Raw genomic sequence first — 55,955 nt, 5'->3', positions numbered from 1 at the left:
TCGTTTTACGGTGGGAGGAACGGTTCGGTCAGTGGGTCGACAGGCGCTTTGTCGAGATGGAGCGGTTTTTCTTCAACGGCCCCTACAAGGAATTGTCGGTCAGGATCAGTTTTTCGGGGGAAGGCACAAATGCGCAGGTGGATTTCGATTACACCGCCCGATGGGACAATTTATTGGGAGAGGCCCTGTTTCGATTGGGGTTTCTTCACCTGATCACTCGGGAATTGCCAGCTGCGACGCACAAGCTGATGTTGGAGCCATCAAAAGTGGACGCAATTGCAGAGCGCCGGGCCGCAGCCGCAAAAGCCACGGCCGAGGCACCGCCAGACAGGCTCGCGACGGTCAAACAGCACCTTGAAGATGAGCAGGCACATACGCATGGGCTGACTTCGCGATTGATGAAGTACCTCGACAGTTCTGATCCTATCGAGGTTCGCCGCATGCGCCCGCTGGCATTGGCGAAGGCTTGGGGCGCGCGCCCGTCTGACGTGGTCGACCTAATGCTGGCAGCGCATCGGGCCGGTCTGCTGGCACTGCGCTGGGAGGTCATGTGTCCGCGGTGCCGTGGTGGAAAATCGCAAAGCCTGCTGCTTTCGAACGTACCGCGGGAGGTGCATTGCACCTCTTGCAACATCGACTATGAGCGCGACTTTGCCCGGAATGTCGAGTTGGTGTTCGCGCCATCGCCCTGGTATCAGGTGCCGGCGACCGAAGCATTCTGCATTCAATCCGCCGTGGCCACTTCGCACGTCAAGATTCAATGCGATGTTGGTGCGCTTGGCGAACGAACCGAACAGGTCTTTTTGCGGGACGGGCGTTACCGCATACGCACGATCGAGCCGGGGCCGATGACGGAAATAGAGATCTTCGGCGGCGTGATTCCGGAGATAGTGATCGAAGAAGACCGGTTGATACTAGGCGACCCAGCTCCGCAAGGGTTCGTTCACGCCATCAACAAATGTGAGAATCCTCGTTGCCTGGTGATCGAGACGACCGAGTGGTCCAGAAACGCGCTGTCGGTGCCAACCGTGATCGGCATGCGGGCATTTCGCGAGTTGTGCCCGGAGCAATTGCTCCGCCCTGGCGACGAGGTGGAGATCGGCTGGACCGGCATCCTGTTTACAGACCTGAAAGGCTCGACCGCCCTGTTCGAGCAGGTTGGTGACAGCCGTGCCTATGCGATGGTTCGCAACCATTTTGCCTTTCTCGAAGAACGAATTGCGCGTCATGACGGTGCGTTGGTCAAGACCATTGGTGATGCGGTGATGGCGACATTTCCGAGTGGCGAGGCGGCGCTTTGCGCGGCGCTCGACATGCAGGACGAGGTAGGAATATTCAATCGCAACCACGATCTGGCGCCAATTGAACTCAAGATCGGGGTGCACGAGGGCACATGCGTCGCCGTCACCTCAAATGGTGTATTGGATTATTTTGGCGCTGCCGTGAATTTAGCCGCGCGATTGCAGGCGCAGGCAGATGGCGGAGAGATCGTTTTGTCGATGGCGATCTCGGCTTCGGGTGAGGCACCCGCCCATCTTGCGGCTCGCAGCGCGACAGAAGATCGGGCCTTGCTGGGCGGTTTTGCGGAACCGGTGCGGTTCGTTCGGGTAAAAGGAACAGGGGCTGCAGATAGTTCGGATGCAAGAGGTTAGGCGTTGTATTGCCATACGATTTTCGCGCCAAGCTTTCGAAACGTTGTGAACGAGCAGTCAGTCAGACATCCGCGTGATTGATTTCAATCCCGTGTATCTCCGACGATTTCGCCACGCGCATAGTCAGGGCTTGGGCCTGCTGCGCGCAGGCTACAGAGGCAGCCTGTTGAAATGCCGTTTTGGCGGCGGCGTTTTCCCCACTGGCCATCAGGATTTCGCCTTGGATCCGGCGAAGTTCGGCCTCGGCCCAGCGTTCCCCGGTTGCTTCCTGCTCGCGCAGGGCGCGGTCGACCGAGCGCATTGCGGCAGTGAGATCACCAGACCTCAGCAGCGCTTTTGCCTGTTCGCTCAGGTACAGCGAGACCCAGAGCCAGCAGCCTGTCATCCGGTATTCCTCAAGAGCGACATCCAGCCGCTTGGCAGCGTCCGGCTCATCCGTCATGCAGGCGAGAACAGCATCGTGGATGGTCACGTAACTCTTCCATAGCGCCATGTCGTGATCTTCGGCCAGACGCCTCATTTCGTCGTTGATCTCACGGGCGCGTGCGACATTTTCGGTCCAGATTGCCAGGGTGACAGAATGCAGGCCTGCATAGCAGATCGTGTTTGCATGTTTGAGTTTCCGCGCACGGGCCAATGACCGATTGGCCGTGTTCCACGCCTCGGCCTCGTCCCCGCACATCCATTGTGCCAGCAGCATGTAACACCATATCTGTACGCCGGGGTCTTGTGCAAATCTGGTCGAGAATTCCACGATTTCGGCCGACTGGTACAAGGCGAAAGCCGCATTCAAGTCTTCGAGCGCCTCGGGTGACCGGCCCATGGCGATGAGGGTCGCGGCCCGCATCCGGCGCGAAATCAGCCCCGGGATGGGGTCGGTTTCATCGGCCATGTCCGTGACCAAACGCGACACCAGATCGAAAGCAAGGTGCAGATCGTTGCCGATATAAGGGGCGATCCATTTGCCATAATAGATTGCAACCTTCAGCTCGGGGTCGGAGGTTGCCCCGATACGCTCCAGCGCCCGAGAAAATGCATCGCCTGCTTCCTTGGACGCGTATCCATCCTTGGCGATGTGGACCTGCGCAAGCTGTACCAGCAAGGCCAGTTCCTTTTCCCGCCATTCGGGCTTGTCCAGAAGCCCCGAAACCAGCTCGAGCGCGGTTCGCAACTGATTGCCTGCTTCGATATAGGCTGGGCGAGCTTGTGCTTTCTTTGCGGCTTCGCCCCACAAGAGAACGGCTTTTTCCGTCAACCCTGCTTCGGTTGCGTGGTGTGCAATCAGTTCGGCTGGCGCGGTCGGGTCGGTTTCGAACAGGTCGACGAGCCGGTGATGAATTTCCAGACGCCGCCGTTTCAACAGGCTTTCATACGCGACGTCACGCACCAGCGCGTGTTTGAAGACATAAGTTGCATCGGGTGGTGTTCCCCGCCGGAACACAAGCTCGCTGCGTTCGAGCTGTCCCAATGCGTCGTCCAGCATCCGGTCGTCGACGCGCGCGATCTTGGCCAGCGCCGCACGCTCGAAACTGCGGCCGATACAGGCCGCCATCTGGGCAATTTCCTTGACGGGCTGCAACCGGTCGATCCGCGCCATAAGGGAATCGTGCAGCGTTGCGGGGATAGTGACCCGGTTCAAAGGACCGGCAAGTTCGAAGCTGTGTTCGTTTTCAATCAGATCACCGGACTCAAGGATGGTCTTGGTGAGTTCCTCGATGAACAGCGGCACGCCGTCGGTCCGGTTAATGATTTCCGCGACCAGTTCGTCGGGCAGAGTCTTGCCGCCGGTGATCTTGGCCAGAACCCCTTCGATCTGGTCCGAACCCAGGCGGTTGAGCGTCAGGTTTGACATGATCGGATGACCGCCGAAGCCATGCCGGAACGTGGGACGCGCGGTGATAAGGATCATCACACGTTCGCCTGCGATGCGGTCCAGACACGCCTCGATCATCGCCAGCGTCGAAGCATCGCTCCAATGCGCGTCTTCGACGACCAGCAGGACCGGCCTTTCCCGTGCCAAGGCCTGCATTTCGCGCGAGGTTTCTTCCATGATCCGGAGCCGGAGCTGTTGCGGAGACATATCCGAGATGCTGTCAGCGGATACGGCTTCAACTTGCAAAAGCTCGGCGATGATCCCAGGATCGGCTACGCGAAGCTGTTGGTGCAGCTTGCCAATCTTGTCCTCGGTCGTGTCGGTTTCGCGCAGACCCATCGCATGGGACAGCTGCCGGATGACCGGATAGAAGCTGGAATCCGTGTGATAGGGCGAGCAGTGGTAATTGATCCGATAGTGGTCTTGCTGGCGGATCTCATCGACAACAGCCCGCGTGAGCCGCGACTTTCCGATACCCGCTTCGCCGATCAGGACAGTGACCTGCCCTTCGCCAGAGACCGCGCGATGCCAGCGTTCCATGATCAGTCCAAGCTCGTGGTTGCGGCCGATCATGGGAAGGATAGGGGCGAGGTCCTCGGCCTCGAACCGGCTTTCGAGACTGCGCTCGACCGTCACTTGCCAGGCCGAGACCGGCGCATCCAGCCCTTTGATGCTGAACTGGCCCAACGTCTCGGTCTCGAAAGTGTCTTGAATCAGATGCCGGGTTTCATCCGAGACCAGAATCTGGCCCGGTTCGGCAAGCGTTTGAAGACGTGCCGCAAGGTTGGGAGTATCGCCAACGACAGTTTCCTCCTGCGCCGAGCCTTCGCCGATAAGGTCGCCCACAACGACCATTCCGGTCGCCACGCCGGCGCGCGCCGCCATCGCCTGACCATCCGGTGCGCGCATTTCTGCGACAGAACGTACCGTCGCCAAGGCAGAACGTGTAGCGCGTTTCGCATCGTCTTCATGTGCGACCGGCCAGCCGAAATAGCACAGCACTCCATCACCCATGTACTTTGCGACGTGGCCTTCGTAGCGGGTGACGATGCCTGCCACGGTGTTCTGGTAGCGCTTGATGACATCACTCATATCTTCGGGGTCCAGCCGCGCCGACAGTGCGGTCGAGCCGACGAGGTCGATGAACAAGGTCGTCAGGTGGCGCCGTTCCGCGTCGCGCGGGACGTTCGCGGGGGAAATTACGACGGGTTGGGGATCGGTCGCATCCGCATCGAAGGCTGCGCGCAATCGTTTTCGCGCACCAAGGGACAGGCCGATCTCGCGCATATCCTCGTCGGTGAGATCGAACAGAATGTCCAGATCAATCTCGTTTTCGACCAGAGACGCTTCGAGATTCGCAAGGTTTCTTTGCGCCAGCCATTCTCCGAGTTTCGACATCCGGGTCCGCAACCCTTTCCTTTGGTTCTGCAATGCCAGTTTTTCCGATCATGTTCGATTGGGCAATGATTATTGCCCACCCACAGGCACGTTTGAGCAATGGCCCTGCCGTTTCGTCTGTGGACAGGGAAATGTAATGGCGTCTAGGTTGCCACGGGTAATCATTGGGGGAGGAACACGATGGGAGTGGATGAGACCACGTTCGAAAAGATGACCGAGGCGTACACTGCCGCGTGGAATTCGGGCGATCCACAAGCGGTTGCCGGTCACTATGCCCCGGGCAAAGGGATCACGATCAATCGAGGCGACAACCAGTTCGGACGCGAGGCGATGATTGCAATGGCGAGCGGGTTCATGGCGTCTTTTTCTGATCTGAAGCTGACGCGGGATTTCTTTCGGGTTGCGGGCGATCATGCAGTCTTTGGCTGGACGCTGGAGGGGCATCATTCGGAAACCGGCAACTATGTGAAAGCAAGTGGCTGGGAGGAATGGGAACTGGATGAGAACAGCGTCATCACCAATTCCCTGGGTTGGTTCGATGCCCTCGACTATGATCGCCAGGTTGCAGGGGAATAGTCGAAAATAATAGGAATCGACCGAAAATCCGCGATTGCATAGGCCCGGCACGCGACGCTCGGGTTCTTCGAGGTGCACCCGCCTGTCCACAGATTGTGGATGATCATGCCGCGCGGGGGGTTGTCCGTTTGCCGGCGGGAAGGTTCCGATAGGGGACTTGCTCCAGGTCACACAGGAATGCGCCGGGGGCGGCAACGGGGTATGTCGCGCTGGCGATGGGGTCGAACGCGGCACGGTAGTGCACGGTGCTTTTGACGCAGATCAGCGCATAGCCGGTCGGGTCCAGCCCCAGATGGGTGAAGTGCGCGAGATCGAGGCACTGGCTGCGCACCGAGGTCACGACCAGATCGACATCGACGCCGGTTCCGATCAGTTTCAAGGCGGCGGTCTTGCCCAAAGTGGCAATGCCGCCCCCGTACATTTTCCCTGTATACCGGCAAGTTCCGTCGCTGAGGGCGAGAACCTGAAACTCGGCCTCGACGGGGGATTGTCCAGCAAGACCGGATTTGCCGCCCAAGGCGGCACGGAGGCGAGCGCCTGTGCCTGCTGCATGGGCCGCTGCAGCCACTTCGGGGTCGTGGAACAGACCCATCAGAACGCCTCTCGCCCCGGCCCCGACCAGCGTCTTCAGCAGGCCGGTGGTGTCCGAGGTGCCGCCCGCTCCGGGATTATCCTGAACATCGGCCAGAACGATCGGCTTGTTCGGGGCCTGTCGCACCAGAGCCGCGGCCGCGTCGAGCGAAAGCATGGTGATGGCGATCTGGGGTTCGCAGGTTTCGAACAGCGTCAGGATTTCATCTGCGGCGCGGTCGGCATGCCGGGCGGTTGCGGCATAGGTCACGCAGGAGGGGCCGGTGTCGGGGATGTCGGCGGCAGTGAAGCCGAGGGCGATGTCGGCCGAAACGCCGCGACCGGTCAGCTGCGGCAGGATATCGTAGATCCGGTCAAACGGTGCGGCGCCTGTGTACTGCGCGTGCAACGGAATCAGATAGGGGATCTGGCGGAAGGATTTGAACGGCCTTTCGCCTGCCAGCAGGCGTTGCAGCATCGGCAGGCAGCGCGCGCCGGTTTCGGCCATGTCGAGATGCGGATAGGTCCGGTAGATCGCGAGGTAATCGGCGATCTCGACCATTTCGGGCGAGATGTTGGCGTGCAGGTCGAGGCTGGCGATCAGAGGGGTGTTCGGGCCCACCAAATCGCGCACGCGGCGCAGCACTTCGCCTTCGCCATCAGCGAGACTTTCTGTGACCATCGCGCCATGCAGGTCGAGATAGACCGCATCCAGCGGCCCTGACGCGCGCAGGCCATCCAGCAGCATGCCACAAATCGTTTCAAACGCGTGGTCGGTGACATGGGCCGAAGGTTCGGCGGCGCACCACAGGATCGGGGCAAGTTCCATTCCGGCGCCTTGGGCGGCGGTGGCAAAGCCCGCGATGGGCAGGTTCATGCCCCGCGTCCGCGAAACAACATGGGGGCCGTGCAGCATTTCGGGCCAGGAATCGGCCATCTGGAATTCGGCAAGGCCGGCCCTGGTCACACCAAAGCAGTTGGTTTCGTGTTGAAATCCGGCAATTGCGATGCGGGGTCTGGTCATTGGGCGCCCGTGAGTTCCGGCTCGGACGCGGTTTTGCGAAACACGGTCTGGCCCCGTCGAATGGTCTGGATGACGCGAGTGTTGTTCAGTTGATCTGGTTCGATGAGCGGATTGCGGTCGAGTATGGCGAAATCGGCGATTTTGCCCGGTTCGATCGAGCCGCGCACATCTTCCTTGAACACCTGCCAGGCGGCGTCGATGGTCTGGGCGCGCAGGGCTGACAGGACGCTTGTCTTTTGGCCGTCGCCCAGCACCCTGCCGCCGGATGTCAGCCGGTTCACTGCGCAATGGGCCAGATGGATCGGTCGCGTGGGTGTAACGGAGGCGTCGTTGTGGATGGTGTAGCGGACGCCAAATCGTTCGGCAGAGGCCGCAGGCGATATCCGATCTGCGCGGTCCGGTCCCAAGAACGTGTCGTAATGGCGGTCGCCCCAGAAATGAACATGGGCGGAGAAAAAGCTGACGGTGATCCCGAGGCGGGCCATCTGCTGCAACTGGTCGTCGCGCAGGGTCTGGCCGTGAATGATCGTGTGACGGTGATCAGCGCGCGGGTGATCGGCAAGCGCCCTTTCGACGGCGGTGATGAACATGCCCGCCCCGGCATCGCCGTTGCAATGGCAATGGATCTGAAAGCCCATGCCATGCAGTTTGGCAACCTGCGCGTCGAGATCGGCTTGCGTCGTATACGGCATGCCGCAAGGGTTTTGTGGGTCGAGAGGTGTGTGGTATGGCGCGCTCAGATACGCGGTTTGCAATTGAAAGGCCCCGTCAGCGAACAGCTTGCGCGCACCAAGGATGAAATGGGGATTACCGGGCCAGATCAGCGGCTCGGGTCCCTGGCTGAGGGCCGGTTCCAGTTCGCCGATCGGTAGCAGTTCCAGGTCGATGCCGGGATCGGTTTCGGCGGGCAGGCTGGCGAAGTGTTCTAGCAACTCACGCGAAGCCCAGGCGTTCTGGGCATAGGTGACGCCGTGGGCGAGGTATTCGTCGCGGCAAGCGGCAAAGCCCTGCCAGAACCGGTCGCGGTCGATCAGGAAGTTTGTGTCGCCCATTTCGCGCATCGCCGACAGCCCTTCGACGAGTCCGGTCAGCGTGCCGGTTTCGGGGTCGCGGCCAAAGCGCCCGCCGAGGGGGTCGGGCGTGTCGCGGTTCACGCCGTGCAGTTTCAGCGCCAGAGAGTTCGCCGCCCCGTTATGTCCGGAGGCGTGGAGAACCCACACCGGATGCGTCAGCGATACGTCGTCAAGTTCATGCCGCGTTGGCATGCGGGTTTCGGCGATGGCGGTATTGTCGAACAGAACGCCCATGACCCATTCGCCGTCCGGCGATTGCGCCGCCTTGGCACGCAGCTTGGCAAGGGCCGTAGACATGTCGGCACAATCCCCGCGCGGGGGGGAGGCCAGATCGACGCGGAAGAGTTTGATGAAGCCGGGATCGGGAAAATGCCCGTGCGGGTCAATGAAGGCCGGGATCAGGGTTTGCCCCTGCAGATCGTGTTCCAGCGTTCCAGCGGGCATCCGGGCGCGCAGGTCTGCTTCGGCTCCGACAGCGCGGATCGTTTCGCCCACGGTCAGCGCCGCCTCGGGGCTGGAATTCCCGGCGTCCATCGTAAGGATCAGGCCGTTGAAATAGAGTGTGGATGTCATCGCGGTCCCGGTTCAGTCATTTCCGTCTTGGCGTGCGCGCAGGACGTGTCCCCGCCTCTCAAGCAGGGGGCGGGAAGGATAGTCGATCAGCGTCAAGCCACCATCAACAACCAGCGTCTGGCCGGTGATGAAACTGGCGTCGTCCGATGCCAGAAAGGCCACAGCGCCGGCGATTTCAGCCCCGGTGCCCATGCCGTTGAGGAGCGACGGCGGCAAATCCCAGTTGCCGTCCATGTTGCCTGACGCGCGGGCCGTCACTTCGGTTTCGATCCAGCCGGGACTGACCGCGTTGATCCGTACAGGCGCGGCTTCGGCGGCAAAGGCGCGGGTCAGCGCCTCGACCCCGGCCTTGGCGACACCGTAAAGGCCCCAGTTGCCATACAGGGAAGAGGTGGAGGAGATGTTGACCACCGATCCACCCGAGGCGCGCAAAAGCGGCAGGCAATGGGCGGTCATCAGGTAAGCGCTGTCCTGATTGGCGCCCCGGACCCGGTTCCAGCGGGTGCCAGGACTGTCGCCCGGATCATGTTCGGTCCGCAGGCTGCCAAGGCCTGCATTGTTGACCAGAACGTCGAGCCGCGACAGCCCTGAAACAAGATCGGTCACCGCGTCTTCGTGCGATAGGTCCACAGACAGGAACCGGCAGGTCCACCCCGTCGCGACGAGCTTATCCACCGCCGCATCGCCCTTGGCCTGGTCGCGTCCGACAAGAATCAGCTTTGCGCCCTCCTGCGCGAAGCGTTGGGCGATGGCAAAACCGATGCCGGTATGGCCGCCGGTCACCAGAACCGTTTTGCTGGCGAACCGTTTCATGCCGCTTGTCCGGGCTGCAACGGGGCTAGACAACGCAGGCCGTGGCCGTTTTCGACTTCCCATACCGGGGTTTGGGTGCAGATCGCTTGCGCGAACGGGCAGCGCTCGCGAAACTCGCAACCCGAGGGTCGGTTGAGCAGGCTGGGTGGCTCGCCCTTGAGGGCGATGCGTTCGAGACGCGCGTCTGGGTCCGGTTCGGGGTTGGCGCTCAACAGGCAGCGGGTATAGGGGTGGCGCGGGTCGTGGAAGATCGCCTCGGTGGTGCCTTCCTCGACCAGACGGCCAAGATACATGATGCCCATGCGGTCCGACACGTGGCGCACCACGTTGAGATTGTGGGTGATGATCACCATCGCCAGCCCCAGCCGTTCGCGCAGGTCGTTGAGCAGGTTCAAAAGCTCGCCCTGCACCGACACGTCCAGACCGGCAGTGGGTTCGTCGGCAAGGATCAGCCGGGGTTCCAACGCCAGCGCGCGCGCGACGCCGACGCGACGCGCCTGACCGCCCGACAGCTGATAGGGGTATCGGTCGGCGAAATGGGCGGGCAGGTTCACCATTTCCAGCAGGCGTTTTGCCTCGGCATCCAGATCGCGGTCCTTCAGGCTCTGAATGCGGTAGGGTTCGGTGATAAGGCTGCCGATGGTCAGGCGCGGTGACAGGGACCCGACCGGGTCCTGGAACATCATGGCGATATCCTTGCGCAACGGGCGCAGGGCGCGTTCGGACGCGCCCCGGATTTCCTGCCCATCGAACCTGACCGAGCCTTCCTGCGCCGGGGCCAGCCCGGCAATGGCGCGGATCACGGTTGTCTTGCCCGAACCGCTTTCCCCCACAAGCGCATAAGTTTCACCCGCCTCCACTGCAAAGCTGACCCCGGCCAGAACGTTGACGGGGCCATAGCTGGTTTTTAGGTCGCGAACGTCCAACAGGCTCATGACATCGCCTCCTCGTGGTTCAGCCAGCAGGCGGCGTGATGACCCTGACGCAACTGTTCCAGAGGCGGTATCTGGGTGGCGCAGTGGGGCATCGCCTGATCGCAGCGGTCGCGGAAGATGCAGCCGTCGGGCAGGTTGGCCAGATCGGGCACCTCGCCCGGGATGGTGGGCAGGACTCGGGCGCGTTCCTTGATATGGCCCGGATCGCAGTCGATCAGCCGTCGGGTGTAGGGGTGTTTGGAATTGTGGAAGATTTCGCGCACATCGCCGCTTTCCACGACTGCACCAGCGTACATCACCACCACTCGGTCGCAGAGCTCCGCAATGACGCCAAGGTGGTGCGAGATGAACAGGATGGCACAGTTGAATTCGCGTTGCAGTTCCTGCAGGCGTTCGATGATCTGCACTTCGAGTGTGGCATCCAACGCGGTTGTCGGTTCGTCCGCGATCAGCAGGTCGGGTTCGGACATCAGCGCCATGGCGATGGCGATGCGCTGTCGCATACCGCCCGAGAATTCATGCGGGAACTGGTTCAGTCGCGCCTCGGGGTCGGGGATGCCCACCGCGCCCAGTATCCCGGCGGCGCGGGCGCGTTTTTCGGCCCTGGGCGCGTTTGATCGGTGCTGGATGTCCACCATCTGCTGGCCGATGCTGAGCACGGGGTTGTGCGTCTGCATCGGGTCCTGAAACACTATGGAGATATCCGCGCCGCGCAAATTGCGCATCTTGCGTTCGGGCAGGGCCAGAAGGTTCTGGCCCTTGAACCGCACTTCGCCCTGTCGGAACCGGGTGTTGGGTGCGGTCAGGCGCAGGATCGAGGAGATCAGGGTTGATTTGCCACAGCCGCTCTCGCCCACGATGCCCACGATCTCTCCCTCGCGGACATCGAAGGTGATGTCGCGCAGGGCTTTCAGGTCGCCGCGGGCAGTTTCGTAATCGACGCTGAGGCGGTCGATTTCCAGAAGGGTCTCGGTCATCGTTGTTTCCTCAGTTTCGGATCGACCACGTCACGCAGGGACTCGCCCAGGAAGGTGAAGCCGAGCGTGGCCAGGATGATCGGCAGGCCGCCACCCACCACCAGCCAGGGCGTCTGCCGGATCAGCGAATAGCCGTCTTTCAGCAGCGCGCCCCAGCTGGGGGTCGGCGGCTTGACGCCAAGGCCCAGGAAGGAGAGGCCAGCTTCAAGCGCGATCACGGTGGGGATGTCCATTGCGGCCAGTACGGCCAGTACACCAACGATATTGGGCAGCATGTGAACGCCCAGAATGCGGCTCATGCTGGCGCCCATCGAACGTTCGGCAAGGATGAATTCGGAGTTACGCAGGGTCAGCGTCTGGGTACGGGCCACCCGGCCATAGGTGGGGATCGAGGTGGCCATAACCACGAAAACCACGGTTTGCAGGCTGGGCCCGATCAACGCCACCACGGCCAGTGCGAACATCACTGTCGGGAAGGACCGGATGGTGTCGAAGAAAAGCATCAGGATATTGTCGAGCCATTTCGGCCCGTAGCCTGCGATCATGCCCAGTGTCAGGCCGATGGCCATGGCACCGAACACCGCCGGAAGCGCCACCTTGAGCGCGACCTGCCCACCCATGATCACGCGGGAAAACGTGTCGCGGCCCAACTGATCGGTGCCGAGAGGATGGGCCAGTGACGGCCCCTGAAGCCGCGCCTGAATGTCCATCGCAACCGGGTCATAGGGTACGATCCAGGCGGCGAAGACGGCGCAGAACACGATGGTGCCGACGATGATCAGCCCCATCAGGCCAAGCGGGTCGCGCGCGACGCCGTGGATGATCTGGCCCAGTTCGGAACGGGATTTGGTCATGTCACGCTCCTTACTTGGCCGTGCGGGCGCGGGGGTCGAGCCAGGCGTTGACCAGGTCGGCCAGTGCCGTGGACGCCACGAACAGCGCGGTTGAGATAAGCACCGACCCCATCACGATCGGATAGTTGCGGGTAGTGATCGAGTCGATTACCAGCTTGCCCAGACCGGGGCGGGCAAAGACGATCTCGGCAAAGACGGCGGAGGAGAGCAGGAAGCCCATGCCGACGCCGATCACGGTCACAACAGGCAGGATGGCGATGCGCAGCGCATAGACCAAGACCACGCGCCGTTCGTTGATGCCAAATGCACGGGCAGTACGGACGTGGTTCTCTCCCATCACCTCGAGCATCGAGGCGCGCACCAGCCGGGCGATATAGCCCACCCAACTGAGCCCGATGGCGAAGGCAGGCAGAACCAGGTGATCGAGGCGATCCCAGAAACCTTCACCCGCGCCGATGGCGGGAAACCATTGCAGATGAACCGCAAAGACCAAAAGCGACAACAGCGCCACCACAAAGGCGGGCGCGGCCACAAAACTGACCGAAACGGCGGCGGCAACGCGGTCGATCAGCGTATTGGGATGTGCCGCGGCATAGGCGCCGAGCGCGATGCCAAGGGCCGCCGACCAGGTGATCGAGGCGAAGATTAGCCAAAGTGTGTGCGGCAGTTGCTCGAACACGATATCCGTCACCGAGCGCCCGGAAAAGACGTCGATACCCAGATCGCCCTGAAGGAGGTTGCCATAGAAGATGACGAGCTGTTTCCAGATCGGCTGATCCAGCGCCAGTTCGGCGGTCAGGCGGGCCTGAAGCTCGGGCGTGGCGCGCGGCCCCAGCATGATCTGGACGGGGTCGCCGGGAACGGCGCGGATCATCAGGAACATGACGGTGACCGCCACGAACAGGATGAGCAACGCCAGCCCGAAGCGACGGGTTGCGAAATTCAGCATGGCCGCATGGCTCCTTTGGCTTGTGCGGTCGATTGCCGCTCCCGGCCACCACGAAATCGCATGGCCGGGACCGATTGGCGAAACAGGTTACGACTTGCCAAAGTACCGCAGTAGCGCCAAACCGTCGGGGCGCAGCGCCGGGGCAACGCCTGCCGAATGGATCACCGGTGTTGCCTCGTGGGTCAGGAAGCGATAGGCGCCGCTTTCCTCCATCAGATCCTGCGCACGCTGGTACATCGCCGCGCGTTTGGCGTTGTCAGTTTCCTGATAGGCCGAGTTGTGGATCTGGTCGAACTCTTCGTTCTTGAACCGCTCCCAGTTCCAGATGCCGGCCTGTTCCGTGGTGAACCAGGCGGTGGCATAATAGGGATCCGGCGTCATCGAGAAGCGGTTCAGAACCAGTTGCAGGTCTTCGTTGTCGCCGCTGGCCCAGAAGGCCCCGGATTCCAGCACGTTGACCTCAACCGTGATGCCAATCTGTGCCAGCGTGGCCTGAATGACCTGCGCGGCGGTGGTGAAGGTGGTCTTGTTCAGCGTGTCGAGTTTGAGCGTGACGTTGGTTTCACCGGATTCAGCCAACAGCTCGGCTGCTTTGGCGAAATCGGCTTGCGGCGGCACCAGAGATTTCTCGCGATGCCCGGCAAGGCCCGGTGCGATGATGCCAGTTGATGGCTCGACCGCGCCGAAATAGGCCGCCTGCAGAACGGTGGGCACGTCGATGGCATGCTGGATCGCTTGACGCAGTTTCGGATTCTGCAGTTTGGGATGATCCAGATTCATGCCCAGCCACGCATAGTAGAGCGACGGGTATTCCAGAAGGGTTCCGCCATTCGGCACACCAGCGCGATAGCGCTCGACCGAGCCCAGAGATACACGGGTGAAGTCCAGCTCGCCTGCCTCGAACGCGATCTCGGCAGTGTTCTCGTCGTCGATCGGATAGATCTCGATCGTATCCCAGACCGGCGCATCGCCCTTCCAGTCAGGATTGCGCTTGAGAACGGTCTTTTCCTTGGGCGACCAGCTGGCCCGCAGATAGGGACCGGATTCCGCCACCGGGTCGGCGCCGATGCGGCCGCCTGCGGCCTCGGTCGCCGCCTTGGAGACGATGTTGCCGGTGATATAGGGCAATGCGATGGTCCAGAGCGGGGCGAAGGGTTCGTTCAGAACGATGGTGCCTTCGCGCTCTCCGGTCACTTCGACATGGCTGAGCGGACCCATGTCGGGCTTGTTGGGGCTTTCGGTGGTGTCATCAACGATGCGTTCAAAGCTGAATTTCACATCTTCGGCAGTCATCGCGCCATGGCCGTTGGTAAAGCCGATGTCGTCGCGCAGGGCGAACTTGATATGTGTCGGGTCGACCTGTTCGATCATCGCGGCAGCGTCCAGTTGCCAGCCCCATTCGCGGCCCGGCTTGTACTGGATCAGCTTGTTGTAGATGGCGGCGTGTACCTCTTCCTCGACCACGCCAACGCTGTGCGCGGGGTCCATGTTCTGCGCGTCACCATAGGAGCGCACGCGCAAGACACCGTCAGCGGCGGCAAAGGCCCGTTGTGCCCATCCCATTGGCAAGGCCGTGGCCGCACCCAGCGCTGTCGCGCCTTTCAGAAATCCACGACGGCCCACTGCCGCCTTGGTCCATTCGATCTTCATGGTATCCTCCCTTGGATCAGATCTTGGGTCAAAGAAGCCCGCGTGGAACGGTTTCGGACCATTCCTTTGTCAGGACTTCGGAGTCGTTCGCGCCTTCGGTGGCGCGCAGTTTCCGGCGCAGGTGAAACATGTCGCCGTCACAGGTCATGCAGCTTTCGGTCTCGATGGCAACTTGCCAGTCGCCGCGTTCAAAGGTAAAACGCCACTCTGCCTTGAACTCGGCCGAGGCGGGGTCGTCGGGGTGTATGCCGTAGTGCATAGTAACATGACTGCCGACGATCAGCCCGTGATAAGGGTCGCGTGCCTTGCCGTAATCGTCGAAGGTGTCCAGAACCACCCGCCCCTCCTTGGTGACGTGGCGGTTCGACGTGCCGGATGGCGGGCGCAACTGCTCGGCTGCGAGCACCGGGAACGCCTGCGCAGTAGTGGGATTGGCGGGCTCGATTTCCTGCATGACTTGCCGCACGGGCAGGTGCAGGGTGCAGTTTTGCAGATGCAGCGACACGCGGGTCGTCCGTGGTGAAGGCCAGACGATCGGCCAGTAGGACGTTGACAGCGACAGTCGCAGGATGTGGCCCTCCCGCAGGTGGTGGGCGCATTCGTTCAACTCGACCTCGGCCTCGTAAATCCGACCGGGCACCAGTGGCTCGGGCGTTTCGTGGCTGTTGTAATGGCACAGGTTGAGCGGACGATAGGTAATCCGCTGTGACACGCCCTGGGGCGAGACATCACACAGCCGTGCCACCAGCTGCGCCACGGGCTTGTCGACGGAAAATGCGAACTTCAGGCACGGTCGACCCAGCAGTTCCAGCGGGGCGTCTAGCGGCGCGGTATCAAAGCAGGTCGACAAGGCATCGTCAGGGGTCTGATCTTCTGCCAGTTCGTTGTCGATTCGCATGCCGGGGCAGAAATATCCCGCCGCTTGTCCAGTGTGGGCGGGAGAAGCAACATCAACCGTGCCTGCTGTAGGGACGTCGGCAAAGCCGCCGGGGGCAAGGTGCAGGACGCGATCCTTCACGTTTGGCGAGGGCCAGATCGCCTCGGCGATCCAGCGGCCCGTGCGCGGCTTGTTTTCCTTGGTCGGGTTGAAATGTTCCTGCATGAAGGTGCGGTAGTCTGGCAGGTCTTCGGCGCCGTTCTGTTCCCGCTTCAGCCAGCGGTCGAACCAGCCAATCACCTCGGAATGGAAATCCGCCGGGTCGAGCTTGGAGATATGGGGATAGCGATGCTCCCACGGGCCGATGATGGCTTTGGCGGGCACGGTCAGATTGGCCGCAAGAGCGGGCGGTGCGTTCACGTAGGCGTCGGCCCAACCGGTGATGGCGAGGGTCGGGGCTTGAATGGCGGACCAGTCCTCGCATACCGAACCGTGTATCCAGAACGCGTCGCGGGTGGGGTGGCGCAACCAGTCAACTGAAGAAAAAGGCACGTTTTCGAGCCGCGCGATCCAGTCCTCGCGCCAGTCAGGGCGAAGGTCCGGGTCTGCTGGTCGGGTGAGATAGGCGAACATCTGACTGCCCCAATTGGCATTGTCACTCAGCAAACAACCACCCATGAAATGGATGTCATCGGCATAGCGGTCCACTGTCGAGGCCACGCTGACCACCGCCTTGAGCGGTTCGGGGTGGCGAAAGGCCAATTGCAGCCCGTTGAAGCCACCCCAAGAAATGCCAATCATGCCGATATTGCCGTCGCACCAATCCTGCGCCGCGATCCAGGCCAGTACCGCTTCGCCGTCGCTGAGTTCCTGTTCGGAATACTCATCGTCAAACCGGCCTTGGCTGTCGCCGGTTCCGGCTATGTCGACCCGTACACAGGCATATCCGGCCTCGGCAAATACCCGGTGAGTGGTCTCGTCCCGGGGCGCGGTGCCGTCGCGTTTGCGATAGGGCAGATATTCGAGGATCGCAGGCGCAGGGGCCGCATCGGGCAGCCAGAGCCGGGCGGCCAGCCGGCGACCGTCAGGCAGGGTGATCCAGGTATTTTCGGTGACACTGATCGACATGTTGGCCTTTGGATTCGGAAACTTGATGTGCAAGAAGATGACGTGTTCTCGAAAGAAAGAAATTGTGCGATTTTGCGCGATGTGATGCATATTGAAGTGAAATAGCGTCAGGTAGCGAAAGAATTTGCAGCATGTCAGAAAGTTTTTCCCGAAATCTTCGCCAGCTTTGCGCCGAGCATGGCAGCATCTCGCAGATCTGCCGCGACATCGGGCTGAACCGTCAGCAGTTCAACCGCTATCTGAACGGGTCGAGCATGCCTTCGGCGCACAACCTCCGCCGTATCGCCCGCCACTTTGACATGACCGAGGCACAGCTATTTGCCGCCGCACCGGAGTTTGAAGTGCTTTTGACGCAATCGTCGCCCGGTCAGGTGGCCTCGCCGTCCAAGACGTTTCTGGAACCATTCCGCGATCAGCAAAAGAATCTCAAACGCTATCTGGGATTCTATCACTCGTTCTTTCGTACCCCGTCCTGGGATGGGGTAATCTTTTGCTCCTTGATCCGGCTGAGCGAACGGGATGGGCTGATCACTATCCGGTCGCATGAAAACGCCACCTCGCCCGACAAAAGCATACGGCAGCTTTCACGCTATGAAGGGCTTGTCACTCTGAGGGGGAACCGGATTTTTGTGACCGAACACGAAAGGGCGCGCGAGGGCAGTGTTGCGCAGACGATACTTTATTCGGCGCACCGGCAGCAACTCAAATACCTGCGCGGTATGACTATGGGGGTCGCGTGGCGCCCCTATCCACGGCCCTATGCGGCCAAAACGATCTGGAAACGGCTACCCGAAAGGGTAACCGCGCGCGAGGCGCTTGCGGCCTGCGGGGTTTATTCCGTTTCAAGCTCGTGGATCGACCCGACGGTTCGCACCTATCTCGATTCCTCGGACAAGGATATGCCTGACCTGCCAGATAGTGTGCTGGTCTGACGGCCCGGTTCCGGTCCGGCGATCCCCGGCAAACTCATCAAGCTTTCGCGTGGGATGGCTCAATAGCACCCTCAGCACAAAGAAAGAAACCTAAAAACTTGCTCCCGAAAAGAGTTTAATCAAAGAACCGCATTCTAGGAGACTAACCTATCATCAATCCATCGAGATGACAGTCTCGTCCCGCAGTTTTCGGTTTTCGGTATCGCGGCGAAAGTGCGGCATTGAAGCGGATTTCGAAGCTGGCTGGTAATGCCTGGTTTGCATATCTTGGCTGCAACCGCCAAGTATTGCTGCGGCGGCAATTGCCGCAGTTGCACATATCCGGATTGCCTGCAAAGCAGCCCGTTTTTAACAACACCCCAAGCGATTATAACTTGCCCAAGTGGCTGGAAAAAGCCTCGACCACGCGCTCATACACATCGCGCTTGAAGGGTACGATTTCGGCGATCAGCTGGTCGGGTTTTTGCCATTTCCAGCGGGTAAATTCAGGGTGGTCGGTTTCGATGTTGATCTGATCGTCAGCGCCGGTGAAGCGCAACAGGAACCATTTCTGTTCCTGCCCGCGATAGCGGCCTTTCCAGATATGGGGCACGATGTCATGGGGCAGGTCATAGGGCAGCCAGCCCTTGGTTTCGGCGATGATTTCGACCAGATCAGCTGTGACCCCGGTTTCTTCCCACAGCTCGCGCAGGGCTGCGACGCGGGGATCTTCGCCCTTGTCCACACCGCCCTGCGGCATTTGCCAGGCGTCCGCGTGGCGGTCGTTGCGCTGTCCCACGAAGATCTTGCCCTCGGCATTCATCAGCATCAGCCCGACGCAGGGGCGATAGGGCAGTTTGGCGATTTCTTCGGGGGTCATGCGCGGCCTCATCGGGTTGTTCCGCCCACCTCTAGCAATCACCGACGCCAAGGCAAAGAGGGTGACGTGGGGTTTCGCGTGACAAAGTTGACGCGAACGTCAATCTAGCGGGCAAATTCAGGAGGGAGAGTTCCGCCATGACTGCGTACCCGAATATGCTAGCCCCGCTGGATCTGGGCTTTACCACGTTGAAAAACCGCGTGCTGATGGGCTCGATGCATACGGGGCTTGAGGAGACCGGCGACTGGAACCGGGTGGCCGAGTTTTACGCCAACCGGGCGCGGGGCGGCGTGGCCTTGATGGTGACGGGTGGGATTGGTCCGAACCCTGAAGGCTCGGTCCTGCCGGGGGCCTCGATGATGGTGAGCGACAAGGACGTGGCGCACCATTCCATCGTGACGCAGCGCGTACATGACGCGGGCGGCAAGATCGCGATGCAGATCCTGCATGCGGGGCGTTATGCCTATGGGCCGAAATGCGTGGCGCCCAGCCCGGTGAAATCGCCGATTTCTCCGTTCCCGCCGCATGAGCTGGACGAGGAAGGGATCGAGAAGCAGATCGGTGACATCGTCAACGCCGCCGTGCTGGCGCGGAAGGCGGGCTATGACGGGGTCGAGATCATGGGATCCGAAGGCTATTTCCTCAACCAGTTCCTCGTCACCCACACCAACAAGCGCACCGACCGCTGGGGCGGGTCCTATGAGAACCGGATGCGCCTGCCGATCGAGGTGGTGCGCCGCACGCGCGAGGCGGTGGGCACCGATTTCATCATCATCTACCGGCTGTCGATGATCGATCTGGTACCCAACGGATCGACCCATGACGAGGTGGTGCAACTGGCGCAGGAGATCGAAAAGGCCGGGGCCACGATCATCAACACCGGCATTGGCTGGCACGAGGCGCGGATCCCTACCATTGCCACCAGCGTGCCGCGCGCGGCCTTTGCCTGGGTGACCAAGAAGCTGATGGGCAAGGTGGGGATACCAGTGATCACATCGAACCGGATCAACACCCCCGAGGTGGCCGAAGAGGTTCTGTCGACCGGTTGCGCCGACATGGTCTCGCTGGCCCGCCCGATGCTGGCGGATGCGGATTTCGTGGCCAAGGCGATTGCGGGTGAGGCCGCGAAGATCGCGCCTTGCATTGCCTGCAATCAGGCCTGTCTGGATCACACGTTCAGCGGCAAGCTGACCTCGTGCCTCGTGAACCCGCGCGCCTGTCATGAGACAGAGCTGGTGATTGAACCGGCCAAAACGCGCAAATCCATTGCCATTGTGGGGGCAGGCCCTGCCGGTCTGTCGACCGCAATGATCGCGGCCCAGCGCGGCCACGATGTTACCTTGTTCGACCGCGCTGATGAGGTCGGCGGGCAGCTGAACATGGCCAAGCAGGTGCCGGGGAAAGAAGAATTCTGGGGCCTTGTCGACTGGTACCGCACCATGATGGATGATCTGGGCGTGACCGTCGAACTGAACCGCGAGGTAGGCGCAGATGACCTGACCGGCTTTGACGAGGTGGTCATCGCCACCGGTGTCAGCCCGCGTGATCCGCAGATACCGGGGCAGGATCGGGACAACGTGCTGAGTTACATCGACGTACTGCGCGGCAAGGCCGTGGTTGGCAAGTCTGCTGCCGTGATCGGGGCCGGTGGTATCGGTTTTGATGTGTCCGAGTTCCTGCTGGAAGAGGGTCACAGCGCCACGACCGACCTGCCCTTGTGGATGAAGGAATGGGGCGTGACGGACCCGGCTGAACACCGTGCGGGGTTGGCGCCCGATGGGCCGCAACCCAGCGCGCCCGCGCGTCAGGTCACCTTGTTGCAGCGCAAGAAACAGGCGCATGGAAAGGGTCTTGGCAAAACCACCGGCTGGATTCACCGGGCAACACTGAAGATGAAGAACGTCAATTTCGTGGGCGGCGTGAATTATGAGCGCATCGACGATGACGGTCTGCATGTCAGCTTTGGCGAAGAGCGCGCGGACCCGACGGTGATTGCGGCCGACACCATAGTGCTGTGTGCCGGTCAGGTGTCCGAACGGTCACTGGCGGACGCGCTGATCGAGCAGGGTATCACCCCACATGTGATCGGGGGTGCGGATGTCGCCGCCGAGTTGGATGCCAAGCGCGCGATCAATCAGGGCACGCGGCTGGCGGCTACATTCTAGCAACTGTAATTCTCAAGATTTTCGCAGATCGTTTTCGGGACGCGGAAAAGCCAAACAAGGTCATCATCACAGCAGTCGCTAGAAAGCTGGTCACAATCGTGAACGCACTCCTCAAATCTCAGCAAAACCGGTCGGCTCAGGCCGCTTGGGAAATACAGTTGCTAGAAACGCTTTAAGGCCGGTCGCTGTTGAAGATAGAGACGGCGACCTTCCAGGTACCATCGGGCTGGCGTTTCAGGACGTTGACGAACTTGCCCTCTTCGGGCGGGGTTGCACCGATGACGGCGTAGGTTCCGATCTGATAGGCCATGTCGCCCTCGACACCGTATTCGATCAGCGCATTGGTATGGGTGCCACCGTCGGAGACTTCCATCCGCGAGCGGTAGACTTCCTCGAACGCGGCGCGGCCGCGGATCATGGGCTGACCGGGCGCCAGCAGGACGACATCCTCGGTAAAGAACGCGGCGCAGGCCGCGGCGTCACCCCGGTTGAAGGCGTCGTTATACGCCGCGTCGAAGTCTTCGAGTAACTTTTTCATGTCCATGGTCAAAACCCTCAATCACCAATCCCGGCGCGTGGGCGCAATAGCTGCGGCACCGCTTTACAGCCCCATCGTAACACGAAACGCGCGGCCACCAGGCCGGCTGTATGCGATTGCCGAAGGGCGCAACGGCAACAGGCCGGGGGATACCCGGCCTGACGCATTGACGAGGGCCGCAGCGCGGTGCGAAGACAGGCGCTGCCGCCTGCCGGATCAGCGGTTCAGATCGACGGGGATCTCGACCTCGATCTCGCCGGCGTTTTCAAAGATCAGCGTGACCGGGATCGTTGCGCCCTGCTCGAAGGGAGCCTTGATCCCCATGAACATCACATGGTCGCCGCCGCGCTGCAGATTGTGGGCCTCGTTCGCGGGAATGACGAAACCTTCTTCGACATGGACCATCTGGGCCACGCCTTCGGAGTTGATCTGGTGAGTGTGCAGCTCGACGCGGCCGGCCACGCCCGATTTCGCGTCAATCAGACGGTCATCGGCATCAGACTGGTTCGTGATGGTCATGAATGCGGCCCCGGCCTTGGCATTCTTGCCTGACGAGCGGGCATAGGCGTCTTCGATCACGATCGCGCCGTCGGCCAGCGCGGCACCGGCCAGGGTCAGGGTTGCAACTGCGGTAAGCAGGGTGGATTTGAGCGACATGGCGCCTCTCCCATTGTCTTGATTGTCTGTATTGCGAGTTGAATGCGAAAATCAGACAACAAGTGGAGGCGCGCGCGCGGCGGCGTGCAGATGCGGTACAGGAGCGTTCAGATCTATTGCGTAAAGGGCTGCGGGCCGGTCGTGATCCGGTGCGGCGGGCAGCGGTGACTGGTCCAGCAGAACCGCCCCCAACAGGGTCAGGGCATAGTCGGGGCAGTAATGCGGCGGTTTCGTCGGCTGGCCCTGTTCGTCCATGTAGACCATGACCGGGCCAGTGCCGGTGCACAGTTCCATCTGGCCCATAGCGGCGCTCATCCCGCGCGAAACGGCAAGGCTTTGGCCAGTGAGGACCAGCAGCAGCGACAACACAAGCGCCAGATATGGGCGGAACGGATGGTTCATTTGAGTCATTGCATACGCCTTGCGGACGCGGTGCTTCAAGCGCATTGCGCGACCCTGCGACAGCAGGGCGCTGGGGCCCCTGGCGGACGCGGGGTCAACCACTGATATAGCGTTCCAGTTGTTCGATCACGAATTGCTGGTCGCTGATGATGCTTTTGACCAGATCGCCCATCGACACGATGCCCACAAGTTGCCCCTGATCCATCACCGGCAAATGGCGCACGCGCAGGCCGGTCATGACCGCCATCGCCTCCTGCACGGTCTGGTCGGGCGGCGCGTAGGAGACCCGGGTCGCCATGACATCGCCCACCCGTGTTTTCGGAGAGGAGCGGCCTTTGAGGAACACTTCGCGCGCATAGTGGCGTTCGGTGAAAATCCCCATCACCTTGCCGCCCTGCACTACCACGATTGCACCGACATCGGCGTTGGCCATTTTCTGGATGGCATCCAGAACCGTCGCGGTCGGATGAATTGTCAGAACCTTCTGACTTTTGGAATTGAGCAATTGCTGAAGTGTCGGCATGGTCCTCTACCTCGCTCAGTAGATGGTGACCTGATGAAAAATCATTGCCACAAACCGTAAAAAAAACAATGATTCAGATCAATTAATGACCATTCTTTTCAATCTTTTGTACACGCAATAAAAGACCGGAACTCCGCCACAGGAGATGGGCCTACTCCAGACCTTTCCAGAATTTCCGCCGATACTCGGTTTCGGTGGTTGTCTCACCGCTTGCCGCCGCTTTCTTGCGGTCCGGTTCCGGCAGCAGCTCCTGCAGGTAATCGACGCGTTTCCAGTCAGGGACGGGCGTTTCGACGCCGGGCCGTGGCACGAAATCCGAAGCCTGTTGACGCTGGTAGCGGTGGATATAGCGGGGGCAGTTTGTAAAGATGTTTTCCAGATCGACCCGCACCACCATAAGCGCCCCGGGATAGGTGTCGAACAAGGGCGATGACGTCGACCCTTGTGCCCGCCCGTGCAGGCGCAGGCGGCGGGGCTGCTCGAAATCGATGAACAGCATGCCGACTCTGGCGGTATCGGCGATGTTTCCGGCCGAATAGAACATACCGTTGCCGTCATAGATCGGAAAACACAGAGTGCGGTCGTCGAGGATGCGTACGAAGCCGGGTGCGCCGCCCTTGTATGAAACCGAGGGAAAACCGGCGTGGTCGATGGTGGACAGGAAAAAGAAGTCGCTGGCCGTGATGAACCTGCGGTCCATCGGGGCCAGTGCCGAGCGCATGACCCTGTCGTGCAGCGCATCGGCCAGTCTTCGGGTTTCGAACTTGTCCTGCAGATGCCGGTGGGCGCTGGAATAGAACTCTGCCATGAGCGGTCTCCCTTTGGAGGCGCATCCTAGCAGATTTGCAGTTGTCCGTCGCGCGGACAGCACACAAGCAAAAACCCCGTACCGGCACAGTACGGGGTTTCAAAATCCGACTTTCGAAAGCGATCAGGCCGAGGCTTGGGCCTTGGCGATCTCTTTTTTGACTTTCAGCGCGTTGGCGGACAGGTCTTCGTCCTTGGCCTTGGCCAGGAACGCGTCCAGACCACCGCGATGATCAACCGAGCGCAGAGCGGAAGCCGAGATGCGCAGCTTGACGCCACGGCCCAGGGTTTCCGACTGCAGCGTAACATCGTTAAGGTTGGGTAGAAAACGACGCTTGGTTTTATTGTTGGCGTGGCTGACATTGTTGCCAGTCATCGGGCCTTTTCCGGTCAGTTCGCAACGGCGCGACATGGTTACATCCTTTGTTTCTGGTGGCAGGGCATCCGGCCTTCTGCCAAATCACAAGGGGCGCAACCCGAAGTCGCGCCCGAAAACTGGTTGGATGCGTTTAGGAGGAATCGCCGGAAGGGTCAAGATGGCGGATGCGGAATCTTTCAAGAAGCTTGCGAAGTTTGCAAGGTTCGGCGGAATGGCCCGTGCCGGGCCATGCCTAAGGCTTGAGCATCTGGAAAAAGATGAAGTGGGGGTCAGGCCCCCGAGAGCGTTGCCAGCATGCGTTCGGCGGCGGCGGCCGGGCTGAGCGTCCCTTGCGCCACTTCGTTGTTGAGCCGTGCCATGTTGGCCCGGGCCTCGGCGGTGTCGAGGCGCGCAAGCAGGGCATGGCGCACTTCCTGATCGAACCAGTAGCGGGCCTGTGCGGAGCGATTGGCATCCCAGTGGCTGTTTTCCTTGCGCCAGTCGACCAGCGCCTGCATTTCAACCCATGCCTCGGCCAGCCCCTGTTCTTCGACCGCCGAGACCATCAGAGCCTTGGGAAAACCGGCCGGATCCTGCGGGCGTTTGCGCAGCAGCCGCAGCGCGCCGGCATAATCGGCGCAGGTTCGGATCGCGGTTTCCCTAAGGGCACCGTCTGCCTTGTTGACGAGAATCAAGTCGGCCATTTCCATGATGCCGCGCTTGACGCCCTGCAACTCGTCGCCACCGGCGGGCGCCAGCAGCAGCAGGAACAGGTCGGACATTTCCGAAACCACGGTTTCGGACTGGCCGACGCCCACGGTTTCGATCAGGATCACATCAAAGCTTGCCGCCTCGCAGAGCGCCACCGCCTCGCGCGTGCGGCGGGCGACGCCGCCCAGGTGGGTCTGGCTGGGGGATGGTCGGATAAACGCATTCCGCTCGCGGCTGAGGCGCTCCATCCGGGTCTTGTCGCCGAGGATCGAGCCGCCGGATCGGGCCGAGCTGGGATCGACTGCAAGCACGGCAACGCGCAGCCCCTGCCCGGTCAGCAGCATGCCGAAGGATTCGATGAAGGTGGATTTGCCCACCCCCGGCGTGCCGGACAGACCGATGCGCAGGGCCTGACGACCGGCGGGGGCAAGATATTCGAGCAGTTCGGTCGCCTGTGCGCGGTGGTCGGGGCGCTTGCTTTCGACCAGGGTGATCGCGCGCGCCAGCGCCCGGCGGTCGCCGGTCAGTACCTTGTCGCCAAGCTCTGCGATGTTCATGCGCGCCCCCTTCCCGGAATTTTGCCCTTGATGACGTAGCGGGACGGGGTTTGTCCAGTGTCGGAAGCGGCGGGATTTGCCGCAGGCGAACTGGACGCCGGTCTGTGCTTTGGCGATAAGGCGGCATGGACCAATTGCCGATAGATGATGCCCTGCCCGATCTGATTGCCGCGCTGAAAGCGCGCGGGCGGGCGGTGTTGCAGGCTCCGCCGGGGGCAGGCAAGACCACAAAAGTGCCACTGGCGATGCTGGAGGCAGGGCTGTGCGAGGGCCGCATCGTGATGCTGGAACCGCGCAGGCTGGCGGCGCGGGCCGCCGCCGAGCGCATGGCCGAGACGCTGGGGGAACGCGCGGGCGAGACCGTGGGGTATCGCGTTCGGGGCGATGCCAGGGTGTCCGGGGCGACGCGGATCGAGGTCGTGACCGAAGGCATCCTGACCCGGATGCTGCAATCCGAACCGGACCTGCCCGGCGTGAGCGCGGTGATCTTTGACGAGTTTCACGAACGCTCCCTGAATGCCGATCTGGGACTGGCGCTGTGTCTGGAAGTGGCGGGCGCGCTGCGGGACGACCTGATCCTGCTGGCGATGTCGGCAACCTTGGATGCCGAACCGGTGGCGGTGCTGATGGATGCGCCGTTGGTCAGTTCCGAGGGGCGGAGTTATCCGGTGGAGACACGCTGGCTGGAGCGTCCGCTGGGGCCGCAGGCGCGGCGTCTGGACGCGCTGGCCGATCTGGTCGTCCGGGCCGAGCGGGAGACACGCGGGACAGGCGGCGGGATGCTGGTGTTTCTGCCAGGCGAGGGCGAGATCCGTCGGACCGAGGCGGCGCTGGCGAAACGATTGCCCGAAAGTTGCGTGCTGCGCCCCCTGTTCGGCGCGATGCCCTTTGCCGCGCAGCGGGCGGCGATTGCGCCGGTGTCGGCGGGGCGCAAGGTGGTACTGGCGACCTCGATCGCGGAAACCTCGCTGACCATTCCCGACATCCGGGTGGTGATCGATATGGGCCAGGCCCGGCGGGCGCGGTTCGATCCGGGCGCGGGACTGTCACGGCTGGTGACCGAGCGGGTGACGCGGGCAGAGGCGACCCAGCGGGCGGGTCGCGCGGGCCGGGTGGCCGAAGGTGTGTGTTACCGGCTGTGGTCCAGGGGCGAGGACGGGGCGCTGGCCGCCTTTCCACCTGCCGAGATCGAGGCGGCGGACCTGACCGGACTGGCGCTGGAGCTGGCGCTATGGGGGGCCGAGCCGACAGAATTGGCCTTTCTGACGCAGCCGCCCAATGAGGTGATGGCCGAGGCGCGGGCGTTGCTTGCGATGCTGGGCGCGCTGGATGGCAAGGGACGGATCACCGATCACGGGCGGGCGCTGGCCGCCCTGCCCCTGCACCCGCGTCTGGGGCATATGCTGGTGACGGCGGGGGGCGAGGCAGCACCTTTGGCGGCGCTGATGGCCGAACGTGATCCGCTGAAGGGCGCGCCGGTGGATCTGAGCCTGCGGCTGGAGGCATTGCGGGATGCAAAGACGTTTCAGCGCAACCGGCCCTATGCGCTGCACATGAGTGTGCTGGAGCGAGTGCGGGCCGAGGCGAAGCGGCTGCGCGGGCAGACGAAATCCTCTGACGAGCGGATGAGCGTCGCGGCCATGGCGGCGCTGGCCTATCCCGACCGTATCGGGCAGCGGCGCAAGGGGGGCACACCCAGGTTCGTTCTGTCGGGCGGCAAAGGCGCCGTGTTGGAGGCCGGAGACGGGCTGGCAGGGGTGCCGTATCTTGTGGCAATCGATACCGATGGCAATCCGCGCGAAGCCCGGGTTCGGCTGGCCGCCCAGATCTCGGAACGGGACATCCGGGAGCTGTTTGGTGAGCAGATTGTCTGGGTGGACGTCTGCGAATGGTCAAGGCGCGACCGCAGGGTGGTGGCGCGGCAACAGGAGCGCTTCGGCGCGATCACGCTGGAGGACCGGGTCTGGAAAGACGCGCCCGACGCGGCGGTGGCGGCGGCGATGCTGGACGGGGTGCGCGATCTGGGCTTGCGGCTGGAAGGCGCGGCCGCGCGTCTCGCCGCGCGGGTGGAACTGGTGCGGGAAAACGGTGCCGATCTGCCGGATTTTTCCGAACAGGGGCTGCTGGCAAGTCTGGAGGAGTGGTTGTTGCCGATGCTGTCCGGCGTGCGCAGCGCCGAAGAATGGAAGCGGTTCGACCTGCTGCCCGCGCTCAGGACCGCACTGAGCTGGGAGCAGTTGCAGGATCTGGACCGCCGCGCGCCGGGGTCCTTTACCACGCCGCTGGGGCGGAAAGTGCCGATCGACTATGGTGGCGCGGTGCCGGAGATTTCGGTGCGGTTGCAGGAGTTGTTCGGGGTCACGCAGCACCCGGTGATCGGGGGCGAGCCTTTGAAGATCACGCTTTTGTCGCCGGCGCGGCGACCGATCCAGATTACCCGCGATCTGCCGGGATTCTGGGCCGGGTCCTATGCGGACGTGCGCAAGGACATGCGAGCGCAATACCCCAAACATCCCTGGCCGGAGGACCCCACAGCAGCCGACCCGACATTGCGGGCAAAGCCGCGGTCATAGGTGGCTCTGCCCCCGGCGCGGCGAGCCGCGCCTCCCCCGGAGTATCCTCAAAAAGATGAAGTGCGGATCATGTCGGCGGCTTTCTCGGCGATCATGATGACCGGGGAGGCGGTATTGCCGCTGACGATTTTCGGCATGATCGAGGCGTCGATCACGCGCAGACCCGAAAGGCCGTGGACGCGCAGATCTGGTGCGGTGACGGCCATCGGGTCGGCGCCCATCCTGCAGGTTCCGACCGGGTGGAAAATCGTGGTGGCGATGTTTCCGGCCTCGCGCAGAAGGTCGGCATCGGTGGCGATTTCCGGACCCGGCAGGAATTCCTGTGGGCAGTAAGGTTGCAGCGCCCGCGCGGTCATGATCCGGCGCGTCTGTTTGACGGCGGCGACAGCGACCTGTTTGTCGCGCTCGGCGCTGAGGTAGTTGAGGCGGATATGCGGCTGCGGGTCGGGCTGGCTGGTGGTGATGTGGCTGTGGCCCACGCTTTCGGGGCGCAGATTGCAGACCGAGACAGTGATGGCCGGAAACGGGTGCAGAGGGTCGCCGAGCCTGTCCGTGGAGAGCGGCTGGACATGGTATTCGAGATCGGGCGTGGCGAGCGCGGGGTCGGATTTGGTGAAGAGGCCGAACTGGCTAGGCGCCATGCTGAGCGGGCCGGAGCGGGAAAGTGCGTATTTCAGGCCGATACCGATGCGACCCAGCACAGAGTTGGCCGTTTCGTTCAGGGTTTGAGTGCCCGAGACCTTGAACACGGTGCGGATCTGCAGGTGGTCCTGCAGGTTCTCACCCACTCCCGGCAGGTCAAGAATGGGCGTGATACCCAGGGCAGAAAGGCGGTCGGGCTGGCCGATGCCGGACAACTCCAACAGCTTGGGCGAGTTGATGGCACCCGCGGCGAGCAGCACCTCGGCCCGGGCAGTAACGGTCAGGAGGCGGCCTTTGTAGCGAAAGACGACGCCGGTGACGCGGCGGCCATCCAGGATCAGCCGGTCGGTTGTCGCATGGGTCAGCACCCGCAGGTTGGGGCGTTTTAACGCCGGGCGCAGGAAGGCCTTGGTGGTGTTCCAGCGGACCCCGTTTTTCTGGTTCACCTCGAAGAAACCCGAGCCTTCGTTGTTGCCGGAATTGAAATCCGGGGTGGGGCCGTAGCCGAATTCCTGCGCACCCTCCTGAAAGGCGCGCAGGATGTCCCAGCTGACGCGCTGGGTGGTCACCTTCCACTCGCCCCCTGCCCCGTGGAGATTGGTCTCGCCCTTGTGGTGATCCTCGGATTTGCGGAAATAGGGCAGCACGTCGTCCCAGCCCCAACCCGTATTGCCCATCTGCCGCCAGCCGTCGTAATCGGCGGCCTGCCCGCGCATGTAGATCATGCCGTTGATCGAGGTGCAGCCGCCCAGAACCTTGCCGCGTGGATAGACCAGCGAGCGACCGTTCAGCCCTGGTTCCTCGGCTGTCTTCATCATCCAGTCGACGCGGGGATTGCCGATGCAATAGAGGTAACCCACGGGGATATGCACCCAGTGATAGAGGTCGTTGCCGCCCGCTTCGAGCAACAACACCCGAGTATCGGGATTTTCGCTCAGGCGGTTGGCGAGCACGCAGCCGGCGGTACCTCCACCGACGATCACATAGTCATAGTCCCCTGTCAGCTGTTCGGTCATGGTGCTCTCTCCTTACCCGCCAGCTTGCCGATTGGGGCGGGGGATGCAATGGGGGTGTTCGGGCATTTTCCGGTAACCTTCGCAGACAGCCGTGGTCACGATTAAAGACGCGTGCGGTTTGTGCTATGCTTACGGACATGCTCAACTTGACCTCGGTCCAATCGGTGGAGGTGAACGGCACCGTTCTTGCTGCCTTGGAAAAAGGTGGCGGCGACCCGTTGGTGCTTGTGCATGGCAGCGCGTCGGATTTGCGAACATGGTCCCATCAGATCGATGTTTTTCCGCAACGCTTTCGCACCATCGCCTATAGCCGCCGCTTTCACGCGCCCAACGCGCCAATACCGTCAGATGCGCCCGATCCCATTCAAGCCCATGTCGATGATCTTGCCGCTCTGTTCAGAGCAATGGATGCCGGGCCTGCGCATGTCGTCGGGCATTCCTGGGGCGCGCTTGTTTCACTTTTGGCCGCCGAGCAAGTACCAGCGCTGTTTCGCAGTCTCATCCTGATTGAACCGCCAGCGATTTCGATGCACGTGAGCATTCCGCCGACGGCAAATCAATTGATCCGGCTTCTGGTTTCGGAGCCCCGGCTTGCCTTCGCAATCATGAAATTCGGTGCACGAACCGTGGGCCCTTCGGAAAAGGCTTTTCGCAGGGGGGAGGACAAGCTGGCTGTTGAAATCTTTGCCCGAGGGGTGCTGGGCGAGCGGTATTTCGAAGCCTTGTCGGAGGAACGTTTTGCGCAGGTCTGGGACAATCGGGGGCCTGACCGCGCACTGGCCCTGTATCAGGGGTTCCCTGATCTGTGTGGAAAGACATTCCAGAATGTCCGTGTTCCCGTGCTTCTGATTGGCGGCACCGACAGCCCACCGCTTTTCAAGCTGCTTCTTGACGGGCTGTTCCATTGCCTTTCGGATGCGCGGATCAAAATGATCGAGAACGCATCGCACATCGTTCATGAGGACGCGCCCGAGGCTTTGAATGCATTTATTTTGGAGTTCCTTGACGAAGTCGGACAAGGGCCTATCGCGCCCGCTTGAGAGGGAGATGGAATGGACGTGTTTTCCGACGCGGAATTCTCAGGAAGGTTTTGTTCCCGAGACGACAAAACTCGGCATTGGGATAGCGACCGCTCCGTCGCGTTCAAACTTGAGAATGCCCTCGGTGACGTCGGATTCGATTGCCTTCACGGCTTGGGGTGTTTGCTGGTCCATGATGATGGGCGTTCGAACGCTGAATTGCAGGAACTCGGACCAGAAGCCGCTTGATTGACCATGGTAACAACTTGGAACGTCGATGACTTGTATATCTTCAAAACCTGTGACCATCAGTGCTTTTGCGCACAGATCGCGGTCGGAATAGGCGAATGCGTCTGGTGACGGCGGGACTTCGCTCATGTCCGCGTGCCGCAAGACCGCTCCGAAAACCGTGGCGAACAATGCGGAGTCTTTCGGCGAGCACCACTGGCTGAAGGCGTAGCGCCCGCCCGGTCGGATGACACGGAAGGCTTCGGAAAATGCTTTCGTTGGGTCCGTGAAGTGAAAGACGCCAAAGTTGCAGATTGCGGCGTCATAGCTTTCGTCTTGTGCATCGAGCGCAAGCGCGTCTCCCTCCCGGAAAGGCACGTGTGGAAAGCGTCGGGCTGCGGTTCGGACCATGGAAGGCGCAAAATCAACGCCTTCGGCATGCGCCCCGATTGCGTCGGCGGCGCCCGCGGCGAAACCCGGCCCGGTGCAGATGTCGAGCACTTTCAGACCGACGCGCGCGCGAATGGCGCTGAGCAGGGCGGGGATTGCCTGGGTCGTGACACGCGCGGTCAGGGTTTCGTAATTCTCGGCCCGCTTGTCCCAGCCGTCCAATTCCTGTTTGCGAAATTCCTCGAATGCCATGGCCCCCTCCGGTTTACTGCCAAAGCATAACACGAAAATTGCGCGAAAGGCCGGTAACGCCAAAGAAACCAACCGGCCGCTCAACGTTTTAGAGTGCGCCGTTTGTTTTGCGGCCACAAAGCATGTACTCTGGATTGACTTGGCGCTGCTTCCTTCAGGAGGTGCACAATGTTAGTCAGGCGTTTCGTTATCTTTCTGGTCCTGCTTCTGAGCGCGTTACCGTCTCAATCGCGGGCAGAAACACCGCTGGGGTCCACGATTTCCGAGGAAGTCTTTCTGTATTTGAAGGTTAGTTCCGAGGCGGCTCAGAGTTTGTTGCCTGAGGGCTGGACGCTGGCCCCCTGGACAAAAGGCGCTTGGGCGGGGGCCAACCTGCTGATTATCCTGGGTGAAACGCATTCCGATCTGAATCCCGAAGGAAAGCCGCGGCGGGATACCGGCTATCTCAACATGCGGCTGTTTACATGGGGTCGCAACGAAGCGGTCAAGTGGCGTATCTTCAACGCGGGCCGGTTTGCCACCGACGATCTGACCCCAAGTTCGACCACCCGCGTTAGCATGGTCAACATGCGCCGTTCGGTATCGCGGGTTACTGAAAGTCGTGGTCATGCTGCGGTCACCGACCATTGGGAAATCGACGCCGAAAGCGGGACGCTCAGGCTAGAAATGTCATACTCGGGGCTGGCACCGCGATATTCGACGCAGCAAGGGAAGGTGGTTGATCCGGATGCCCCGGAAGGAGACCCGGTCGGTTTTCGGATCAAGCAGATTTCCTATATGATACAGGGGCTGAACCACCCTAACAGTGTCACGTCCGTTGATCTGGAAAATTCGATCCCGGATCTGTTGCCGCTTTTGGATGGGGACGAAGAAATCCTCGCTACCTGGATATTGCCGGTGAAATTCACCGAGCGTTTTGGGCCCTGAGCCTGCTGGCGGAGCAAAGGAAACTCTCATCGTCGTGTGCATCATAGCAGAACCGGTGTTAAGATCGACTTGCCCCACATGTGCGGGAGTAGAAAGTTATGAACATTTGCGAAGCACGATCGCAGGCTGAGATCAACCACGCGGCAAGTCTCATGCGAGGTTTGTATGAAGCGAACAAAGTTCTCTACCACGACGACCTGGAAACCATCGAAGAGTACTACCGGGGGTCGTGGTTTTTTCAGCGCTCACCACAACTTCCGGCTGTGTACCTTCCGCCGCAAGGAAATGTCCTTGTTGCTTATTTGGGCAGCAAACCGGCGGGAACGGTGGCGACCTATCGAATGGATGGTGAAAACTGTGAGCTGAAATCGATGTTCGTTGCTCCTGCTTTCAGAAAAAGCGGCGTTGCACATGCCCTTTGCGAGGCGGTGATCAAGCTGGCCAGAGAACAAGGATATCTCAACGTCAGGCTAACAACCGGGGAGCGTCAATTGCCAGCCCGACGCCTGTATGAACGGCTGGGGTTCAGGATGGTTGCGCCCTGGGACGTCAATCCGCCCGAAGGCTACGATTACTTTGAGTTGGGCATCGGTTAGGGTTGTGATCTGATCGGGTCGATCTCTGCAACCTGACCGGAGCGGCTTGGGGTAGACTTTCTTTCGACGGTGCTGAACTCTTCAGTTTATCCCGCCTATCCCCACTCGCCATGCGTTTCCCCCGGGCGATCGGTGCGCTCGAACCCGTGATGGCCGAAGAAATCGCGTTGTGCCTGGATCAGGTTGGCGGTGCCGGTGGCCTGGCGGATGCTGTCGTACCAGCCGAGCGCGGAGGAGAGCGCGGGAACCGGCAGGCCCGAGGTGATTGACTGCGCCACGATAGCCCGGAGGCCTTGCAACGCGGGGGCGAGAAGGTCCGGTACGGCCGGGGCGAGGAAGGCTGGGCGTTCGGGCCTTTCACGCAGGGCCGGGGCGAGGTCGTCGAGCAGGGATGAGCGGATTATGCAGCCCGCGCGCCAGATCTCGGCGATGCGGGCAAGATCCAGCGACCAGCCGTATTCGGCCGAGGCGGCGCGAAGGATGTCGAAGCCCTGAAGATGTGCCAGAAGGCGGCCTGCAAAAAGAGCCTGCGTCAGCAAATCTGGATGGGGAGTCGACACTGTGCAATCTGCGGGCGGCAACTGCGCGGCGGCGGCCAGCCGGGCGGGTTTGGCGGACGACCAAGCGCGGGCGCCGACGGCGGCCTCGATAACCGAGGCGGACTGGCCCAGTTTCAGCGCCTCGATCACGGTCCAGCGCCCGGTGCCCTTCTGGCCGGCCCGATCGCGGATCATGTCGACCATCGGTCGGCCCGAGAGCGGATCGGTGGCTAGCAGGACGCGGGCGGTGGCCTCGACCAGGAACGAGGCAAGCGGGCCGGTTTCCCAACGCCGGAACAGCGCGCCGATGCGCGGTGCCTCCCACCCTGCCCCATCGCGCAGGAGGCCGTAGATTTCTGCAATCATCTGCATGTCGGCATATTCGATGCCGTTGTGCACAGTCTTGACGAAATGCCCCGCGCCGTCAGGGCCAAGATGCGCGACGCAAGGATCTCCGTCGAACTTGGCGGCAATCGGTTCCAGCAACGGTCGCAGGTGGTGCCAGCTGTGATCCGAGCCGCCCACCATCATCGAAGGGCCGTGGCGCGCGCCCTCTTCTCCGCCGGAAACGCCCATGCCGACGAAGTGCAGCCCCGTTCCCGCAAACTCTGCCGAGCGGCGGCGGCTGTCGTTGAAATCGGCGTTGCCAGCATCGATCAGGGTATCGCCGGGCGACAGAAGCGGGCGGATAGCATCGATCATGGCATCAACCGGCGCGCCCGACGGGATCATCAGCAGAATCAGGCGCGGGGTTTCGAGCTGCGCGACAAACTTTGCCAGGGTTGGGGCCGTGCTGATCCTGTCGGCCAATGGCCCGGCCCGGGTCACGAATGGATCGATCCAGTCCACCTCGCGATTTGTGACGCAGATGGGGATGCCATTTTCGGCAAAGTTCAGGGCCAATGCGCTGCCCATCGTTCCCAGACCGTAGACCCCGATCCTTGCCTTGCCCATGCCTGTCCCCGTGCTGTTTGACCGGCGCAGAATGCGATATGGCGGAAACCGGCGCAACCCGGTGACGGTTGTGAATAAATTCTGCGCCTCCCGTTGAATCCGACCGCGAAACCTTTATTTAAAGCGGCATCGATTTATCAGCGCGAACACGAAATCGGTCCGATGAACAAACGGTTACGGAAAGCTTGGGAAGAGGTTGTGCGACCTCTGGTCCGGCGCCCTGACGGGGTGCAGGTTGCGGCGCTGTGCACGCGGCCCACCAAGCGCGGCGACGAGGTTCTGCTGATCACCAGCCGGGGATCGGGCCGCTGGATCGTGCCCAAGGGCTGGCCCATCGACGGGCTGGACGGGCCGGAAAGCGCACTTCGCGAGGCGTGGGAAGAGGCCGGCGTGCGCAAGGCGAATGTCTGGCAAGACCCGGTGGGACGGTATTCCTATGACAAGGTGCTGGATGACGGGTCGTCGCAGACCGTCCGGACCAGCGTCTACCGGTTGCTGGTCGACAGCCTGTCAGACGATTACCCCGAGGCGCATGAGCGCAAGCGGAAATGGATGTCTCCGGCAGATGCTGCCAACCGGGTGAACGAACCCGAACTGCAGGCCATTCTGCGTCAATTGTAGCGCATTCACGAAGGTTTTTTGACGTTTCTCTTGCGGGTCGGGGGGCAAGCGACTAGTCGCGGGCGCGACGTGACACCTGCTGCCGAAAGATCATGACCGATTCACCGACACCAACCCGCTGGAAATCCCTCGATAAGGACCTCAAGCGCATCTCGCGTGTGGAGGCGGCCACGAGCTATGTCTCGCGTCCGCTGGTTGCACCGGGCATATCGCTGGCCTTCATCGTGCTTGCAGGTCTGGTGGCGTCAGTTTTTTTTGGCGGTGTCAGTGGCAACGTCATTGTCATCGCTGCGGCGGCGTTCGGGGCCTATATGGCCATCAACATCGGCGCAAATGACGTGGCCAACAACATGGGGCCTGCGGTGGGCGCCAATGCCCTGACCATGGGCGGGGCCATCGCCATTGCAGCAATCGCCGAAAGCGCGGGCGCCTTGCTGGCGGGCGGTGACGTGGTGTCGACCATTTCCAAGGGCATTATCGATCCGGCATCGGTCGAGGATACCCAGGTCTTTATCTGGGCGATGATGGCGGCGCTGATATCCTCGGCCCTGTGGGTGAACCTGGCCACATGGGTTGGTGCACCGGTATCGACCACGCATTCGGTCGTGGGCGGCGTGATGGGGGCCGGCGTCGCAGCGGCGGGCCTGTCGGCGGTCAGCTGGTCGACGATGGGCACGATCGCGGCAAGCTGGGTGATCTCGCCAGTGCTGGGCGGTGCGATCGCGGCACTGTTTCTGGCGCTTATCAAGCACAAGATCCAGTATCAAGACGACAAGATCGCCGCCGCGCGCCGCTGGGTCCCGATACTCGTGGCGGTCATGGCGGGCGCTTTCTCCTCTTACCTTGCGGTCAAGGGACTGAAAAAGATCGTCAAGATCGATCTGGAATACGCCCTGTTGATCGGTCTTGTCGCCGCGGTTGCGTCCTGGGCCATCACCGTGCCGCTGGTGCGGCGCAAATCCGAGGGCATGGAGAACCGCACCAAGTCGGTCAAGACGCTGTTCGGCCTACCGTTGGTCATTTCGGCGGCGCTGTTGAGCTTTGCCCATGGTGCCAATGACGTCGCCAATGCGGTCGGTCCGCTGGCGGCCATCGTGCACGCGACCGAGTTCGGCAGCTTTTCCGCCAAGGTATCGATCCCGAGCTGGGTGATGGTGATCGGGGCGTTCGGCATCTCGTTCGGCCTGTTCCTGTTCGGCCCCAAGCTGATCCGCATGGTTGGCAGCCAGATCACCAAGCTGAACCCGATGCGCGCCTATTGCGTGGCATTGTCCGCCGCCATCACGGTAATTGTCGCAAGCTGGCTGGGCCTGCCAGTCAGTTCCACCCATATCGCGGTGGGCGGTGTCTTTGGCGTAGGATTCTATCGCGAATGGCATTCCGATCGCCGGCGGCGGAACTCGGCCAGCCAGACACCGGCCGAGTTGCGTCTGGCGCGTGAAGAACGCCAGCGCCGCAAGCTGGTGCGGCGGTCGCATTTCATGACCATCGTTGCCGCTTGGGTGATCACTGTGCCTGCCGCCGCACTCATGTCGGCGGTGATCTTCCTGATCCTGAACACGCTGGTTTGATCTGAGTCGTCTGTTGGCAGTTCAGTTCAGCGTGTTCTTGTGGATCACTCCGTCTTTCATGATGATCCTGAGGTTCTCGTGGTTCGTCACCGCGCTCAGGTCCTCGAGTGGGTTGCCATCCACAAGCAGTAGATCGGCATATCCACCTTCGGCGACTGTGCCCAGGGTGCCTTCCTGATAGGGATTGCGCATATCGCCGCTGAAGGCGAACAGTTCCCCGGCCGTGCTGGTCGCCATGCGCAGAATTTCCACCGGCTTGTACCAGGGTAGAAGGCGTTCCATCATTTTTGCCTGCTCCTCGAACATTTCGGCAGGGACAAAGAACAAATCGGTACCGTAGGTCACCTTGAGGTTCGGAATTTCCTTGGCCCATTGATAAACATTGGCGGTACCCTCGCAGACCTGAGCCAGCTTGGCGTTCGAGAAATCGTCCAACTGCGGTTCGTTGCAGACGGTAAAGGGCTGGGTGCTGAGGAACACGCCCTCTTCCGCCATGCGCTGCAAGATTTCCTTGGTCAGAAGCTGGCCGTGGCCGACATCCTTGACACCTGCGTTGATCGCCCGCTCGATGGCGCTGGGGTGATAGGCGTGTACGGTGACATAGGTGCCCCAATCGGCAGCTGTATCGACAGCGGCCTTGATTTCCTCAAACGTGAACTGGTTACCCAACAGAGGGTCCGCCGGCGAGCTGTAGCCGCCACCGGCCATCACCTTGATGTGCGAAGCCCCAAATTTCAGGTTCTCGCGCACCGCCGCAAGTACTGCAGGCACCCCATCGACCAGGAAGCCGTGACCCTGCTCGTAGGGGGCTGCCAGATCGCCGCCAAAGCTGGGGTTCGCCTGATTTGGAAAGCGGAAATCGCCGTGTCCGGCAGTTTGGCTGATCGCACCACCGGCCGGATAAATCCGCGGCCCCGGAACCAGCCCCTCGTCGATTTTTTTTCAGCCCGAATGTGTTTCCGCCCATGTCCCGGATCGAGGTGAAGCCGCGCATCAGCATAGCTTCGGCGTCGATGGTCGAGTGAATGTAGTTGTAGCCTTCGAGGCCAACCAGGAAATTCACCTGGCTGAGCGAGCCGAAGGCAATGTGGGTATGTGTATCGGACAAGCCCGGCATCAGCGTGCGCCCCCCGCCGTCGATCACCGTGGCCCCGGCGGCATCGATTGCTTCGGTCGAAAACTTTCTGATCAGGTTTCCTTCGACAAGCACGTTGGCATTTTCAATCCTGGTGTCGCTGACCCCGTCAAACACATGTACATTCGTGAAAAGAACTTGTCCGGCATCCTCTTGCGCGGATGCCAGCGATGCGGTCGCTGCTGCAATAACTGAAAGAACCAAGCATTTCATTAGCATCTCCTGTTGGTAGAGAATTTGCGCCATCAAACGAGACGTTTCGTTCACTGTGCTACGTTGGCTGGTATTTGTATTGACATTTCGCGCCACCTGAAGTGGCAAACCATTCCGACAAGTCAATGCGTGTAGAGGCCTTGCCATGCGCCCGGGGCGATACCCATTGTCCTGCTGAATGCACGGGTGAAGCTTGATTGTTCTGAGTAGCCCAAGGCCGTACTGATCTCGGCCAGCGACAGGCTGCGGTCGCGCAACATATCCATCGCCAACCGGGTTCTTTCCTGCGTTAACAATGCCGAAAACGTCAGGCCGTTTCCCTTGAGCTTGCGTTGCAGGGTGCGCGGACTGACTTCGAGGATTGCCGAAAACTCTGCCAAGTTTTGGACTTGCCCGTCAAGAAGATAGGGCCTCAGCACTTCGCCCAATGTTCGCGACGGCTGCGATTTCGCCGTCTCATACAAATGCCCCGGACCCGGTGGGGTCGAGGTGATTGCAGCAAATCTGCGCGAAAGTAGCGCCCCGGGAAACCTGACCTCGAGTTGAGGACAACCGCATGACACCCGGGTTCCCGGCAATAGTCTGTCGATTTCCGCAGGGCTGGCCCATGTTGACATCACGGCCACGGAGTCAGGCGCGAAATCCGGGCCAAGTACACTGCGCATGATCTGAACGATGATCCACACACAGTTCCAGTCCGAATAGTTCAACCACGTCGAATTTGGCCGCGGATCCGCCACCGTTATGATGACGACCGCTGTCTGGTTCCGGATCTGAATTGCGCCGCATCTGGTGGGGTTGACGATGTTCAGGGCGACAAAAAAACGCAACAGCGCCTGCCAGACGGATAGCGCCCCGGCGACCCAGCTTTTGAAGGGGTCTTCGAAAGCTTCGAACTTTTGTTCGGACGAGGCGTAAAAACCCAGGTTTGCGAATCCCTCACGCCTTCCGAGATCGTGCAGAACTCGGTAAGTACGTGGTGAATACAATCTGACGTCGGGACGCTCAAGCGCGAGTGTCGGCAAACCGTTTCGGGCGAAGGCGTGTTCGACATTCAACCCGGCCCGGGACAAAGCCCGAATATGGGGAATAATCCTTGCGGACCGTGTCGATTGCATAATCATCGTAAACGCAACTCTGAATACGAAAAAGGCATACTTCGTCGTTGTCTGATCGCAGCCGACCTTGTCGTACGGCACGATTGGCAGGCCGGATCGACCAATTTTGCATTAAGATGTCCGTATTTGCCAGTATTTTGGCACGGGACGAACCGACGGCCCATAGGACACCCAGATCACCCACACCTATAACCGAAATGCCAAGGCATTTGAGTGCTGGATTTCAATTCACCGCCGCAATCCACGCAGAGTCGAGACCGGGGTTGCGGTTGCCCGATCGTGAGGCGTCGCGGATCAGCGTGGCGACCCTGTTGCAGATCGGGGTCGGGACGGAATGCACTTCGCCCAGCCGGATGATCTCGCCCTGCAGGCTGTCGATTTCGGTTGGGCGCCCCGCCTTGAGGTCATATGCCATCGACGTGCGCGCGCTGGGGTCGATGGTCAGCATCTGCGCGGCGATCCGGGTAAAGACCGGCGTGGGCAGGCGCAGGATATGAGGCACCATCCAGGCAGGCACCGGCGTGTGCGAAGCCACCTCGATGCGGGCGGCTTTCAGCACGCCCAGCGCCTCGGCCATCTGGTCGGCCATCAGCCGCCGCCACTCCCGGTCCAGCAACTGTTCGCGCAGGGTCAGCCCGGACAGGGCGTTGAGCGCGTTGTTGAGGTTGATCACCAGCTTGCCCCATTGCACCGCTTCGATCCGAGTGGTCTCGACAATCGGCAGGTATGGCACCGACAACTTCCAGGCCAAATCGCCCGGACCGCCCTTTATCATGATATCGCCCGATGTCGCCCGATGCCAGGTCGCCGGGCCGGTGGGGACCACGTTGAACGGCACCATCGCGGGGCGGATATCCCGTTTGGGCAAATGCGCGCGGAGCATCCGGGCATTTGCAAGACCGTTCTGGAAGGACAGCACCGGGGTGATGGCCAGCGCGTATTGGCCGATCAGGTCCGCCATCTCTTGGGTTGCGCCGCTTTTCACGGTGACGATAACGGCATCGGCCAGCGCCATGCAGGCGGGATCCGTCGTCAGGGTAAGACGGTCGACCGGGACGGTCAGCTTGAGTCCCGAGAAATCGGTGACCGTGAGACCGTGCTCTTCGATCCGGTCGAGAATGCGCGAACGGCCCAGCAGCGTGACGTCATGGCCACTTGCCGCCAGCAATCCGCCGCAAAAACAGCCGATGCTGCCCGCGCCCGCGATGGTTATGTGCATGCCCCCGTGTCCCCCTTTCCCCGGCGCTATCATTGGGTGAATCCGGCGCCAAGGCAACGGGGCTATTGCGAGCGGCGCTGGCGGCGGTCTTTTAGGCGGGTGTGGGCTTCGGGTGTACCATCATGGAAGGTGCCGAACCAGAGGTCCCATGGCATTTCCAGATTGCCATAGTTCACCTCAAAGTAGCGGTGGTGCATCTGGTGGTGGAAGGTACCCAGCGCCAAAGTTTTGCGATCGCGCACCAACAGGCTTTCGAAACCGGTATGCGAACTGGCTGCCGTCAGGCCCTGATGGAACAGGTGGAACAGGACGTGCATGGGGTGCGACGGTACGATCAGGTGGATCACAACGGAGGAGAAAAAGAATAGTGCCTCGACAGGGTGCATGGACAGACCGGACCACGGACCAACATTGACGTTGCGATGATGCAGAGCATGCGCCAGCCGATAGAGCGGCCCCCAATGCAACACCCTATGAATCCAGTAGAAGTGGAACGAAATCCAGACCGGTGTCAGCAGCAGGATCAACACGAAGAGAAAGGGGTGGTCTGACGGCATGAACACCGGCAGCCAGCCGCGCGCCATGCCATGCAATATTGCCACTTCCCAGAGCGTCCAGCAGCCGACACCGCTAGTCAGGCTCCAGAACATGTTGTCATGTATCTGATTGGAAAAGCTGAACTGCCGCCCCTTGTCCGACAGCGGGCGCGGGTCGAATTTCAGGCGGTCACCCTGCAGTTTGCGACCGAAGAAGAACAGGTGCAGCCCGCCAGCAACCAGCAGCATCAGCCCGATGTTGCGCAGCCAGATGAGCGCAATCCAATCCGGTGACAGGGTGACCATACGGTCAAGCGAAGGCGTCAGCCAGATCCAGCTGATCATGGCCAGCGCCAGCACGATCACGTTCTCGGCGACGCCAAGCCACCGCGCGGTAACCCAGCGCACCATGCGGCGCGGGTCAGGCGGCCATGAAAAGAATGGAGAAACCAGAATTGGCGTTTCCGGAATGTGAGCCCATCCGGGCAACTGCGGTTTGGTCATCGGAGGCTCCGTACGGATGCAGCACACCGTGACAGCTTTGACTTCCCATGAAAAACAGAAAATATTGGAGAATAAGAACAGAAAAATCGAATTGGGCCTGGATATGGATGAATTGCGCCTGTCGTTGCGCATGCTGCGGTCTTTCATGGTTGCGGTCGAAACCGGATCAATCGCCGGCGCGGCAGAGGTATTGAATCTGGCACCATCGGCAGTTGCCGCTGCGCTGGACCGGGTTGAGGCCGAGTTCGGCACAACGCTGGTCCGGCGCGCACGGGCCCGGGGCATAGCGCCAACCCCGGCTGGTCAGGCGCTGGCTGCGCGGGTGCGTGGGCTGATTGAGAGCTATGGCGACGTCATGCACGAAGGGTACGCGTTGGGTCATGCGCTACAGGGCAAATTGCATATCGGTTATTATGCCCCCACCGCGCCCGCGTTTCTGCCAGCCATTCTGAACCCACTGCTGGCAAGGCACCCGAATATCACGCTTGATTTGCGTGAATGCGACAACATCACCGCGCAAACCGGTTTGCTGGAGGGCAGGCTGGATATCAGCATCTTTGCCGGAGACGAGTTGCTGGCCGGTGTGGAAACGCGTCCGCTGCTGGATTTGCCGCCCTACGTGCTGCTGCCCGAGGGCCATGCCCTGGCCGCAGACGCAGAGATCGATCCGCAAGCTTTGACGGGACAGCCGATGGTGGTGTTGGATCTGCCGCTTGCAGGCCCTTATGTGCGTGGTTTGCTACGGCGGGCCGGGATAGAGCCGCACATCGCTGCCACGGCCAGCACGCTGGAAATGGTGCGGGCGCTGGTCGGGGCCGGGTTGGGTATCGCCGTATTGAACATGCGCCCCAAAACGATGCTGAGCTATGCAGGGGATCCGCTGGTTGCGCGACCGCTGGGCGGCGGTCTGCCCGGTTTGCATCTGGTTTCGGGGAGGGCCGAAGGTCCTCCGCGCAAGGTGGTTCAGGTAATAGAGACGGCGCTGCACGACTGGTTCGCAGGGCCGGAGGCGCAGGCATTGGTTATGCCCGGCGCGACGGCCGGGCAATCCCCGATCACTGCTCCAGACACCAGCGCATGATGGCCTTTTGCGCGTGCAGGCGATTCTCGGCCTCATCGAAGATGACCGAGTTCGGCCCGTCCATGACCTCGGAGGTTGCTTCTTCCTCACGATGTGCGGGCAGGCAGTGCATGAACAGCGCGTCAGGTTTGGCATGTGACATGAGTTCCGCGTTGACCTGATAAGGGCGCAGCATGTTGTGACGACGTTCCTTGGCGGATTGACTGTCATGCATCGAAACCCAGGTGTCGGCAACCACCAGATCAGCGCCCTCGACCGCTTTGTGCGGGTCCCGTTCGATGACGACTCTGGAACCCTTCTGGCGGGCAAAACCCATGAACTCTTCTTCAGGGTCAAGCTGGGCCGGGCCGCTGAAGGTCAGATCGAAGCCGAATTGACCGGCGGCGTGCAGGAACGAGGCGCAGACATTGTTGCCATCGCCGGTCCAGACCACTTTCTTGCCCGCGATGGGGCCGCGGTGTTCCTCGAACGTCAAAACATCGGCCATGATCTGGCAGGGATGGGTGCGATCGGTCAGGCCGTTGATGACGGGCACGTCGGAATATTCGGCCATCTCGGTCAGGATGGTCTCATCAAAGGTGCGGATCATGATCATGTCGACATAGCGCGACAGCACACGGGCCGTATCGGCAATGGTTTCGCCGTGACCCAGCTGCATGTCCTTACCTGACAGCACCATGGTCTGGCCGCCCATCTGGCGCACGCCAACGTCAAAGGACACGCGCGTCCGGGTGGAGGGCTTTTCGAAGATCAGCGCGACCATGCGGTCTTTTAGCGGCTGTTCGTCATCAGGGGCGGCCTTGGGACGGCCCAGACGCGCCTGTTTCATCGCGCCCGCCTGATCGATCATGGACCGCAACGCGGTGGCATCGGTTTTGTGGATGTCGAGAAAATGGTTCATATCGCTTCGCTTTTGGCTGGTCGGGCGGTGGGGGCCTTGCCCCCACACCCCCGGAGTATTTGGGAAAAGATGAAGCTCAGGCAGTTGCGAGCTGTGTTTCGATCTGATTGGCGGCCTTTTCGAGGCGGATCATGGCCTGGGCGATGTCATCCTCGGTCAGGGTCAGGGGCGGCAGCAGGCGGATGACGTTGTCGGCGGCGGGGACGGTGATGACCAGATTGTCATAGCCCGCATTGACCACATCTATATTTGGCGCCTTGCATTTCAGGCCGAGCATCAGGCCCGATCCGCGCACCTCTTCGAAGACCTCGGGGTGATCGGCGACCAGGCCTTCGAGTTTCTGGCGCAACAGGCCGGCCTTGCGGTTGACACCTTCGAGAAAGGCGGGTGTGGCGACCTGATCGATCACCGCACAGCCCACGGCGCAGCCCAGCGGGTTGCCGCCATAGGTGGAGCCATGCGTGCCTGCGGTCATACCGGACGCCGCATCTTCGGTTGCCAGCACAGCGCCGAGGGGGAAACCACCGCCGATGCCTTTGGCGACCATCATGATATCCGGGGTGATCCCGGCCCATTCATGGGCGAAGAGCCTGCCGGTCCGACCGACGCCGCATTGCACCTCGTCCAGGATCAGCAGCAGACCGTGTTCGTCGCAAATGGCACGCAGGGCCTTGAGTTCGGCATCGGGTACGGGGCGGATGCCACCCTCGCCCTGAATCGGTTCGATCAGGATGGCTGCGGTATTTTCCGTGATGGCGTCGGTGACACCGTCGAGATCGCCAAAGGTGACGTGGACAAAGCCCGGCAAAAGCGGGCCAAAGCCTTTGGTCATCTTCTCGGACCCGGCCGCTGCGATGCCCGCCGACGACCGGCCATGGAAGGAACCATCGAAGGTGATGATCTCAACCCGTTCGGGCTGGTCTTTGTCATAGAAATACTTGCGGGCCATTTTCACGGCCAGTTCACAGGCTTCGGTACCGGAATTCGTAAAGAATGCCGTATCCGCAAAGGTGTGTTCGACCAGCTTGTCTGCCAGTGCCTGCTGTTGCGGGATGTTGTAGAGGTTCGAGACATGCCACAGCGCATGGGCCTGTTCCGTCAGGGCGGCCACCAGCGCCGGATGGGCGTGGCCCAGCGCGTTCACCGCGATCCCTGCGCCGAGGTCCAGAAAACGTCGGCCATCCGCCTCGGTCAGCCAGGCGCCTTCGCCCTTTACAAATGACAAGGGCGCGCGGTTATAGGTCGGCAGAACGGACGGGATCATTGGATCATCCTTTTCGGGTCGTTTGAGCCTCGTGAGTGATACACGAAGGCCCGGTTCGTCAACAGATTTGGTGAGATTTGTGCCAATTTGGCAGGCACATGGGATCAAACAGGCCGATTACGCAGAGAGGCGTCGGCGTCGGAGCAGCTGGATATGTGCGCGTTTGATCATGGCCGCTCTATAGACGTGAAAAGACAGCCTGAAAACCCTATTATTGCCGCAGGGTCAAAATTGCCGCCGGATCATCCCGCCGAGCGCCAGCGGTCGAGCTTGCCCATGCCGCGAGTGAAAGCCCAGGCAAGGATGCGGGGCATGCCTTTGGCGACAAGGGCATCGACGCAATGAGACTGAAACTCTTCCAGCGATGCGTCGGGATGGCGGAACGCACCGTTTTCGTAACACAGCGAGCAGTAACGCGTGCTTCGCCCGCCGTCAGCTTCGGACCCGCCGCCCTGGGGATCTTTTGACAGCGGCATGCCGCAACTTTGGCATTTGGGACCCATGGTGCTTGTCCTTGCAGATAATGACTGTCTGACATAGGATCAAAACCATGGAGTTAAGTCAACGGTTTTGAAACATGCGGATCGGGGAACTTGCGCGGCGCAGCGGGCTGAGCCGCGACACGCTGAGGTTTTATGAACGCCAAGGGCTGATCCGGTCAGATCCGGGGCCGGACAACACCAACAGCTATCGCGACTATCCCGAAGACGCGCTGATCACCCTGGAGCAAGTTGCCGATGCACAGGCGGCAGGCATCAGCATTGCGGAACTGGTCATGTTGCTGGGGCAGTTGGAAGCCGCCGATCCCGACAGCTTTGACGGCGAGGCGTTTCTGCAGGACCGGATTGACGAGGTCGAAGCGCGGATTGTGCGGGCGGAGCGTTTTTTGGACAGCCTCAAACAAGCCAAGGCGGCGCTGGCGGCCCCACCGGTTTTGCGCTGAGCGCTGAATTGCGTCTTGCCAAGGCCCCTTTTTTGGCGCACCGCTTTCGCCCATGTTCACCCCGAAGGCGCAAAATCCTGCTTTGGCCGCAGGGCTGATCTTTGTCGCGACCGCCTTTATCGCGGCGACGACGCTGTTGGCCAAGGCCTTGGGGACGGATACACTCGGGCCTCCCTTGCACGCGATGCAGATCAGTCACGGGCGGTTTCTGTTCGCTTTTCTGGTTATCGTTATGGCGGTGGCGGCGTTCCGCCCACACCTGACGCGGCCCCATTGGAGGCTGCATCTGGGCCGGACGAGTTTCGGCTGGGCCGGTGTGACGCTGATGTTTGCTTCGGTCGCCTATATTCCGATGGCGGACGCCACCGCGATTTCCTTTCTCAACCCGGTATTCGGCATGGTGCTGGCAATCCCACTTTTGGGCGAGCGGGTTGGCCCGTGGCGCTGGCTGGCGGCAGGTGTCGCGCTTATCGGGGCACTGGTTCTGCTGCGCCCTACGCCGGCGAGTTTTCAGCCTGCGGCTCTGCTAGCGCTGACGGCAGCGGCAGTGATTGGAATGGAGCTGATTTTCATCAAAAAGCTGGCGGGGCGCGAGATCGCCTTGCAGGTTCTGCTGATCAACAACGCGATGGGCCTGACCATTGCGTCGGTGGCCGTGCTATTCGTCTGGCACGAACCCACGCCCGCCCAATGGGCGGCGCTGGCGGGCGTTGGCGTTTTGATGGCTTGTGCGCAATTCTGTTTCGTCAATGGTATGGCGCGTGCCGATGCCTCTTTCGTGGCGCCGATCAGCTATGCCACGCTGATCTTTGCTGCGTGTTATGACTTTGCTGCCTTTTCTGTCGTTCCCGATCTGGTCACGGTCACGGGGGCCGCGATCATCCTGACAAGCGCGCTTATCCTGGTCTGGCGAGAAGCGAGACGCCGCTAAGCTTATGTTCCACGCAACCCAGTAAAATTCCCGAAATCCGGGTCCATGCGCGACGCCCATGTCGCAATTGTTGATGAAGCAATGGTGCAATCCGGCAATTTTGGCGCTTGTTGGTTAGAAAGATTGCCGCATGCACGAAAGACGCATTCCCGAGTGGGTTCGCCACGCTCCTGCCCCATCCGTTCGCGATTTCGGCATCCTTGCCGGTCTCGAAGCGGTTGTGCGCGGCATTCTGATCTCGGTCTTTCCCCTGGTGCTGTACCGGGCGCTGCAGGATGCGGCACAGGTCTCGTTTCTGTATTTCCTGGTTGGCATCGCCTCGCTGTCCGCAGGTCTGATGGTACCTTTTGCCATCCGTTTCATCCCGCGCCGCTGGGCCTATACGGGCGGTACGCTACTCTATGTCACCGGGGCCGGTCTTGCCATTCAGGGCACGCCTGAAACCGTCATGGCGGCGCTGGCCTGCAATACGGTGGCCGCAGTTGTCACCTTCATCTGCTTCAACGCCTATGTGCTGGACTATATCGATCGGATCGAGCTGGGAAGATGCGAAACGAGCCGAATGTTCTATAGCGCTTTGGGCTGGACAGCCGGGCCGATGGCCGGGGTGCTATTGATGGAGGTCTGGCCACCTGCCCCGTTTGTCATAAGCGGTACGGCAGCGATCCTGATGCTGGCGGTGTTTTGGTGGCTGAGGCTGGGCAACGGCAAGCTGATCGCAAAAGCGCGCGGTCCGGCACGAAATCCACTGGCCTTTCTGCCGCGCTTTTTCGCGCAGCCGCGGCTGGTTGCCGGGTACATGTTTGCCATGATTCGGTCCTGCGGCTGGTGGATTTATGTGGTCTATCTGCCAATCTTTGCCATCGAAAACGGGTTAGGTGAGCAGCTGGGCGGCATCCTGTTGTCGCTGACCAACGCCATGCTGTTTGCAGCGCCGCTGATCCTGCGCTGGGTGCAGGGGCGGTCGCTGCGCAGCGCGGTCCGTATCGGGTTTCTGGCCTGCGCGGCCTGTTTCGCCGGGGCGGGCGTGTTGTCGGGCTGGCCCGTCGTGTCGGTAGCCAGTTTGGTCCTCGGCTCGGTCTGGTTGATCGTGCTGGATATCTGTGCCGGACTGCCATTCCTGCTGGCAGTCAAACCGTCCGAGCGCACCGAGATGTCGGCGATCTATTCCAGTTATCGCGATGTCTCGGGCATTCTGACACCTGGCGTTGCCTCGGTGGTCTTGCTGGTAGCACCGGTTGCGGGCGTTTTTGCCGCCGGTGGTCTTGCGCTGTTCGGCGCCTGGCAGGTCGCGGCGCGCCTGCATCCCAGGCTTGGACGACCGCGCATAGCGTTGCTGCCGGGTACGCTGGCCGAGCCGGAAACCGCCTAGGATTTGAGCCGGTATCCGGTTCTGATCATCTGCCATGTCACGCAACAAACCGCGACAGTCGCCAGCGTGCAGATCACCAGACCCACAAAAGGAGAGCTGTCGGAAACGCCGATCATCCCGAAGCGCAGCCCGTCAATAAGGTAAAAAACCGGATTGGCATGGGACAGCCGGTTCAGTACCGGCGGCAGCGCTTCGACCGAGTAGAAGGTGCCGGACAAGAAGGCCAGCGGCGTAACGATGAAGTTGGTGATCGCCGCCATCTGGTCGAACTTGTTGGCAAAGATCCCGGCAAATAGGCCAAGTGCACCCATGAAGGCGCCGCCGAGGATGACAAAGGCAAGGGCGACGAGCGGATGGTACGGAATCATTCCCAGCACCAGCGCCAATGCGATGCTGACGGCCAGCGCAATCAGGACGCCGCGGGCAACGCCCCCGGCAAGATAGCCCAGCAGAATTTCCAGCGGCGAGAGCGGCGGCATCAGCGTGTCGACGATATTGCCCTGCACCTTGGCTATCACCATTGACGACGAGGTGTTGGCAAAGGCGTTCTGGATCACCGTCATCATCATGATGCCTGGAGCCAGGAAGGTCAGGAATGGCACTCCCATCACATCGGGGCGCCCGGGCCCGATTGCGATGTTGAAGATCAGCAGGAACAGCCCGGCGGTCACCAGTGGCGCCAGCAAGGTCTGGGTCCAAACCGCGAGAAATCGCTGCACTTCGCGCTGCGCCAGCGTATAGAGACCCATCCAGTTGCAGCGGCCAAAGCGTGGTGCGCCCCGATCGACGAAATTCTGCATCATCCGCCCCTCATCCGATTCGAAGACAGCTTGTAACTCGGCGCACAGTGATTAGAATAGGGGCCTATGACGAATTCCGAAGGCGGCCGCGATCAAGGGGGCCGCTTTCCCGCTTTTGAAAGGCAACCCATGTCCTGGACTGACGAGCGTGTAGAGCTGCTCAAGAAAATGTGGGGCGAAGGCCAGTCGGCCAGCCAGATCGCCAAGGAATTAGGTGGGGTCACCCGCAACGCGGTAATCGGCAAGGTGCATCGTCTGGGCCTGTCGAACCGCACTACGGGCGCAGCTGCGGCCAAACCGGAACCCAAGGAAAAACCGACCCCCGCCCCGAAAGCCGAAGCAAAACCGAAACCCGCCCCCAAGACCGAACCGGCGCGCCCAGCCCCGGCGCCTGCGGTCGAGACCAAACCGGCCACACCGCCGCGCCGCCAGATCATCCCGGCGGGCCAACCGCTGCCGCCGCAACCTTCGGCCAATGAAATCAGCCCCGAAGCACTGGCCAAGGTCAACGAGATCGAGAAAAAGGCCAAGAAGCTGACACTGATGGAATTGACCGAGCGGACTTGCAAATGGCCCGTCGGCGATCCGGCGACCGAGGATTTCTGGTTCTGCGGCCTGCCTGTGGAACAGGGAAAACCCTATTGCGAGGCGCATGTGGGCGTGGCCTTTCAGCCAATGAGCGCCCGCCGCGACCGGCGGCGCTGAAACCTTTCCACAACCAGACAATGAACTACTCCGGTTTTCGGCGTGGTTTTGTTGCAGGGCATTACTGAACAGGAAGGTTGCTTGAACGCGTCGCGCCCCTTTTGGGGAAATCAGGGGCGCTGCCCCTCTTGCCCTGCGGGCAATTCACCCCCGGGGTATTTGGGACTAGAATGAAACAGACGCAGCCTGACTGAGTTGCAGACATAAAAAGCCCGGGCAGTACGCCCGGGCGTACACTCGTTACTCACATTCAGCCGATTTACTTGGTCGGAGCGCTGGAGGTGAAATTCGGGATCACGTTGGTCGATGCGGCATCGGGCTCGATGCCCGGCCAGTTCCCCTGAGCCAGATTGATGTTGCCGGGGATATCCTCTTCCCAGAAACCGACAACGTTCTTGGTGATGTTGAGATAAAGCTTGTCATCCACGATGCGCCACAGGTTCGGGTTGCCCGGAACCTTGCCGCCGCGCGACACGCCATAGGCGCAATGGCCGTCGTATTGCGGCGCGAAATGTTCTGGATTTGAAAGAAACTTTTCGCGATTCTCCTCGGAGACGAATGCCCAGGTGGCGCCGTTGTATTCGGCGGTGAAGGCGGCGTTGCCCTTGACGCCTTCGGGCTGCGCCTGACCGACGGCCGATTGCGACAGATCGCGATAGGCGACGACATCATAGCCGGACGCGGCGTAGCCGGTTCCGTCAACATATTGCGGGCCGGCATAGGCAGGAATGGCAAAGGCGGCCGTGGCGGCCAGCGCAGCAAGAAGACGTTTCATCAAATCGGTCCTTTCGGTTTTCCAATGCGCCGTGTGGCGGCGTCGGTTGATCTGCGAGGACAATATGCATTTCGGGCCGGGAACGAAGAGGGCCTCGCGGCTCTGTGACGGGCAAAGAAGTTTCGTGAGCTGAAATCGGGATATGTTACAGCTTTTTTATTCCACCTCTGGGGGTAGACATAGAAAAATGAAATATTAACTGAGCAAGAGGCACCCGGTGGCACGAACAACTCGAAGAGGCGCAGAATGAGCGATCTAACCAGCTATACTCCCCCGAAGATCTGGGTGTGGGACCGGGAAAACGGCGGGCAATTCGCCAATATCAACCGTCCCATAGCCGGCGCGACCCATGACCAGGACCTGCCGGTAGGCAAACATCCGATACAGCTTTACTCGCTGGCCACGCCGAACGGGGTGAAGGTGACGGTCATGCTTGAAGAGCTTCTGGAGCAGGGGCACGAAGGCGCCGAGTACGATGCGTGGCTGATCCAGATCGGGGACGGCGACCAGTTCAGTTCGGGCTTTGTCGAGATCAATCCGAATTCAAAGATCCCTGCGCTCGTCGACCGGTCCGGGGATGAACCGGTGCGGGTATTCGAGAGCGGTTCGATCCTGTTTCATCTGGCCGAAAAGTTCGGGGCTTTCCTGCCTGCAAGCGGCCCGGCGCGCACCGAGGTGATGAACTGGCTGTTCTGGCAGATGGGCAGCGCGCCCTATCTGGGCGGCGGCTTTGGTCATTTCTACGCCTATGCGCCGGAGAAATGGGAATATCCGATCAACCGCTTTGCCATGGAGGTCAAACGGCAGTTGGATGTGCTGGATCGGGAGTTGGCGAACAAGACCTATATCGCTGGTGAAGACTATTCGATTGCGGACATGGCGATCTGGCCCTGGTACGGACAACTGGTGCTGGGCCGAAACTATGGCGCGGCCGAATTTCTGGATGCGGAAAGCTATGAGAACGTGATGCGCTGGTCCAGGCAGATCGACGCCCGCCCGGCGGTGAGCCGGGGCCGCATGGTCAACAAGACATCAGGCGAGCCGAAGTTCCAGTTGCGCGAGCGGCACGCGGCGTCGGATTTCGAAACCCGCACGCAGGACAAGCTGGAGGACGCGGCGGAATAACCGCCCGACTGCTGCTTGAAGCGCCATGTTGTGATGGTGCGCCGGGCGTCACTTGAGGATCGGCGGCTTGGACGGGTCGCTGCCCGGTGTCGGGCGCAGAGGCTGCGGCGTCTCGGGCTGAGGCAGATCAAAACACAATCCCGTCTTCGCCAGCTTTTCAACGGCGCTGTCAGAGGCGGAGAAGAACCCGACATCCATTGTCCCAGCCTCGATGCCGGAAAAGGTCAAAGCCTCGGAGGCGGCCTTGGCCAAAGCCCCCTCCGCGCCATCTACAGCACCGACAAAGGCCAGAAGGTGCCCGCGGGTGCCAGTTTCGTCTTCGGTCCCGACCAGATACGCGCGTTGGACCAACCCGGCCGCAGTCGCAAGCTTGACGTCGAGCGCCTGGATCAGGACATCCGGCAAGCCCTTCGGGGCGAGAAACCGAGTGATTCGCGCCGATACCTCGTCGGGTTCGTGGCCGAGCGCATCGCTGAGCCACGCCAGCGCTTCGGCCGGGATCAGGATCGAGGATGGGGCAACTTCGAGGTTCAGACCCAGACCGATACCCTGCCCCGCCAGCATCGACGACAGCACCCGTCCCGACAATGCCGCATAGGGGGCGGGACGCCCGGCGAATTGCGCCAGCCTGTCCTCGCGGTCGAAAGCCAGCACGAAGCGGCCATCCGCCACGTCGAAAAGCTCGGGCGAGATGTTTTCACCCTGCGCCTCTTTGGTCAGCATCAGAAACAGTTCGCTGTCGGCCAACCTTTCATAGAAGCGCAAACGGGCGGCGTCGCTGTCGGGGGTGGCCTCGATTGCCGCATGAGCGACGTCCAGGGCAGTTGTTTCAGTCATTCAGAACCTCCTGCACCCGGGCGCGCAGCACCGGCAGCAGCTCTGCCTCGAACCACGGGTGTTTCCTGAGCCATGCCGTATTGCGCCAGGACGGGTGAGGCAAGGCAAAGACCCGCGGCGCATGGTCTCGCCAATTGCGAACGGTCTCGGTGACGGGGGCGCGGGCACGCAGGTGGTATTTGTGGGCGTGGCCGCCAACCAGAACGGTCAGAGGCATCTCTCCCAACTCGTCGATGACACGGTCGTGCCAGGTGCGGCGACAGATCGGCGGTGGCGGCAGGTCTGCATTGCGGGCATCGTACCCGGGAAAGCAGAACGCCATCGGAACCACGGCAACGCGGGACAGGTCGTAAAAGATATCCTCGTTCAGCCCAAGCCAGTCGCGCAGCCGGTCACCAGAGGGATCGGTGAAGGGGCGGCCCGACGCATGGACCCGTGCGCCCGGAGCCTGCCCCGCGATCAGGATGCGCGCACCGGGACGGAACCAGACAACCGGGCGCGGCAGATGCGCGGTTGCCGTTGCCGCGAACTTGTCGGCACACAGGCGACAGGCGCTGATTTCCCGGGCCACGGTCGATGTCATTGCAGTGTCTCCCCGATCGGGGCGACTTGTGCCGTCTGGCCCCGTAATGCTAGAGGCAGGTCAATGCCCGACCGCACAATTGGCCGGACGCATCAATCCCACGTTGATCATTTGTTTCACATTTCGACATAATGTGGCCAAGATAAAAGTGTACCCGGCATGCGGCCTGTACTGGCAGGGTCCGCGCCCACCGACAAAAACAGAGGCCACCCAGCGGCAGACGCACGATGCTAGAATTCGAGAATGTCAGCAAATCCTTCTGGACGGGCACCCAGCGTAAGGTGATCCTCGACCGCGTTTCCTTTCGGGTCGAGCTGGGAAAATCGCTGGGCATTCTGGCCCCCAATGGTACAGGCAAGACGACGCTGATCAACATGATGGCGGGGCTGGAAAAACCGGACGAGGGCATTATCCGCCGCGAATGCAACATCTCGTTCCCGCTCGGATTCATGGGCGGCGTAATCGGACGCATCTCGGCCATGGAGAACGCCCGCTATATCGCCAGGCTGTATGGAATGGACCCGGATTATGTCGAGGCTTATTGCCGGTGGCTGTGCGATCTGGGAGAGTATTTTGACCAGCCACTTGGCACTTATTCCTCGGGCATGCGGTCACGGTTCACATTTGCGTTGATGCTGGCATTGGATTTCGACATGTATTTGATCGATGAGGGGATGCCCGCAACAACGGATGTGGAGTTCAACAAGAAAGCAGGGTCGATCCTGCAGGAACGGTTGCGCACGACAACCATCGTGATCGTGTCGCACAGCCCGCAGATTCTCGAGAAATTTGCGCATCAGGCTGCCGTCCTGATGGACGGTAAGCTTTATCACTTTGAAACCTTGGAAGAGGCAACGCAGCTTTATGACTACCAAACCCAAGGCTAGGAAATATCGCATCCGGCGCGATCAGGCATCCGGCGCAGGTGAGGACGGACACGAAACCGGTCAGCTTTCACCAGCCGAGCGGATTCGCCGTGCATTGGGCCAGCACGAACCCGAGACGCAGGTGGGTGAAGAACTGGAGGCCATCAAGCGCGAGGGGCTGACCGGGCGACAGTTGCGCGTAGCAAGGCGTCTGGCGCAAAAGCACAAACTGCCCGCAACATCGGATTATGACGCGGTGCGTTTGCTGCGGCAGAAAGGGATCGACCCGACTAGCCGAACCAACGTGCTGGATCTGGTGGTTACGCAAACCCAGTCCGACGATGAACAACCACGCGACCGGATACAGCTGCCGCAAACCATCCGCGAGCGGCGCGAGACCCTGCCCTCGACCGAACTCAGCCCGTCGCAACGTCGCGAGATGGAGATCGGCAAGATTCAGCGCGATATTGCTCGGCGTCGCCGCAGAAAGATGTTCGGCCTTATGGCCCGTCTGGCGATGTTCGTCATATTGCCCACCGCGCTGGTCGGAACCTATTTCTATCGCTACGCCACGCCGATGTATTCGACCAAGTCCGAATTTGTCATCCTGCAAGCCGACGGAGCACTGGGCAGCGTTGGCAGCCTGTTTGCAGGCACCCAGTTCGCCACCAGCCAGGATTCGATCTCGGTCCAGTCATTCCTGGAATCGAAAGAAGCAATGCTGCTTTTGGATCGCGACGTCGGGTTCAAGTCACAGTTCCAGCAACCCTGGATCGACGAGATACAACGCCTGCCTGGCGATGCCAGCAACGAGGCGGCCTACAAGATCTACAAGCGATCAGTGAAACTTGGCTATGACCCGACCGAGGGTGTCATCCGGATGGAAGTGATCGCCCCTGATCCGCTGGTGGCCACGGAGTATTCCGAAAAACTGATCTCGTATGCCGAAGAACGGGTGAACGACCTGTCCGAACAGAAGCGCGAGGACCAGATGAAGGACGCGCGCGACAGTTTCGAAATGGCGCAGGCGGAACGTCGAAACGCGCAGGAGGCACTGGTCCAATTGCAGCAGGAAGGTGCGATACTGGATCCGGCCAGCGTGATTGCCAGCCTGCGCGCGCGGATCGACCAGGTCGAGGTGCAGTTGCAGGACAAGGAGCTTGAACTGGCCGCATTGCTGGACAACGCCCGCCCGAACAAGGCCAAAGTCGACGGTGCCCAGGCTGATATCCAAAGACTGGAAGCGGTGCTGGCATCGCTCAATGCCGAGATGCTCGACGCCTCGAACGGCGAGAACTCGCTGGCACAGCTTAACGTTCGCATTCAGATGGCACAGGCCGACCTGGCGTCACGGGATCTGATTCTGCAAACAGCATTGCAGCAAATGGAAACCACCCGGATCGAGGCCAACCGTCAGGTGCGCTATCTGACGGTGTTCGTAAACCCCGTGCCCAGCGATGATCCCAGCTATCCACGCAAGTTCGAAAATACGATTTTGGCATTTCTGGTTTTTGCTGGTATCTACCTCATGATCTCGCTTACCGCGTCGATCCTTCGTGAACAGGTATCCTCGTAAGACTCATGAAACATGTAAAAATCGCCGATCTGACAGTGGGCAACGACCTTCCGCTCACCATCATCGCGGGCCCGTGCCAGCTTGAAACCGCCGATCACGCGCAGATGATCGCAGGGCAGATGAAAGAAGCCTGCGACGCCGCTGGCGCGCAGTACGTTTTCAAAGCCAGCTATGACAAGGCGAACCGGACCTCGCTGTCTGGAAAACGCGGCATGGGCATTGATGCGGGGTTGCAGGTTCTGGATGGTATCCGCAAGACGATGGGCATACCGGTCCTGACCGATGTTCATACCGAAGCGCAGTGTGCCATCGCCGCCGAGGCGGTAGACGTCCTGCAGATCCCAGCGTTTTTGTGCCGCCAGACGGATATGCTGCTGGCTGCGGGTAATACGGGCGCAGTGGTCAATGTAAAAAAGGGTCAGTTTCTTGCGCCGTGGGAGATGCCGAATATAGTCGAAAAGATCGAAAGCACTGGCAATACCAACATCCTGCTGACCGAACGTGGCACTTCGTTCGGCTATAACACGCTGGTGGCTGATATGCGCTCCCTGCCACAAATGGCCCAGACCGGGTATCCGGTGGTGATGGATGCGACCCATTCGGTGCAACAACCCGGCGGGCGCGGCGGTTCGTCCGGCGGCCAACGTGAGTTTGCGCCTGTGATGGCGCGGGCGGCGGTATCGCTGGGAATCGGCGCAGTGTTCATCGAAAC

51 protein-coding genes (1 of these 51 running past the window's edge) are annotated in these 55,955 nt (G+C 61.1%); 19 read left to right on the top strand and 32 right to left on the bottom strand.

Annotated features, from left to right (window positions below):
* Nucleotides 1–1,652: the 3' portion of an adenylate/guanylate cyclase domain-containing protein gene (locus AC2FMY_RS10035; RefSeq protein ID WP_496744225.1), read on the top strand. The gene continues 193 nt to the left of window position 1, outside the view; 1,652 of the gene's 1,845 nt are visible here — the last part of the coding sequence; its start codon lies off the left edge, out of view; its stop codon occupies nt 1,650–1,652.
* Nucleotides 1,653–1,713: 61 nt separating this feature from the next.
* Here the strand turns inward: AC2FMY_RS10035 and AC2FMY_RS10030 are convergent, their stop codons facing one another.
* Nucleotides 1,714–4,923, bottom strand: a complete 3,210-nt coding sequence (locus AC2FMY_RS10030; RefSeq protein ID WP_496744224.1) for an AAA family ATPase — start codon at nt 4,921–4,923, stop codon at nt 1,714–1,716.
* A 180-nt stretch (nt 4,924–5,103) separates the two neighbouring features.
* On the opposite strand from AC2FMY_RS10030, the gene AC2FMY_RS10025 reads away from it, so the two are divergent.
* Nucleotides 5,104–5,499, top strand: coding sequence for a DUF1348 family protein (locus tag AC2FMY_RS10025; protein WP_480749413.1), 396 nt, complete (start codon nt 5,104–5,106; stop codon nt 5,497–5,499).
* A 103-nt stretch (nt 5,500–5,602) separates the two neighbouring features.
* Here AC2FMY_RS10025 and AC2FMY_RS10020 read toward each other — a convergent pair whose 3' ends face one another.
* The 9 genes from AC2FMY_RS10020 to AC2FMY_RS09980 form a co-directional block, all read right to left on the bottom strand.
* Nucleotides 5,603–7,093, bottom strand: coding sequence for a M81 family metallopeptidase (locus AC2FMY_RS10020; RefSeq protein ID WP_496807335.1), 1,491 nt, complete (start codon nt 7,091–7,093; stop codon nt 5,603–5,605).
* Nucleotides 7,090–8,739: an amidohydrolase gene (locus AC2FMY_RS10015; protein ID WP_496807334.1), complete on the bottom strand. Its 1,650-nt coding sequence runs from the start codon at nt 8,737–8,739 to the stop codon at nt 7,090–7,092. Before AC2FMY_RS10015 ends, AC2FMY_RS10020 begins: the two co-directional genes overlap by 4 nt.
* Nucleotides 8,740–8,751: 12 nt before the next feature.
* The gene (locus AC2FMY_RS10010) at nt 8,752–9,552 is read right to left on the bottom strand and encodes an SDR family NAD(P)-dependent oxidoreductase (RefSeq protein ID WP_496807333.1); all 801 of its coding nucleotides are present in this window, start codon (nt 9,550–9,552) and stop codon (nt 8,752–8,754) included.
* Nucleotides 9,549–10,487 (bottom strand): oligopeptide/dipeptide ABC transporter ATP-binding protein, encoded by a 939-nt coding sequence (locus AC2FMY_RS10005; protein ID WP_480749417.1) that lies wholly within the window; start codon nt 10,485–10,487, stop codon nt 9,549–9,551. Before AC2FMY_RS10005 ends, AC2FMY_RS10010 begins: the two co-directional genes overlap by 4 nt.
* Nucleotides 10,484–11,464, bottom strand: coding sequence for an ABC transporter ATP-binding protein (locus AC2FMY_RS10000; protein ID WP_496807332.1), 981 nt, complete (start codon nt 11,462–11,464; stop codon nt 10,484–10,486). Before AC2FMY_RS10000 ends, AC2FMY_RS10005 begins: the two co-directional genes overlap by 4 nt.
* On the bottom strand, nt 11,461–12,318 hold the full coding sequence (locus AC2FMY_RS09995) for an ABC transporter permease (RefSeq protein ID WP_480749419.1): 858 nt from the start codon (nt 12,316–12,318) through the stop codon (nt 11,461–11,463). Before AC2FMY_RS09995 ends, AC2FMY_RS10000 begins: the two co-directional genes overlap by 4 nt.
* A 10-nt stretch (nt 12,319–12,328) precedes the next feature.
* Nucleotides 12,329–13,267: an ABC transporter permease gene (locus tag AC2FMY_RS09990; RefSeq protein WP_496807331.1), complete on the bottom strand. Its 939-nt coding sequence runs from the start codon at nt 13,265–13,267 to the stop codon at nt 12,329–12,331.
* An 87-nt stretch (nt 13,268–13,354) separates the two neighbouring features.
* On the bottom strand, nt 13,355–14,917 hold the full coding sequence (locus tag AC2FMY_RS09985; RefSeq protein ID WP_496807330.1) for an ABC transporter substrate-binding protein: 1,563 nt from the start codon (nt 14,915–14,917) through the stop codon (nt 13,355–13,357).
* 28 nt (nt 14,918–14,945) lie between these two features.
* Nucleotides 14,946–16,922, bottom strand: coding sequence for a CocE/NonD family hydrolase (locus AC2FMY_RS09980; RefSeq protein ID WP_496807329.1), 1,977 nt, complete (start codon nt 16,920–16,922; stop codon nt 14,946–14,948).
* A gap of 131 nt (nt 16,923–17,053) precedes the next feature.
* Here AC2FMY_RS09980 and AC2FMY_RS09975 point away from each other — a divergent pair, with 131 nt between their 5' ends.
* Nucleotides 17,054–17,854, top strand: coding sequence for a helix-turn-helix transcriptional regulator (locus tag AC2FMY_RS09975; RefSeq protein WP_496744213.1), 801 nt, complete (start codon nt 17,054–17,056; stop codon nt 17,852–17,854).
* Between the two features lie 367 nt (nt 17,855–18,221).
* On the opposite strand, the gene AC2FMY_RS09970 is transcribed toward AC2FMY_RS09975, so the two are convergent.
* A complete protein-coding gene (locus tag AC2FMY_RS09970) occupies nt 18,222–18,713 on the bottom strand; it encodes an RNA pyrophosphohydrolase (protein ID WP_496744211.1) in 492 nt (163 codons plus the stop codon).
* Between the two features lie 137 nt (nt 18,714–18,850).
* Here AC2FMY_RS09970 and AC2FMY_RS09965 point away from each other — a divergent pair, with 137 nt between their 5' ends.
* Nucleotides 18,851–20,878 carry an FAD-dependent oxidoreductase gene (locus tag AC2FMY_RS09965; RefSeq protein ID WP_496744209.1) on the top strand — a complete coding sequence of 676 codons (2,028 nt, stop codon included), beginning with the start codon at nt 18,851–18,853 and terminating at the stop codon, nt 20,876–20,878.
* Nucleotides 20,879–21,050: 172 nt separating this feature from the next.
* Here the strand turns inward: AC2FMY_RS09965 and AC2FMY_RS09960 are convergent, their stop codons facing one another.
* The 7 genes from AC2FMY_RS09960 to meaB form a co-directional block, all read right to left on the bottom strand.
* A complete protein-coding gene (locus tag AC2FMY_RS09960; protein ID WP_480749426.1) occupies nt 21,051–21,416 on the bottom strand; it encodes a YybH family protein in 366 nt (121 codons plus the stop codon).
* A gap of 216 nt (nt 21,417–21,632) precedes the next feature.
* A complete protein-coding gene (locus AC2FMY_RS09955) occupies nt 21,633–22,073 on the bottom strand; it encodes a copper chaperone PCu(A)C (RefSeq protein ID WP_496744207.1) in 441 nt (146 codons plus the stop codon).
* A gap of 51 nt (nt 22,074–22,124) precedes the next feature.
* Entirely contained in the window at nt 22,125–22,484 is a 360-nt protein-coding gene (locus tag AC2FMY_RS09950) for a hypothetical protein (protein WP_480749428.1), read from the bottom strand.
* Nucleotides 22,485–22,569: 85 nt separating this feature from the next.
* Nucleotides 22,570–22,998, bottom strand: a complete 429-nt coding sequence (locus AC2FMY_RS09945; protein ID WP_496807328.1) for a CBS domain-containing protein — start codon at nt 22,996–22,998, stop codon at nt 22,570–22,572.
* A gap of 151 nt (nt 22,999–23,149) precedes the next feature.
* The gene (locus AC2FMY_RS09940) at nt 23,150–23,806 is read right to left on the bottom strand and encodes a pyridoxamine 5'-phosphate oxidase family protein (protein ID WP_496807327.1); all 657 of its coding nucleotides are present in this window, start codon (nt 23,804–23,806) and stop codon (nt 23,150–23,152) included.
* A gap of 123 nt (nt 23,807–23,929) precedes the next feature.
* Nucleotides 23,930–24,217 carry a 50S ribosomal protein L28 gene (rpmB, locus tag AC2FMY_RS09935; protein ID WP_480599182.1) on the bottom strand — a complete coding sequence of 96 codons (288 nt, stop codon included), beginning with the start codon at nt 24,215–24,217 and terminating at the stop codon, nt 23,930–23,932.
* Between the two features lie 236 nt (nt 24,218–24,453).
* The gene (gene meaB / locus AC2FMY_RS09930; protein WP_496744202.1) at nt 24,454–25,431 is read right to left on the bottom strand and encodes a methylmalonyl Co-A mutase-associated GTPase MeaB; all 978 of its coding nucleotides are present in this window, start codon (nt 25,429–25,431) and stop codon (nt 24,454–24,456) included.
* Between the two features lie 125 nt (nt 25,432–25,556).
* On the opposite strand from meaB, the gene hrpB reads away from it, so the two are divergent.
* Entirely contained in the window at nt 25,557–28,004 is a 2,448-nt protein-coding gene (hrpB, locus tag AC2FMY_RS09925; protein ID WP_496744200.1) for an ATP-dependent helicase HrpB, read from the top strand.
* Between the two features lie 47 nt (nt 28,005–28,051).
* Here the strand turns inward: hrpB and AC2FMY_RS09920 are convergent, their stop codons facing one another.
* Nucleotides 28,052–29,662, bottom strand: a complete 1,611-nt coding sequence (locus AC2FMY_RS09920; protein ID WP_480749433.1) for a GMC family oxidoreductase — start codon at nt 29,660–29,662, stop codon at nt 28,052–28,054.
* Between the two features lie 137 nt (nt 29,663–29,799).
* Here AC2FMY_RS09920 and AC2FMY_RS09915 point away from each other — a divergent pair, with 137 nt between their 5' ends.
* On the top strand, nt 29,800–30,702 hold the full coding sequence (locus tag AC2FMY_RS09915; RefSeq protein WP_496807326.1) for an alpha/beta fold hydrolase: 903 nt from the start codon (nt 29,800–29,802) through the stop codon (nt 30,700–30,702).
* A 39-nt stretch (nt 30,703–30,741) separates the two neighbouring features.
* On the opposite strand, the gene AC2FMY_RS09910 is transcribed toward AC2FMY_RS09915, so the two are convergent.
* Nucleotides 30,742–31,551: a class I SAM-dependent methyltransferase gene (locus AC2FMY_RS09910; RefSeq protein ID WP_496744196.1), complete on the bottom strand. Its 810-nt coding sequence runs from the start codon at nt 31,549–31,551 to the stop codon at nt 30,742–30,744.
* 168 nt (nt 31,552–31,719) lie between these two features.
* Here AC2FMY_RS09910 and AC2FMY_RS09905 point away from each other — a divergent pair, with 168 nt between their 5' ends.
* Entirely contained in the window at nt 31,720–32,478 is a 759-nt protein-coding gene (locus AC2FMY_RS09905; protein ID WP_496744194.1) for a hypothetical protein, read from the top strand.
* A 98-nt stretch (nt 32,479–32,576) separates the two neighbouring features.
* A complete protein-coding gene (locus AC2FMY_RS09900) occupies nt 32,577–33,074 on the top strand; it encodes a GNAT family N-acetyltransferase (RefSeq protein WP_480749437.1) in 498 nt (165 codons plus the stop codon).
* 95 nt (nt 33,075–33,169) lie between these two features.
* On the opposite strand, the gene gnd is transcribed toward AC2FMY_RS09900, so the two are convergent.
* Nucleotides 33,170–34,567 (bottom strand): NADP-dependent phosphogluconate dehydrogenase, encoded by a 1,398-nt coding sequence (gene gnd / locus AC2FMY_RS09895; RefSeq protein ID WP_496744192.1) that lies wholly within the window; start codon nt 34,565–34,567, stop codon nt 33,170–33,172.
* Between the two features lie 162 nt (nt 34,568–34,729).
* On the opposite strand from gnd, the gene AC2FMY_RS09890 reads away from it, so the two are divergent.
* Both AC2FMY_RS09890 and AC2FMY_RS09885 read left to right on the top strand, forming a co-directional pair.
* Nucleotides 34,730–35,188 carry an NUDIX hydrolase gene (locus AC2FMY_RS09890; RefSeq protein ID WP_496807325.1) on the top strand — a complete coding sequence of 153 codons (459 nt, stop codon included), beginning with the start codon at nt 34,730–34,732 and terminating at the stop codon, nt 35,186–35,188.
* A gap of 92 nt (nt 35,189–35,280) precedes the next feature.
* Nucleotides 35,281–36,759, top strand: a complete 1,479-nt coding sequence (locus AC2FMY_RS09885; protein ID WP_480749440.1) for an inorganic phosphate transporter — start codon at nt 35,281–35,283, stop codon at nt 36,757–36,759.
* A gap of 21 nt (nt 36,760–36,780) precedes the next feature.
* On the opposite strand, the gene AC2FMY_RS09880 is transcribed toward AC2FMY_RS09885, so the two are convergent.
* The 4 genes from AC2FMY_RS09880 to AC2FMY_RS09865 form a co-directional block, all read right to left on the bottom strand.
* Nucleotides 36,781–37,644: an amidohydrolase family protein gene (locus tag AC2FMY_RS09880; protein WP_496807361.1), complete on the bottom strand. Its 864-nt coding sequence runs from the start codon at nt 37,642–37,644 to the stop codon at nt 36,781–36,783.
* Nucleotides 37,645–38,229: 585 nt separating this feature from the next.
* Complete coding sequence (locus tag AC2FMY_RS09875; protein WP_496807360.1) at nt 38,230–39,225, bottom strand: helix-turn-helix transcriptional regulator; 996 nt, start codon at nt 39,223–39,225, stop codon at nt 38,230–38,232.
* A 223-nt stretch (nt 39,226–39,448) separates the two neighbouring features.
* Nucleotides 39,449–40,444, bottom strand: a complete 996-nt coding sequence (locus AC2FMY_RS09870; RefSeq protein WP_496744186.1) for a 2-dehydropantoate 2-reductase — start codon at nt 40,442–40,444, stop codon at nt 39,449–39,451.
* Between the two features lie 62 nt (nt 40,445–40,506).
* The gene (locus tag AC2FMY_RS09865; protein ID WP_496744184.1) at nt 40,507–41,484 is read right to left on the bottom strand and encodes a sterol desaturase family protein; all 978 of its coding nucleotides are present in this window, start codon (nt 41,482–41,484) and stop codon (nt 40,507–40,509) included.
* 103 nt (nt 41,485–41,587) lie between these two features.
* On the opposite strand from AC2FMY_RS09865, the gene AC2FMY_RS09860 reads away from it, so the two are divergent.
* Nucleotides 41,588–42,565 (top strand): LysR family transcriptional regulator, encoded by a 978-nt coding sequence (locus AC2FMY_RS09860; protein WP_480749445.1) that lies wholly within the window; start codon nt 41,588–41,590, stop codon nt 42,563–42,565.
* On the opposite strand, the gene argF is transcribed toward AC2FMY_RS09860, so the two are convergent.
* The 3 genes from argF to AC2FMY_RS09845 all read right to left on the bottom strand — a co-directional run bounded on the left by argF (nt 42,540) and on the right by AC2FMY_RS09845 (nt 45,233).
* Nucleotides 42,540–43,466, bottom strand: a complete 927-nt coding sequence (argF, locus tag AC2FMY_RS09855) for an ornithine carbamoyltransferase (protein WP_496744182.1) — start codon at nt 43,464–43,466, stop codon at nt 42,540–42,542. The genes AC2FMY_RS09860 and argF overlap by 26 nt on opposite strands.
* Nucleotides 43,467–43,542: 76 nt before the next feature.
* Nucleotides 43,543–44,730, bottom strand: a complete 1,188-nt coding sequence (locus AC2FMY_RS09850) for an aspartate aminotransferase family protein (protein ID WP_496807324.1) — start codon at nt 44,728–44,730, stop codon at nt 43,543–43,545.
* A 242-nt stretch (nt 44,731–44,972) separates the two neighbouring features.
* Nucleotides 44,973–45,233, bottom strand: coding sequence for a zinc ribbon domain-containing protein (locus AC2FMY_RS09845; RefSeq protein ID WP_209598147.1), 261 nt, complete (start codon nt 45,231–45,233; stop codon nt 44,973–44,975).
* Nucleotides 45,234–45,307: 74 nt separating this feature from the next.
* On the opposite strand from AC2FMY_RS09845, the gene AC2FMY_RS09840 reads away from it, so the two are divergent.
* The 3 genes from AC2FMY_RS09840 to AC2FMY_RS09830 all read left to right on the top strand — a co-directional run bounded on the left by AC2FMY_RS09840 (nt 45,308) and on the right by AC2FMY_RS09830 (nt 47,976).
* Nucleotides 45,308–45,673, top strand: a complete 366-nt coding sequence (locus AC2FMY_RS09840) for a MerR family transcriptional regulator (RefSeq protein ID WP_496744180.1) — start codon at nt 45,308–45,310, stop codon at nt 45,671–45,673.
* A 52-nt stretch (nt 45,674–45,725) separates the two neighbouring features.
* On the top strand, nt 45,726–46,604 hold the full coding sequence (locus AC2FMY_RS09835; protein WP_496744178.1) for a DMT family transporter: 879 nt from the start codon (nt 45,726–45,728) through the stop codon (nt 46,602–46,604).
* A 130-nt stretch (nt 46,605–46,734) separates the two neighbouring features.
* Nucleotides 46,735–47,976, top strand: a complete 1,242-nt coding sequence (locus AC2FMY_RS09830; RefSeq protein ID WP_496744176.1) for an MFS transporter — start codon at nt 46,735–46,737, stop codon at nt 47,974–47,976.
* Here AC2FMY_RS09830 and AC2FMY_RS09825 read toward each other — a convergent pair.
* Nucleotides 47,973–48,776 carry an ABC transporter permease gene (locus AC2FMY_RS09825; RefSeq protein WP_480749582.1) on the bottom strand — a complete coding sequence of 268 codons (804 nt, stop codon included), beginning with the start codon at nt 48,774–48,776 and terminating at the stop codon, nt 47,973–47,975. The two genes, AC2FMY_RS09830 and AC2FMY_RS09825, sit on opposite strands and share 4 nt — an antisense overlap.
* 129 nt (nt 48,777–48,905) lie before the next feature.
* Here AC2FMY_RS09825 and AC2FMY_RS09820 point away from each other — a divergent pair, with 129 nt between their 5' ends.
* A complete protein-coding gene (locus tag AC2FMY_RS09820; protein ID WP_480749451.1) occupies nt 48,906–49,481 on the top strand; it encodes a GcrA family cell cycle regulator in 576 nt (191 codons plus the stop codon).
* A 259-nt stretch (nt 49,482–49,740) separates the two neighbouring features.
* Here AC2FMY_RS09820 and AC2FMY_RS09815 read toward each other — a convergent pair whose 3' ends face one another.
* A complete protein-coding gene (locus tag AC2FMY_RS09815) occupies nt 49,741–50,256 on the bottom strand; it encodes a YHS domain-containing (seleno)protein (RefSeq protein WP_496744174.1) in 516 nt (171 codons plus the stop codon).
* A gap of 246 nt (nt 50,257–50,502) precedes the next feature.
* Here AC2FMY_RS09815 and yghU point away from each other — a divergent pair, with 246 nt between their 5' ends.
* A complete protein-coding gene (gene yghU, locus AC2FMY_RS09810; RefSeq protein ID WP_480749453.1) occupies nt 50,503–51,381 on the top strand; it encodes a glutathione-dependent disulfide-bond oxidoreductase in 879 nt (292 codons plus the stop codon).
* A 48-nt stretch (nt 51,382–51,429) separates the two neighbouring features.
* On the opposite strand, the gene AC2FMY_RS09805 is transcribed toward yghU, so the two are convergent.
* Nucleotides 51,430–52,218 carry an SseB family protein gene (locus AC2FMY_RS09805; RefSeq protein ID WP_496744172.1) on the bottom strand — a complete coding sequence of 263 codons (789 nt, stop codon included), beginning with the start codon at nt 52,216–52,218 and terminating at the stop codon, nt 51,430–51,432.
* The gene (locus AC2FMY_RS09800) at nt 52,211–52,801 is read right to left on the bottom strand and encodes a uracil-DNA glycosylase family protein (RefSeq protein WP_496744171.1); all 591 of its coding nucleotides are present in this window, start codon (nt 52,799–52,801) and stop codon (nt 52,211–52,213) included. The genes AC2FMY_RS09805 and AC2FMY_RS09800 overlap by 8 nt, the downstream gene beginning before the upstream one ends.
* Nucleotides 52,802–53,028: 227 nt before the next feature.
* Here AC2FMY_RS09800 and AC2FMY_RS09795 point away from each other — a divergent pair, with 227 nt between their 5' ends.
* The 3 genes from AC2FMY_RS09795 to kdsA form a co-directional block, all read left to right on the top strand.
* Nucleotides 53,029–53,688 (top strand): ABC transporter ATP-binding protein, encoded by a 660-nt coding sequence (locus AC2FMY_RS09795; protein WP_480749456.1) that lies wholly within the window; start codon nt 53,029–53,031, stop codon nt 53,686–53,688.
* The gene (locus AC2FMY_RS09790; protein WP_480749457.1) at nt 53,666–55,243 is read left to right on the top strand and encodes a KpsE/RkpR family capsule polysaccharide export protein; all 1,578 of its coding nucleotides are present in this window, start codon (nt 53,666–53,668) and stop codon (nt 55,241–55,243) included. The genes AC2FMY_RS09795 and AC2FMY_RS09790 overlap by 23 nt, the downstream gene beginning before the upstream one ends.
* 5 nt (nt 55,244–55,248) lie before the next feature.
* A partial coding sequence (gene kdsA, locus AC2FMY_RS09785; protein ID WP_496807323.1) for a 3-deoxy-8-phosphooctulonate synthase occupies nt 55,249–55,955 on the top strand: 707 nt, incomplete at its 3' end.

This window comes from Ruegeria sp. YKSE079, assembly GCF_059612845.1.
This window is presented reverse-complemented; position numbering and strand designations above follow the sequence as displayed.

What these genes read in the sequence shown, in the direction of transcription:
- AC2FMY_RS09945 (WP_496807328.1), bottom strand. Translation starts at nt 22,998, where the DNA reads ATGCCGACACTTCAGCAATTGCTCAATTCCAAAAGTCAGAAGGTTCTG.
- AC2FMY_RS09870 (WP_496744186.1), bottom strand. Translation starts at nt 40,444, where the DNA reads ATGCACATAACCATCGCGGGCGCGGGCAGCATCGGCTGTTTTTGCGGC.
- AC2FMY_RS09980 (WP_496807329.1), bottom strand. Translation starts at nt 16,922, where the DNA reads ATGTCGATCAGTGTCACCGAAAATACCTGGATCACCCTGCCTGACGGT.
- AC2FMY_RS09865 (WP_496744184.1), bottom strand. Translation starts at nt 41,484, where the DNA reads ATGACCAAACCGCAGTTGCCCGGATGGGCTCACATTCCGGAAACGCCA.
- AC2FMY_RS09915 (WP_496807326.1), top strand. Translation starts at nt 29,800, where the DNA reads ATGCTCAACTTGACCTCGGTCCAATCGGTGGAGGTGAACGGCACCGTT.
- AC2FMY_RS09955 (WP_496744207.1), bottom strand. Translation starts at nt 22,073, where the DNA reads ATGTCGCTCAAATCCACCCTGCTTACCGCAGTTGCAACCCTGACCCTG.
- AC2FMY_RS09860 (WP_480749445.1), top strand. Translation starts at nt 41,588, where the DNA reads ATGGATGAATTGCGCCTGTCGTTGCGCATGCTGCGGTCTTTCATGGTT.
- AC2FMY_RS09790 (WP_480749457.1), top strand. Translation starts at nt 53,666, where the DNA reads ATGACTACCAAACCCAAGGCTAGGAAATATCGCATCCGGCGCGATCAG.
- AC2FMY_RS09845 (WP_209598147.1), bottom strand. Translation starts at nt 45,233, where the DNA reads ATGGGTCCCAAATGCCAAAGTTGCGGCATGCCGCTGTCAAAAGATCCC.
- AC2FMY_RS10005 (WP_480749417.1), bottom strand. Translation starts at nt 10,487, where the DNA reads ATGAGCCTGTTGGACGTTCGCGACCTAAAAACCAGCTATGGCCCCGTC.
- AC2FMY_RS10000 (WP_496807332.1), bottom strand. Translation starts at nt 11,464, where the DNA reads ATGACCGAGACCCTTCTGGAAATCGACCGCCTCAGCGTCGATTACGAA.
- AC2FMY_RS09975 (WP_496744213.1), top strand. Translation starts at nt 17,054, where the DNA reads ATGTCAGAAAGTTTTTCCCGAAATCTTCGCCAGCTTTGCGCCGAGCAT.
- AC2FMY_RS10020 (WP_496807335.1), bottom strand. Translation starts at nt 7,093, where the DNA reads ATGACCAGACCCCGCATCGCAATTGCCGGATTTCAACACGAAACCAAC.
- AC2FMY_RS10010 (WP_496807333.1), bottom strand. Translation starts at nt 9,552, where the DNA reads ATGAAACGGTTCGCCAGCAAAACGGTTCTGGTGACCGGCGGCCATACC.
- AC2FMY_RS09795 (WP_480749456.1), top strand. Translation starts at nt 53,029, where the DNA reads ATGCTAGAATTCGAGAATGTCAGCAAATCCTTCTGGACGGGCACCCAG.
- AC2FMY_RS10015 (WP_496807334.1), bottom strand. Translation starts at nt 8,739, where the DNA reads ATGACATCCACACTCTATTTCAACGGCCTGATCCTTACGATGGACGCC.
- AC2FMY_RS09995 (WP_480749419.1), bottom strand. Translation starts at nt 12,318, where the DNA reads ATGACCAAATCCCGTTCCGAACTGGGCCAGATCATCCACGGCGTCGCG.
- AC2FMY_RS09820 (WP_480749451.1), top strand. Translation starts at nt 48,906, where the DNA reads ATGTCCTGGACTGACGAGCGTGTAGAGCTGCTCAAGAAAATGTGGGGC.
- AC2FMY_RS09835 (WP_496744178.1), top strand. Translation starts at nt 45,726, where the DNA reads ATGTTCACCCCGAAGGCGCAAAATCCTGCTTTGGCCGCAGGGCTGATC.
- meaB (WP_496744202.1), bottom strand. Translation starts at nt 25,431, where the DNA reads ATGAACATCGCAGAGCTTGGCGACAAGGTACTGACCGGCGACCGCCGG.
- AC2FMY_RS09815 (WP_496744174.1), bottom strand. Translation starts at nt 50,256, where the DNA reads ATGAAACGTCTTCTTGCTGCGCTGGCCGCCACGGCCGCCTTTGCCATT.
- AC2FMY_RS09830 (WP_496744176.1), top strand. Translation starts at nt 46,735, where the DNA reads ATGCACGAAAGACGCATTCCCGAGTGGGTTCGCCACGCTCCTGCCCCA.
- AC2FMY_RS10030 (WP_496744224.1), bottom strand. Translation starts at nt 4,923, where the DNA reads ATGTCGAAACTCGGAGAATGGCTGGCGCAAAGAAACCTTGCGAATCTC.
- AC2FMY_RS09885 (WP_480749440.1), top strand. Translation starts at nt 35,281, where the DNA reads ATGACCGATTCACCGACACCAACCCGCTGGAAATCCCTCGATAAGGAC.
- AC2FMY_RS09900 (WP_480749437.1), top strand. Translation starts at nt 32,577, where the DNA reads ATGAACATTTGCGAAGCACGATCGCAGGCTGAGATCAACCACGCGGCA.
- AC2FMY_RS09825 (WP_480749582.1), bottom strand. Translation starts at nt 48,776, where the DNA reads ATGCAGAATTTCGTCGATCGGGGCGCACCACGCTTTGGCCGCTGCAAC.
- AC2FMY_RS09910 (WP_496744196.1), bottom strand. Translation starts at nt 31,551, where the DNA reads ATGGCATTCGAGGAATTTCGCAAACAGGAATTGGACGGCTGGGACAAG.
- yghU (WP_480749453.1), top strand. Translation starts at nt 50,503, where the DNA reads ATGAGCGATCTAACCAGCTATACTCCCCCGAAGATCTGGGTGTGGGAC.
- AC2FMY_RS09970 (WP_496744211.1), bottom strand. Translation starts at nt 18,713, where the DNA reads ATGACCCCCGAAGAAATCGCCAAACTGCCCTATCGCCCCTGCGTCGGG.
- AC2FMY_RS09985 (WP_496807330.1), bottom strand. Translation starts at nt 14,917, where the DNA reads ATGAAGATCGAATGGACCAAGGCGGCAGTGGGCCGTCGTGGATTTCTG.
- AC2FMY_RS09805 (WP_496744172.1), bottom strand. Translation starts at nt 52,218, where the DNA reads ATGACTGAAACAACTGCCCTGGACGTCGCTCATGCGGCAATCGAGGCC.
- AC2FMY_RS10025 (WP_480749413.1), top strand. Translation starts at nt 5,104, where the DNA reads ATGGGAGTGGATGAGACCACGTTCGAAAAGATGACCGAGGCGTACACT.
- AC2FMY_RS09800 (WP_496744171.1), bottom strand. Translation starts at nt 52,801, where the DNA reads ATGACATCGACCGTGGCCCGGGAAATCAGCGCCTGTCGCCTGTGTGCC.
- hrpB (WP_496744200.1), top strand. Translation starts at nt 25,557, where the DNA reads ATGGACCAATTGCCGATAGATGATGCCCTGCCCGATCTGATTGCCGCG.
- AC2FMY_RS09990 (WP_496807331.1), bottom strand. Translation starts at nt 13,267, where the DNA reads ATGCTGAATTTCGCAACCCGTCGCTTCGGGCTGGCGTTGCTCATCCTG.
- argF (WP_496744182.1), bottom strand. Translation starts at nt 43,466, where the DNA reads ATGAACCATTTTCTCGACATCCACAAAACCGATGCCACCGCGTTGCGG.
- AC2FMY_RS09890 (WP_496807325.1), top strand. Translation starts at nt 34,730, where the DNA reads ATGAACAAACGGTTACGGAAAGCTTGGGAAGAGGTTGTGCGACCTCTG.
- AC2FMY_RS09920 (WP_480749433.1), bottom strand. Translation starts at nt 29,662, where the DNA reads ATGACCGAACAGCTGACAGGGGACTATGACTATGTGATCGTCGGTGGA.
- AC2FMY_RS09875 (WP_496807360.1), bottom strand. Translation starts at nt 39,225, where the DNA reads ATGCAATCGACACGGTCCGCAAGGATTATTCCCCATATTCGGGCTTTG.
- AC2FMY_RS09905 (WP_496744194.1), top strand. Translation starts at nt 31,720, where the DNA reads ATGTTAGTCAGGCGTTTCGTTATCTTTCTGGTCCTGCTTCTGAGCGCG.
- AC2FMY_RS09960 (WP_480749426.1), bottom strand. Translation starts at nt 21,416, where the DNA reads ATGAAAAAGTTACTCGAAGACTTCGACGCGGCGTATAACGACGCCTTC.
- gnd (WP_496744192.1), bottom strand. Translation starts at nt 34,567, where the DNA reads ATGGGCAAGGCAAGGATCGGGGTCTACGGTCTGGGAACGATGGGCAGC.
- AC2FMY_RS09965 (WP_496744209.1), top strand. Translation starts at nt 18,851, where the DNA reads ATGACTGCGTACCCGAATATGCTAGCCCCGCTGGATCTGGGCTTTACC.
- rpmB (WP_480599182.1), bottom strand. Translation starts at nt 24,217, where the DNA reads ATGTCGCGCCGTTGCGAACTGACCGGAAAAGGCCCGATGACTGGCAAC.
- AC2FMY_RS09850 (WP_496807324.1), bottom strand. Translation starts at nt 44,730, where the DNA reads ATGATCCCGTCCGTTCTGCCGACCTATAACCGCGCGCCCTTGTCATTT.
- AC2FMY_RS09950 (WP_480749428.1), bottom strand. Translation starts at nt 22,484, where the DNA reads ATGACTCAAATGAACCATCCGTTCCGCCCATATCTGGCGCTTGTGTTG.
- AC2FMY_RS09840 (WP_496744180.1), top strand. Translation starts at nt 45,308, where the DNA reads ATGCGGATCGGGGAACTTGCGCGGCGCAGCGGGCTGAGCCGCGACACG.
- AC2FMY_RS09940 (WP_496807327.1), bottom strand. Translation starts at nt 23,806, where the DNA reads ATGGCAGAGTTCTATTCCAGCGCCCACCGGCATCTGCAGGACAAGTTC.